Source organism: Phreatobacter sp. (assembly GCF_022843985.1).
Classification (GTDB): Bacteria; Pseudomonadota; Alphaproteobacteria; order Rhizobiales; family Phreatobacteraceae; genus Phreatobacter.
On sequence record NZ_JALHMP010000031.1, the window covers coordinates 1 to 48,475 of the forward strand.

The window sequence follows — 48,475 nt, forward strand, 5'->3', positions numbered from 1 at the left end:
CCGGCGCTGAGGCGCCATCCCCCGGCGCGGAGCCTTCCGCGCCCGACGGTGCCCGCCACGGCGACCCGACGGTCGCTGCCTGCCGTTATGGGCCTTCCATGTCCGCCGGACCTGCCCTCTCGCGCCCTGCCACCCTCGCCGGCTTCGGCGCCATCGCCCTGTGGGGCCTCCTGGCGCTGTTCACCGCGGCCTCGGGGACCGTGCCGCCCTTCCAGCTGACGGCCATGACCTTCGCCATCGGTGGCGGCATCGGGCTCGCGGTGGTGGCGACGCGCCCGGGCGGCCTGGCGCTGCTGGTCCAGCCGCCGCGGGTCTGGCTGCATGGCGTCGCCGGACTGTTCGGCTATCACGCGCTCTATTTCACCGCCCTGCGCTTCGCCCCCGCGGCGGAGGCGAACCTCCTCAACTATCTCTGGCCGCTGCTGATCGTCGTCTTCTCGGCGCTGCTGCCGGGTGAGCGGCTGAAAGCCCACCACCTCCTCGGCGCGCTGCTGGGTCTCGCCGGCACGGTGCTGCTGATCGCCGGGCGCGGCGGGCTGGGTGCCGGCTTCGCCTCCGGCCATCTCCTCGGCTATGCCGCCGCCCTCGGCTGCGCCCTGGTCTGGTCGGCCTATTCGGTGACGGCGCGGCTGCTGCCGGACGTGCCCACCGAGGCGGTCGCCGGCTTCTGCCTTGCCACCGCCGCCCTGGCGCTCGGCTGCCATCTTGTGCTGGAGACCACGGTCTGGCCGGGCTCCGCCGTCGAATGGCTGGCGATCCTCGCCCTTGGCCTCGGCCCGGTGGGGGCGGCCTTCTACCTCTGGGACCGCGGCATGAAGCGCGGCGACATCCAGGTGCTGGGGGCGGCGAGCTATGCCGCGCCGGTGATCTCGACCCTGGCGCTGGTCGCCTTCGGCCATGCCCAGGCGAGCCTCGTGCTCGGGACCTCGGTGGCGCTCATCGTGGCGGGATCGGTGGTCGCGGCGAAGGACATGATCAGGCGGTAGGAGGCAGGTGGCGCTCGCCTCCTGCACCACCTTTCCGTCATGCCCGGGCTTGGCCCGGGCATCCACGAATTCCTTTTGCCGCGGTGGTCAAGTCGTGGATGGCCGGGACAAGCCCGGCCATGACGGGTAGGGCAGCGGCAGCAGGCGCCCTCACCCCTGCTGCATCCGCCGGCAATGATAATCATAGCCCAGGGTGAAGCCGAGCCGCGTGTAGAGGGCATGGGCCTTCACATTGGTCTTGCGCACCTGGAGATAGGCCGTGTGGGCGCCGTGCGACCGGCCCCAGTGCAGCAGCGCGCCGATCATGCGCTGTCCGGCGCCCGATCCGCGGGCGACGGGCGTGACAGCGAGATCATAGAGGCCGACATAGCCGCGATCGGCCACGGCGAGGCCGAAGCCGACCGCCTGCCTGTCGACATAGACGGTGGCGAAGGCGGTCTCGACCCGGATGGCGCCGACGATGCGGGCGAGCATGTCGCGCTGCCAGTCGGCGAGGTCATAGGCCCCCGCCGCCCCGTCGATCCAGGCCTGCGAGGGTTCCTGCGAGAGGACGACGGCGGCATCGGTCGCACCCGTCATCTTCACCCGGTCGGCGAGGGAAGCGACCATGACATCGGTCTCGTCGTAGACGGTCCAGCCGGCGCTGGCGAGGGCGGCGTCGATCCCCTCCCCGGCCAGCGGGGTGATGCGCACCATCGGCTCGATGCCGGCCTTGCGGTAGAGCGTCCTGACGGTGCGGATGAGCTCCTCGCCGGAGATCGACGAGGGGTAGAAGGGGCTCGCCGCATTGGAGCGCTTGGTATGGCCGCCGGCCATGCGCAGCAGCCAGCCGTCGCAATAGACGGTCTGCAGCGCCGGCCAGGCATTGAAGAGGCGCTCCTCCAAGGTGCGGACGAGGGCGATGTCGGTCATGGGACTGCCTGTCAGGTGCCCGGCATCCAGCCGGGAGGCGCCAGCCGGAAGCCGGCGAAATCGAACCCGGGCGCGACGGTGCAGCCGACCAGCGTCCAGTCGCCGAGGCTCTCGGCGGCCTGCCAGTGGTGCGGCGGCACGATCCCCTGAGGCCGCTCGCCGGCGGCCAGATCGGCGCCGAGGACGAGGTGGGCGACCGGTCCGGCATCGCCCGCCGCCAGCGACAGTCTGAGTGGCGCCCCGGCGTGCCAGTGCCAGATCTCGACGGCATCGACCGTATGCCAGTGGGACCGCTCGCCGCGCCGGAGCAGGAAATAGATCGCGGTGGAGGCGGCCCGCCCGTCCGCGCCGGGCGCATCGCGGAAGGTCTCGACGAAGAAGCCGCCCTCGGGATGGGGCTTCAGGCCGAGCAGGGCGATGATGGCGTCGGCGGTCATGCTGGCGGTCACTTGCGGTTACGCCCGAAATCCGGATCGGCCGTGTCCTGGCGCTGGTCGATGATCGAGCGGCGGATGGCGCGGGTGCGGGTGAAGAGGTCGAAGAGCTGGTCGCCCTGGCCCCAGCGGATGTTGCGCTGGAGGGCGATCAGGTCCTCGGTGAAGCGGCCCAGCACCTCCAGCACCGCCTCCTTGTTGTGGAGAAAGACGTCGCGCCACATGGTCGGGTCGGAGGCGGCGATGCGGGTGAAGTCGCGGAAGCCGCCGGCCGAGAACTTGATGACCTCGCTCTCGGTGACGGTCTCGAGGTCGGAGGCGGTGCCGACGATGTTGTAGGCGATGAGATGCGGCACGTGGCTGGTGATGGCCAGAACGAGGTCGTGATGGTCTGGCGCCATGACCTCGGTCTTCGAGCCAAGGCCCTGCCAGAAGGCCGCCAGCCTGTCGATGGCGGCGGGATCGGTGTCCGGCACCGGAGTGAGGATGCACCAGCGGCCGTGGAACAGTTCGGGGAAGCCGGAATCGGGTCCGGAATGTTCGGTGCCCGCCACCGGATGGGCGGGGATGAGATGAACCCCGGTCGGCATATGCGGCGCCATCTGGGCGACGATCGAGCCCTTGGTGGAGCCGACATCGGAGACGATGGCGCCCGGCTTCAGATGCGGCCCGATGGCCTCGGCCACCGCCCCCATGGCGCCGACGGGCACGCAGGCGATGACGAGGTCAGCGTCCTGAACGGCCGCCGCCAGATCGGTGGTCGCGGCGTCGGCGATGCCGAGTTCGCGCACGCGGGCGATGACGGCCTCGGAGCGGTCCGCGGCCACCACGGTGCCGGCCAGCGGCACGGCCTTGAGGCCACGCGCGATGGACGAGCCGATCAGCCCCATGCCGATCAGCGCGACCTTGCCGAAGAGGGGCTGGCCGGTCACCGTGCCATGAACTCGGCAAGGGTAGCGACGAGGTGGCGGTTGGCCTCCTCATCGCCGATGGTCAGGCGCAGCGCATCCGGCAGGCCATAGGCGGCGACCCGGCGCAGGACGAGGCCCTTCGACACGAGATAGGCATCGGCTTCGGCGGCGGTCCTGCCGGCCTCTTTCGGGAAATGGATCAGCAGGAAATTGCCGACCGAGGGGGTGACGGTCAGGCCGAGCTTCTCGATCTCGGCGGTCAGCCAGGGCAGCCAGGTGTCATTGTGCTCGATGGCCTTCTGGACGAAGGCCTGGTCGGCAATGGCGGCGGCACCGGCGGCGATCGCCGCGGCATTGACGTTGAAGGGGCCGCGGATGCGGTTCACAGCGTCGATGAGATGGGCGGGGCCGACCATCCAGCCGATGCGCAGAGCGGCGAGGCCGTAGATCTTCGAGAAGGTGCGCGTCATCACGACATTCTCGTTCGACGCCACCAGTTCCAGGCCGCTCTCGTAGTCGTTGCGGCGGACATATTCGGCATAGGCCGCGTCGAGGATCAGCAGCACCGATTTCGGCAGGCCGGCATGCAGCCGCTTGACCGCGTCGAAGGGGATGTAGGTGCCGGTCGGGTTGTTGGGATTGGCGAGATAGACGATCTTCGTCTTCGGCGTCACCGCCGCGAGGATGGCGTCGACATCGGCCGTCAGGTTCTTCTCCTTGACGATGACCGGGGTGCCGCCGGCCGCCAGGATGGCGATCTTGTAGACGAGGAAGCCGTGCTCGGTGAACAGGCCCTCGTCGCCGGGCCCGAGATAGGCGTTGGTGAGCAGCGACAGCAGCTCGTCCGAGCCCGAGCCGCAGAGGATGCGGTCGGCATCGAGGCCGTAGAGCGCGGCGATGGCCTGACGCAGTTCGGCGGAAGTGCCTTCGGGATAGAGCTCCAGCTTGCCGGCGAGCTTGCTGTAGGCGGCGATGGCGTTCGGGCTGGCGCCGAGCGGCGTCTCGTTGGACGAGAGCTTGTAGACCTTGTCGACGCCGGGGGCGCCGGACTTGCCGGGGACATAGGCATCGATCGCCATCACACCGGGACGGGGAACGGGACGCGTGGCTTCAAGGGTCATGTCGGCACCGGATGAGGGGCGGGCCCGGCGGGTGGACCGTCAGGCGGCTATCGGCTTTGCGGTGTAGCCGACCGTGCGGGCGGCTTCAACAGCCATGCCCGAGGCGGCGTCCTGGGCGATCTCCGCCTCGGAGGCCTCGCGCGGGCCCCAGGCGAGGAGATGGTGGCGGCCGCCCTCCCCGGCGCTGGCGAGGACAGCGTCGACCTCCACCGGCGGCCGGCCGGCCAGCGTCAGGGCGACGAGGCGGGTGTCGAGCCCGGCCGTGTCGATGGAGGGATGGCCGATGACCAGGGCCTGGGGCGGCCGCGGGCTGGCGGCGCGGGCAATGGCGGGGGCGGTGGCCATGGCGATCGGCTGGTCCGGGCCGCCGAGCTTTTCCCACCAGGCGTCGCGGGCGGGGCCGAGGCCGATGAGGCCGAGATCGCCGCGGTCGCGGGCGATGGCGGCAATGACCGAGCCGGGGCTGGAATGTTTCACCAGCGGCACGCCGAAGCCGAAATGGAAGCGGGCGAGCTCGCGGGCATTCTCCTGCTCCGGCCCCATCACCACATGGACGGAGTGGGGCGACTGGACATAGGTGAAGGTCGAGATGATCTGCCGCCAGATCTGCACCACGAGTTCCACCGGCAGGCGGCCCTTGTGGTTGTCGACGAGGCGGCGGACGACGTCGACCTCGCGCGCCGGCCGGAAGGCGGAGCCGGTCTCGGCGGTCTTCTTCACCTCGATCAGCCGCTCGATGATCTGGCCGCGCTCCATGAGCAGGCCGTGCATGGCGGCGTCGATACGGTCGATCTCGCCGCGCAGGTCGGCAAGGCTCGGCAGGGTGGGATCGGTCATGGCAGGTCCGGCCGGTTGCGGCGTCAGGAGAAGAGGGTATCGGTGGCCACGCCCGGCAGGGCGGCGGTGACCTCGATCTCGACCTTCATCTGGGGCTTGAACAGGCCGGCCACGACGAGAAGGGTGGAGGCCGGGCGGATGTCGCCGAAGACCTCGCCGAAGATCGGGAACACCGTCTCGGCATCGGCCGCATCGGTGATGTAATAGGTGGCGCGCACGACATTCGCCATGGAGGTGCCGGCCTCCTTCAGCGTCGCCGCGATGGTGCGGAAGCAGTTGCGCGTCTGCTCCTCGATGCCCGCGGGCAGCGTCATGGTGGCATAGTCGTAGCCCGTCGTGCCGGCGACGAAGACGAAACCGCCCTGCACCACGGCGCGGGAATAGCCGGCCGTCTTCTCGAAGGGTGAGCCGGTGGAGATGAGGCGGCGGTCCATGGCGGTGGTCCTGGCGTGGGGCGCGGGGAGCGAGGTTTACACAGTCGCGGCCGCCGGGAACAGATGGCGCGGCGCGGGAGAGGGCCCCGCTCCCGGCGCGACGGACCGGTTCAGTCGGCGGGCGGGCGGGCGGCGGCGGGATCGGCCTCCAGCCGATAGCCGAGACCGCGCTGGGTATGGATCAGCGGCACCGCGCCGGTGTCGATCTTGTTGCGCAGCCGGCCGATATAGACGTCGACGATGTTGGTGAGCGGGTCCTCGTTGACCCCCCAGACATTGGCGAGGATGCGCTCGCGGCTGAACAGCCGCCCCGGCGCGCTCATCAGCAGTTCGAGCAGGGCCAGTTCGCGCACCGTGAGGGCCACGACCTTGCCGGCGCGGGTCACCTTCATCGTGGTGCGGTCCAGTTCGAGGTCGGCGACCCGCAGGACGGTGGTGGCGGCCGCCTTGAGGCCGCGGCCGCGGCGCCGCAGGGCCTCGATCCGCGCCAGGAGTTCCTCGAAATCGAAGGGCTTGCAGAGATAGTCGTCGGCCCCGAGGCGCAATCCGGCGACGCGGTCCTCGACGGTCGAGAGCGCCGTGAGGACCAGGATGGGCAGCTCGACCTGGGCGGCGCGCAGCGTCTGGCAGACCTCCAGGCCGGTGATGTCGCCGAGCATGATGTCGAGGATGACCAGCGTGGTCTCGCCGCCGGCGGACTGCTCCTTCCAGGCCGCCCGGGCGAGGTCCAGCCCGTCGCGGCCATTGCGGGCCACCTGCACGCGCATGCCCTCGGCGCGCAGGCCCCGCTGCAGGAAGTCGGCGATGCGCTGGTCGTCTTCGATGATCAGGATGTTCATGCGGGGACCTTCGGCACGGTGAAGGCGAGCGGCAAGGTCACTGTGGCGGTCGTGCCGCGACCGGGGGCGCTGGTGATGGCGATCTCACCGCCGTGACCGCGGGCGAGGACCCGCGCGATGGGCAGCCCGAGGCCGCTGCCATCAGCGCGATGGGCGATTGCCGCGGGCGCCCGGTGGTTGCGGTCGAAGACCCGGGGCAGGTCATCGGCGGCGATGCCGATCCCTTCATCGTGGATCCGGACCTCGACCAGAGGGCGCGGCCCATCGATCGCCACGGCCTCCAGCCGCACCGTCTGGCCGGGGCGTGAATAGCGCACGGCATTGTCGACGAGGGCCAGCAGGAGCTGCCTGAGGCGGTCGGCATCACCGCTCATCGCCAGGGCCGCCGGCCAGGGCTCGTGCTCCAGCCGCACCCCGCTCGCCAGGGCCATGGCCTGGCCATGGGAGTGCACGTCGTTGAGCACGGCGACGAGATCGACGGGGACCCGGCGCAGCGACAGGGCGTCGATGTCGCTGCGGGCCATGGTCAGGAGATCGTCGATGGCGAGGCCGAGCTGGCGCGAGGCATCCTCGATCCGCCGCAGCGAGCCCCTGTATTCGTCCGCGGGTTTGGGATCACCGCGCAGGGCGATCTGCGCCTCGCCGCGGATGGCGGTCGTCGGCGTGCGCAATTCGTGGCTGATGTCGGCGAAGAGCTGGCGCCGGCGCACCTCCGCCTCGCGCTGGGCGACGAGCGCGGAGGTCAGTTCGTCGGTGCGGGCGGCGACCTGTTCCTCGAGCGCCTGGCGCGCCTCGGTCTCGATGCGCCGGCGCTCGGCCAGTTCCGCCGCCATGGCATCCATGCTGCGGGCGACGGCGGCGAATTCGTCGGAGCCGGAGAGGCCGATCCGGTGCGACAGGCGGCCGGCTCGCAAGGCCGCGGCGCCCTCGGAGAGGCTGCGCAGCGGGCCGCGCAGGGCGCGGGCGAAGAAGGCGGCCAGCAGCAGGGCGGCGAGGGCGAGCGTGGTGGTCGACCCGATCCAGAACCGCCGCAGCCAGGCGAGCGCAGCATTGGTGTCGGCCCGCTTCTCGCGCAGGGAGACATCCTCCCGGTCGATGCTGTCGGCGAGCAGCAGGCGCAGATCCTGTCCCTCGGCCCGGTCGAACAGTTCATTGGCGATCGACCAGGCGAGGTTGGTGTCCATGCCGACGGGCGGCGGGTTGAGGCTCGCCAGCCCCCGCTCGAGCTGGGCGATGCTGCCCTCCAGAACCACCAGCGCGTCGCGGCGCCCGGCCTGCCGCTGGCGGGCGGCCGGGCCGTCGTCCAGCACCACGGCCTGATCGGCGAGCGCCTTGAGATCGGCGAGGATGACCCGCATCCGCTGCAGCAGCGCGTCGCGCTGGCTGTCGCGCGCACCGGCCCCGAACTGCTGCTGGGCGAGCCAGGTGCGCAATTGCTGCTTCTCGGAGCGCAGCTCGGTGAAGCCCTGCCGGATATCGGCGGCGACACGCCCGCGCAGCACGTGGCGCTCCGCCTCCCCCACGGCCCACAGCGCCACGGCGCCCTGGATCACGGCGATCGAGCCGAGGGCGGCCAGGGCGAGCGTCAGGCGCCTCCCGAAGACATTGGTCTCATGCGCCGGCGGTGGGGTCGTCATCCGATGTTCATGAAGAATTCAGTGCGCGCTCATGCCGGGTTCAAGGCGGCGTCAGCCGCGGGGCCTACAACGTCGACACGCGGTCGAACCCGGCCGCCCCGCCTGACGCCGATAGCGTTCCCCTAGGAGAGCACATGTCCGCCCGCAATTCCATGATGACCGCCGCGCTTCTCGCCCTGGCCGTTCCGTTCGGCGCCGCCTCGGCCCAGACCACCGTGGTCAACCAGGCCGTCACCCAGACCGAAGTCCTCGCCGCCCAGCGCGCCTGGTGCGACGCCCTCGTGAGCATCAGCACCACCCATGCGACCCAAGGGCAGCCGGCCGCCAAGGCGCTGGCCGAGCGGGTGATCGACGCCGCCTACGGCTACCAGATGGGCGCCGTCCTGTTCAAACCGACCCTGACCGTCGCGCCGCAGACCTTCCGCACCACCCGCGCCGGCGCGCTGGCCTATTTCGTCGGCGGCGACACCGCCTTCCCGAATGACAAGGGTTTCGCCCTGAACGGCTGGACGAAGTGCGAGATCGCCAACAGCGCCATCTTCATCGCCGGCGACTCGGCCACGACCATGGGCAATGTCAGCATCACCGGCCCGAACGGCGCCGTGACGACGGTCGACAAGACCTGGAAGTTCGTCAAGGACGATGCCGGCCGCCTGCGCATCGTCGTCCATCACTCGTCGCTGCCCTTCCGCCCCAACTGAGCCGGCGAGGCGGGCGGGTTGCGCCCGTTCGATCATCGACCCGTTCCCCCGGATGACCCGGCGCGCCGCGCGCCGGGTCGTTCCGTCAGAGCCAGGGACGCGCCGTCGAGACGGTCTTCTCGAAGCTGTCGATCGCCTTCTCCTTGACCATGGTCAGGCCGATATCGTCGAGGCCGTTGAGCAGGCAGTGCTTGCGGAAGGGGTCGAGGTCGAAGCGGATCGTGCCGCCGTCGGGGCCGCGGATCTCCTGCGCCTCGAGGTCGACGGTAAGCGTCGCATTGGAGCCGCGGTCGGCATCCTCGAACAGTTTCTCGAGCTGTTCCGGGGTGACGGTGATCGGCAGGACGCCGTTCTTGAAGCAGTTGTTGTAGAAGATGTCGGCGAAGCTGGTGGAGATGACGCAGCGGATGCCGAAATCGAGCAGCGCCCATGGGGCATGCTCGCGCGACGAGCCGCAGCCGAAATTGTCGCCGGCGACGAGGATCTGGGCGTTGCGATAGGCCGGCTTGTTGAGCACGAAATCCGGGTTTTCCGACCCGTCGTCCCGGTAGCGCGCCTCGGAGAACAGGCCCTTGCCGAGGCCGGTGCGCTTGATGGTCTTCAGATACTGCTTGGGAATGATCATGTCGGTATCGACATTGATCGTGCGCATGGGCGCGGCGACGCCGGTGAGGACGGTGAATTTCTGCATGGGTTTTCCCCTCGATGCTCGTTGCGGGGGGTGTATCAGAGGCGTGACACTCCCGGCAAGGCGGCCGAGCGGGCTTTGGGGTTGCGGAAGCCCCGTCAGAACCTCGTCGCGGTCAGCGCCTCCGACACGGACCAGAGGCGGCCGGAGACCGCCTCGTCCAGCGCCTGCGGCGGAATTTTCGCGGCGACGGGATAGCCCCTGATCTCGTTGATGCGGTCCGGCCCGTAATGGCCGCCGCCGACCGCCTCAGGCGCGGTCGCGGCGTAGAGGGTCGGCAATGCGCCCTGGGCCGCCGGCTGGAACAGGAACCAGAGCAGGCTGCGGGCGAGGCCAGCCGGACTGCGCTTGCCGGGCGCGTTGTGGAGCAGGTCCGTGCGGGCGACCCCCGGATGGGCGGCAATGCCGGCGACGCCCCAGCCGCCGGCCCGGCTGCGCCGCTCGAATTCGAGCGCGAACATCAGGCAGGCGAGCTTCGACTGGCTGTAGACCTGCATCGGCCGGTAGGAGCGCTCGGCGTTGAGATCGTCGAAATCAATCACCCCCTGCCGCGCGGCGATGCTGGAGAGCGCAACCACCCGGGCGTCCCGGCCGCGCCGCAGCAGCGGCAACAGCCCAGCCGTCAGAGCGAAATGGCCGAGATGGTTGGTGGCGAATTGCAGTTCGAAACCGTCGACGGTCACCTCGCGGCGCGGCGGCACCATGACGCCGGCATTGTTGACAAGGAGGTCGAGGCGCTCCTCCCGGCCGGCGAAGCGATGGACGAAGTCGCGGACAGAGGAGAGACTAGCGAGGTCGACCTCCTCGAAACGGACCGCCGCGGACGGGATCTCCCCGCGGATCTTCGTGACGGCCCTGTCGCCCTTCGCGGCGCTGCGTCCGGCAATCACCACATCGGCACCCGCCCGGGCGAGGGCGAGCGCAGTTTCGAGGCCGAGCCCGCCCGTGCCGGTCACGAGGGCCTTGCGGCCGTCCTGCGGGGGAATGTCCGTCGCGGTCCATCTTGCCATGTCGTCATCGTTCCGTAAAACTGCACCCTGTGCAAAAATATATGCACCAAGTGCAATCTTGCATCAAGGGCAATTTTTTATGGGCGTCGATGGAGGCGAGAGCCAGGGCCTGCGGCAACGCAAGCGCCGGGAGACCGAGAGGCGCATCGTCGACACCGCCCTCCTCCTGTTCATCCGGAACGGCTATGACGAGACGCGGCTGGACGAGATCGCCACGGCGGCGGGCATTTCGCGCCGGACGTTCTTCAATTATTTCGCCTCGAAGGACGAGATCCTGCTGTCGCTGGAGAGCGGGATGGGCGACCAGTTGGCGGGGGCGCTGCGCGCACAGCCGGACGACAAGGAGCCGCTGTCAGCGGTGCGCGACGCCATCGTCGCGGAGCTGGCCCGCTACCCGGCCGCGGACATGATCGCCATCGACCGCCTCATGCGGTCGAACGCCGCTGTCCAGGCGCGCAAGCTCGCCAGCTACGTGATTCACGAGCGCACGCTGTTCGCCGCCATGCGCGAGAAATGGCCGGCGCCCGACCGCGAGGCCTCGCTACGGCTGGTGGCGATGATGGCGATCGGAGCGCTTCGACTGTCGCTCGAGGCCTTCGGCCGGGAGGGAGGCGCACGGCCGGTCGCTGAGATCCTGCGAGAAACCTTCGCCGCCCTGGAACGGCGGAACTGACGGGCTCGACCACGCTGGACTTGCGGTGCCGGCGAGGGCGGCCGATATGGCGGGTCCGGGAGACAACCATGACCGTTCGCGACACCATCACCGAGAAGCTGACCGCCGCCTTCGCCCCCACGGCGCTCGAGGTCATCGACGAGAGCCACCAGCATCATGGCCATGGTGGCTGGCGCGAGGGCGGCGAGACGCATTTCCGAGTCAAGCTGGTCTCGGCCGCCTTTGCCGGCAAGTCCCGCGTCGACCGCCACCGCATGGTGAACCTGGCCCTCGATGCGGAACTCAAGGGCCGCGTCCATGCCCTGGCGATGGAGACCAAGGCGCCGGGGGAGTGAGGGCGGGGGCCGCGCGGCCCGACCCGCCCCCTACAGTCCCGCCACCAGCCGGTCGGCGGTGGCGAGATTGCACGCCATGGGCACATCATAGACCACGGCGAGCCGCGTCAGCGCCTTGACGTCGACGTCGTGGGGGTGGGGCGACAGCGGATCGACGAGGAAGACCAGCAGGGCGATCCTGTCCTCGACGATCAGCGCGCCGATCTGCTGGTCGCCGCCGAGCGGGCCGCTCTTCATCAGGCGGATGTCGAGGTCCGGCATGTCGGCCTTCAGCCATGCCCCCGTCGTGCCGGTCGCCACCAGCCGATGGCGGACGAGGCGCCCGTGGTGGCGGCGGGCCCAGGCCAGCATGTCGGGCTTCTTCTTGTCGTGGGCGATGAGGGCGATCAGCCCCCGGCCCGGTTCGACCACCGCGTCTGCGGCCATCGGCTGTCCTTTCTGCCTGTCGCCCCGCGCTCAGTTGAGGCGGTCGAGCGGCGTGATCTTGAGGGCCGAGATGCGGTTGCGCTGGCGGCGCAGGACCTGGAAGCGGAAGCCGTGGAAGGTGAAGGTCTGGCCGCTCTCGGGGATCGACCGCGCCTCGTGGATGACGAGGCCGGCAATGGTCGTCGCCTCCTCGTCCGGCAGGCGCCAGTCCATGGCGCGGTTGAGGTCGCGCACCGGCACGGAGCCGTCGACATTGACCGAGCCGTCGGGCTGCGGGCGCACGCCGGTGACCTGGACATCGTGCTCGTCCTTGATGTCGCCGACGATCTCCTCGATGATGTCCTCGAGGGTGACGAGCCCCATGACCTCGCCATATTCGTCGACGACCAGGGCGAAATGGGTCTTGCGGCGCAGGAAGGCCTTGAGCTGGTCCTGCAGGCTGGTGGAATCGGGCACGAACCAGGCCGGCAGGGCGAGCGCCGCGGGATCGATCTTCGTCATGTCGCCGCCGGCCGCCGCCAGGGCGCGCAGCAGGTCCTTGCCGTGCAGCACGCCGATGATGTTCTCCGGCGAGTCGCGCCACAGCGGAATGCGCGTGTAGGGGGCGGCGAGGACGTCGCGCACGACCTTGTCGGGAGCATCGCCCGCATCGATCGTCACCATCTTGGTGCGGTGGACCATGACATCCTCGACGGTGAGGTCCTTGAGGTCGAGGATGCCGCCGACCATGTCGCGGTCATGTTTGCCGAAGGAGCCTTCCTTGTGCATCAGCTCGACCGTTCCGCGCAGTTCCTCCGCGCCGGTCAGCACGTTCTGGTTCTCGTTGATCCGCATGCCGAAGAGCCGCAGGACGGTGCGCACCAGGGCCTCCACCCCGACCAGGATCGGGCCGAAAAGGGCGACGACCACGGAGACCGGGCGGGCATAGAGCAGCGCCATCCATTCGGGACGCGAGATCGCCACCGTCTTCGGCAGGACCTCGGAAAAGACGATGAGCAGGATGGACATGACCGCCGTGGCATAGATCACGCCCTCGGCGCCGAGCACGGCGACGAAGAGCGACGTGGCGAAGGCGGCGACGCCGGTATTGACGATGTTGTTGCCGACCAGCATGGCGCCGATCAGGCGCTCGCGCGTGTCGAGCAGGCGGCTGACGATGCCGGCCCTTTTGTCACCGGCGCTCTCGAGCGCCAGCATCCGCGCCTTCGAGGCGGCTGACATGGCGGTTTCGGCGCTGGAGAAGAAGGCCGACAGCAACAGGCAGACGACGATGAGTGCCACCGCCAGCCAGGGGTTGATCGCAAGTTCGTCCATGGCGTCCTCGGCCGGCATGCGGCAGCAATGAAGTCAGGATCGGATCCCGCGTCACGTGCGGGCAGACCCCGCGAACTAGCCTCTCGCCCGCTCCACCGCAAGGAAGTCGCGCACGGCGGCAGGGTCGACATCCTTAGCGATGAAGCTCTCGCCGATGCCGCGGGCGAGGATGAAGGTGAGCTTGCCGCGCGCCACCTTCTTGTCCTGGCCGATGGCGGCCATGAGGCGGTCGACGTCGCCGACGCCGCCGGGGATCTCGGAGAGTTCGGTGGGCAGGCCGACCTGCTTCAGGTGGTTCGCCATGCGCTGGGCCGCATCCGGCGGGCAGAGACCAAGCCGCGCCGAGAAGCGGAAGGCCTGGCACATGCCGATGGCAACGCCCTCGCCATGGACGAGGCGGGCGCCGTCATAGGCGGTGGCGGCCTCCAGGGCATGGCCGAAGGTGTGGCCGAGATTGAGCAGGGCGCGATCACCCGTCTCGGTCTCGTCGCGGGCGACGACGGCCGCCTTGGCGCGGCAGGAGGTGGCGATGGCGTGGACGCGATCCTTGCCGCCCTGGAAGACGCCGCGCCAGTTGGCCTCCAGCCAGGCGAAGAAGCCGGGATCATCGATGAGGCCATATTTCGCCACCTCGGCATAGCCGGCGCGGAATTCGCGGGTGGAGAGGGTGTCGAGCACATCGGTATCCGCCAGAACCAGGCCCGGCTGGTAGAAGGCGCCGATGAGGTTCTTGCCGTGGCGGGAATTGATGCCGGTCTTGCCGCCGACCGAGGAATCGACCTGGGCCAGCAGCGAGGTCGGCATCTGCACGAAGCCCATGCCGCGGCGGACAATGGCGGCGGCGAAGCCGGCGAGATCGCCCACCACCCCGCCACCGAGGGCGAGGACGATGTCGCCGCGCTCGAGGCGATGGCTAAGGATCTGGTCGACCACCTCTTCCAGCACGGCGAAGCGCTTGGTCGCCTCGCCGGGGGCGACGGTGATGCGGTGGTGGCGGATGCCGGCCTTGGCGAGGCTCGCCTCCAGCGCCGGGCCATGGACATCACCGACATGGGCATCGGTGACGATGGCCACGGCGCGGCCGGGAAACCGGGCGGCGATGCGCGCGCCGGCGCCGGCGACAAGGCCGGAGCCGATGAGGATGTCGTAGGAGCGATCGCCGAGCACGACGGGAACGCGCGTCGCCGCACCGGCATCGTCGAGGTCGGGAGGCAGGGTCACGGCAGGGCTCGTTCGGCAGGCGGCAGGAGATGGCAGGCGAGCGCCCGGAGAACATCCTCGACGGCGTCCTCGTGGGTGGCCTCGCGGGACAGGACGGTCAGGGCCGCCTCGGCATAGACCGGATAGCGCTCGTCCATCAGGCGCTTCAGCACCGCCTGGGGATCGTCGGCCTTGAGCAGCGGCCGGTCACCGCGCCGCTTGACGCGTTTCATCAGCACGTCGAGCTCGGCCTTGAGCCAGATGGAGATGCCGCGCTCGCGGATGCGCGCGCGTGTCTCGGCGTTCATATAGGCGCCGCCGCCGGTGGCCAGGACCTGCGGGCCGGTATCGAGGATGCGGGCGACGACGCGGACCTCGCCGGCGCGGAAATAGGCCTCGCCGTGCTTGTCGAAGATTTCGGGGATGGTGAGGTCCGCCGCCTTCTCGATCTCGGTGTCGGCATCGACGAAGGGCAGGCCGAGGCGCTGGGCGAGCCGCCGGCCGACGGAGGACTTGCCCGCGCCCATCAGTCCGACGAGCACGACGGAGCGCGTGCCGAGCGCCTCGCGCAGCCGCCTCACGTCGATGGCGGCCGGAGCCGCCGAGGATACCTCATCCGCCATGACGCCCGTGTCTCACGAAAGCGGCGGCGAGGGCAACCGGCCGGATCGGACGAGGGTCAGGCTTCGGCCGCCCGCGCCGCGATGGCGTCGGCGATGGCGACGAGCTTGCGGGCCATGTCGGCATGGAGCCGCTCGACCATGCGGCCCTCGACCTGGATGGCGCCCCGGGCGGCATTCTCGGGCAGGTCGAAGGCGGCGATGATGGTCCGCGCCCAGGCGACCTCCTTCTCGGCCGGCGAGAAGGCGGCATTGCAGGGCGCGATCTGGCTCGGATGGATCAGCGTCTTGCCGTCGAAGCCCATGTCGCGGGCCTCGGCGCATTCGCGGGCGAAGCCGGCCTCGTCGGCGATCTCGTTCCAGACGCCGTCGAGGATGGCGAGTCCATGGGCACGGGCGGCGGCAAGCGAAAGCATCAGCCAGGCGTTCATCGGCGCCCGTCCCGGCACGATGCGCGCGCCGGTCTCCTTGGCGAGGTCGTTGGTCCCCATGACGAAGCCGGAGAGGCGTGTCCGCCGGTCCGCCACGGCGGCGGCGATGACCGCCGCATTCAGCATGGCGAGGGGCGTCTCCATCATCGCCCAGACGGCGGTGCGGTCGGGCGCGCCGGCGCTGACGATGGCCTTGCCGGCAGCAACGAGATCCTCGGGGCGGCTGACCTTGGGGATGAGGATGACATCGGCGCCGGTCGGCGCCAGCGCCTTGAGGTCATCGGCGCCCCAGGCGGTGTCGAGGCCGTTGATGCGCACCACCACCTCGCGATGGCCGAAGCCGCCCGCGGTCACGGCGGCGGCGACCTGGCCGCGGGCAACCTCCTTGGCATCGGGCGCCACCGCATCCTCGAGGTCGAGGATGACGACGTCGGCGGGAAGGCTGCGGGCCTTGTCCAGCGCGCGGGCATTGGAGCCGGGCATGTAGAGGACGGAGCGGCGGGGACGGAGCGGCATGGCGTTCGGGTCCGGAGGTGGGCTATGTGCGGGCAAGGCTAGCTGCATCGCAGCATGCATGCCATCGTCCTTCCGAACGAGACGCAATCCCGAAAGAGACGCAACGCGTGACACACGCTGATGCCCGAAAGAGACGCAACGCGTGACACACGCTGATGTGCTGATCGTCGGCGGCGGAATCATGGGTTCCTGCACCGCCTATTTCCTCAAGAAGGAGCTCGGCTATGCCGGGACGGTACGCGTCATCGAACGCGATCCGACCTATGCCCAGGCGTCCACGACGCTGTCGGCCGCCTCCATCCGGCAGCAGTTCTCGACGCCCGAGAACATCCGCTTGAGCCGGTTCGGCATCGACGTGATCCGCTCCCTCAAGGACCGGTTCGGCGCGGATGCCGATATCGGCTTCCACGAGGGCGGCTATCTGATCCTCGCCTCGCCGGACGGGCAGGGCGTGCTGGAGGCCAACTGGCAGACGCAGACCGCCGAGGGCGCCGATATCCTGCTGCTCGGCCCGTCCGAGCTGCAGGCGCGCTTTCCCTGGCTCTCCACCGAGGACGTCGCGCTCGGCGCCTTCGGCCGCAGCGGCGAGGGCTGGTTCGACGCGGCCATGCTGCTCGACCTGTTCCGCAAGGCGGCGCGGGAGGCCGGCGCGATTTACGAAAAGGGCGAGGTCGCCTCCCTCACCCGCGCGGGCGACCGTGTCACCGGCGCGGTGATGCAGGACGGCTCGGCGCGCACCTGCGGCACGCTGGTGCTGGCTGCCGGCGCCTGGGCGGGACGGCTCGCGGCGGGCATCGCCGTGCCGCTGCCGGTGGAGCCCCGCAAGCGCACCGTCTTCGTGGTGAAATGCCCCGAGACCTTCCCGGACATGCCGCTGATCGTCGACCCCTCGGGGGTGTGGATGCGGCCCGAGCGCGACCTCGTCATCGGCGGCTGGGGACCGGGCGAGGGCGACCCCGATCCGGCCGCCTACGGCGATTTCGAGCCGGCCCACGACGAGTTCGAGGCCCATGTCTGGCCGGCCTGGGCGACGCGCATCCCGGCCATGGAACAGCTCCGGCAGATGCGCGCCTGGGCCGGGCATTACGACTTCAACACGCTCGACCACAACGCCATCCTCGGCCCCCATCCGGATGTCGCCGGCCTGATGTTCATCAACGGCTTTTCCGGCCACGGCCTGCAGCAGGCGCCGGCGGCCGGACGGGCGCTGGCCGAGCTCATCATCCATGGCGGCTATCGCAGCCTCGACCTCTCCGTCTTCGGTTTCGACCGCATCCTGCGGAACGAGCCGGTTCTCGAACTCAACGTGATCTGACCCCGGAGCCTCCCCCATGAAGATCTGCATCTTTGGCGCCGGCGCGGTCGGCGGCAATGCCGCGGCACGGCTGATCGCGGCGGGCGACGCCGAGGTCTCCGTCGTGGCGCGCGGCGCCCATCTCGCCGCCATCCGCGAGAAGGGCCTGACGCTGCACAGCGAGGGCCAGACGCTCGGCGGCAAGCCCTTTGCCGCGACCGACGATCCCGCCACCCTGCCGCCGCAGGACCTCGTCGTGGTGACGCTGAAGGCCCATTCCCTGCCCGCCATCGCCGCGCCGCTGAAGGCGCTGCTGGCCCCCGGCGCCGCCGCGCTGTTCTTCACCAACGGCGTCCCGTGGTGGTGGAACCACGGCCTCAGCGAGGACGGCTCGCTCCCCCTCCTCGACCCCGAGGGCCGGCTGTGGCGCGAGCTCGGGCCGGAGAGCGTGCTCGGCGGCGTGGTCTATTCCGCCAATGCGGTGACCGAGCCCGGTGTCATCGCCCATTCGGCCGGCAACCGCTGGGTAATCGGCGAGCCGACGGGGGACGCCTCGCCGCGGGCCGATGCCGCCGCCGAGATCTTCCAGAAGGCCGGCCTCAACGGCGAGGTCACCGGCGACATCCGCAAGGCCATGTGGGAGAAGCTCGTCCTCAACATCGCCGCCAATCCGCTCTGCGCCCTCTCCCGCCTGCCGCTCGGCCGCTGGCACGAGGTGCCGGGCCTTGGCGACCTCGGCGTGACGCTGATCCGCGAGCTGCTCGCGGTGGCGAAGGCGCTGGGCTGGGACCTGACTGCGACGGTCGACCCCGCCGCCGCGCTGCCGGCGCGGCCCGGCCGCCCCGGCGGCAAGCCCTCCATGCTGCAGGATGCGGAGGCTGGCCGGCCCATGGAGGTCGAGGCCATCGTCGGCCAGTTGCAGGTCTTCGGCCGCGAGCAGGGGATCGCCACACCGGCCATCGACGTGGTGCTGCCGCTGCTGCGTTCGCTCGATGCGGCAGTGAGCAAGGCGCCGGTCAAGGTGTGAGAGGTCAGGCTCACGGCGTGGGCCTGAAGCGACCTAACACCCGAACCGCAGCGCGTCATGCACGGGCTTGGCCCGGGCATCCACGCATTCCTTGAGGCTGCGGTGTTCAAGTCGTGGATGGCCGGGACAAGCCCGGCCATGACGAAGGGGGCGGCGCGGCTTCGTGAGGGTGGAGGTTCCTCCCCGCCTCCCTCCCCTCACCGGTTTGCCATGGGCCTCCGGCGCACGTCCGGGCGCAGGTGCTGGAAGGGGATGATGCCGGTGTCGTCCAGCGCGGCGCCGGGCGAAGCGCCGACCACCACCGAATCGGCATAGGGCTGCCAGTCGCCGCGGAAATGCACCGAACTCTTGAGGACCACGACCTTGTAACCGGTGATGTCGACGCCGAGATGGGTGCAGACGGCGACGCAGTGCGGCTGCTGGCGCACCGAGCCGACGACAAGATCGATGCCGCCGATCCTGAGCCAGGCGGAGGGCCCCATATTGATGGGCTGGCCGCCGACCATCGGCCCGGTGCCGGTGAAGCGGCCATCGGAGACGGCGACCACCTCGGCCCTGGTCGTCAGCGGCTCCTCGCCGGGGCCTGATCCCTTCACCGCGAAGGTGACGGCAATGGTGGCCCCCTTGCCGGCGGCATGGGCCTGCCTGGCGATCTCCGGCTCGTGGAAGAGCGCCATCAGCGTCTCCTTCGCGCCGCGGTTGATCATGGCGCGCAGGAACCCTGTGGTGATGGAGGAGCCGCCGGCGCCGGGATTGTCCTGGGTATCGGCGATGATGACCGGCTTCGAGGCCAGCGCGGCGCGGGCAAAGGCAAACGTCACCGCCTCGTCCTGCGGCTTGGCGAGATGCTCGAGGAAGCCGGCTTCGGCGCGCAGCACGGCCCGGTAGAGCCGGTCCACCGCCTCGTCCACCACGGCCTGGTCGGCGCCGTAGCCGATGATTGTGGCGCCCATATCGAAGATATCGGCGGAGGGAAAGCCCGGGCAGAGCGAGAGATGCACGCCGGTCTCCGCCTCGATGGCGCCGAGCAGGACATAGAGCCCCTTCATCGGCTCGATCATCGAGCAGCCCGAGGCGATGGGGATGAGGAAGGGCATCTGGCGGAAGGCCCGGGCCGGGCGCGGTCCCCAGGCGACGACCCGGTCGAACCATTCGGCGACGCGCTGGCCGGTCTGCAGCCAGTCGATATGGGGATAGGTGCGGTAGGCCGACATGAAGCTGGCATTGTCGACCATCTGCCGGGTCACGTTGGCGTGGAGGTCGAGGGAGGCGACGACCGGCACGCCCGGCCCGACGAGGCGGCGGACGCGGGCGAGCAACTCGCCCTCGGCATCCTCGATGGTCTCGGTGGTCATGGCACCGTGCAGTTCGAGGAAGACCGCATCGGGGGCGGCATCGGCGATGTCGGCGAGGAGATAGGCGACGGCGCGCTCGAAGACCGCATCCTCGACCCGGCCGGAGGGCTGGGCGAAGGACCAGGAGAGCGGCACCATCGTGTGACCGGCCTGCTCGGCGACGCCCATGAAACCGGAAACCGCGATGTTGAAGGGGCGGAACTTCGTCAGGATCTCGGGCCCGCGGGTGAAGCCCGGCCAGGCGCCTTCCTGGTTGAACATCGCCCAGGGCGTCGGGGCGGGAACGAAGGTGTTGGTCTCGTGCATGAAACCGCCAACGGCGATGCGCATGGTCGTTTCATTCCTCTTGTTGTCTTCAGCATCAAAGACGAAGCGTTGCGACGCCGCCAGTCGGCGAGGGGCATGACCCAGTCGCGGCGGAGGGCCTTGACGCGGGCGTGCGGCAACCCCCTTGAAGGACGCGGGTGATGAAACCATAATGGTTGCATATTGGGGTCGATATTCATGGTTTCACTGACGCTGAAGAACATTCCGGACGATCTCTATGAGCGGCTGCGACAGCGCGCTGCTGCGCATCGGCGCTCGATCAACGGCGAGATGATCCATTGCCTAGAGCAGGCGCTTCAGCCACGCCGGCTCGCGCCGGAGGAACGGCTCTCGCGGATCCGCGCGCTGCGGCCGGCGATCGATCCGCAGGCCGTCAGCCATGACGATCTCATCGCGGCGATCAATGATGGCCGGCCGTGATCGTCGCCGACACCAATGTCATCGCCTATCTCCTGATCCCGTCGCCTTTCACCGTGATGGCAGAGCGGGTCTACGCGCAGGATCCGGAATGGCTTGCGCCGGCCCTCTGGCGGAGCGAGTTCCGCAGCGTCCTGTCCCTCTATGTCCGGCGCGCCCTGCTGACGCTGGATGAGGCCATCGCGCTCCAGGACGAGGCTGATGATCTCCTGCGCGGCAACGAGTTTGAGGTGATCTCCGCAGACGTTCTCTCGCTCGCCCGGGACAGCGGATGCTCGGCCTATGACTGCGAGTTCGTCGCGCTTGCCCGTTTCGTCGGCGTTCCGCTGGTGACAGCAGACAGACGCCTCGCTCAAGCTTTCCCGCAATATGCCCGGACGCTCGCGGCGACCGCCGGATAGTCAAACGCCGCCGCGGAAACCGCGACGGCGTGCTCGCTACGCCATACAGACGTGAAGGCCATCACCCCATGGTGGGGATGACGAAGCTGGCGCCGTCCTTGATGCCGGAGGGCCAGCGGGACGTGACGGTCTTCGTCTTCGTGTAGAAGCGGAAGGCGTCCGGGCCGTGCTGGTTGAGGTCGCCGAAGGACGAACGCTTCCAGCCGCCGAAGGTGTAATAGGCCAGCGGCACCGGGATCGGCACGTTGATGCCGACCATGCCGACCTGCACCTTGGCGGCGAAGTCGCGGGCGGCATCGCCGTCGCGGGTGTAGATGGCAACGCCATTGCCGTATTCGTGGTCGTTGGCGAGGTCGAGGGCCTCGTTGTAGGTCTTGGCGCGGACGACGGAGAGGACGGGGCCGAAGATCTCCTCCTTGTAGATCCGCATGTCCCTGGTGACATTGTCGAACAGGCAGCCGCCCATGTAGTAGCCGTTCTCGTAGCCCTGCATCTTGAAGCCGCGGCCGTCGACCACGAGCCGGGCGCCTTCCTTCACGCCGATATCGACATAGCCCTTGACGCGCTCCAGCGCCTGGGCGGTGACGAGGGGTCCGAAATCGACGTCGGCGGCCGTCGAGGGGCCGATCTTCAGGGCCTCGACGCGCGGGACGAGCTTGTCCATCAGACGGTTGGCGGCATCCTCGCCGACCGGCACGGCCACCGAGATCGCCATGCAGCGCTCGCCGGCCGAGCCGTAGCCGGCGCCGATGAGGGCGTCGGCGGCCTGGTCCATGTCGGCGTCGGGCATGATGATCATGTGGTTCTTGGCGCCGCCGAAGCACTGCACGCGCTTGCCGGCCGCGCAGCCGCGGGCATAGACATATTCGGCGATGGAGGTGGAGCCGACGAAGCCGACGGCCTTGATGTCGGGATCGTCCAGCACCGCGTCGACCGCTTCCTTGTCGCCGTTGACGACGTTGAAGATGCCCGGCGGCAGGCCGGCCTCGAGGAAGAGCTCGGCGAGCATGAGCGGCACGCCCGGATCGCGCTCGGAGGGCTTCAGCACGAAGGCATTGCCGGCAGCGATGGCGGGGCCGGCCTTCCACAGCGGGATCATGGCGGGGAAGTTGAACGGGGTGATGCCGGCGCAGACGCCGAGCGGCTGGCGCATCGAATAGATGTCGATGCCGGGGCCGGCGCCCTCGGTGTACTCGCCCTTCATCATCTGCGGGGCGCCGATGGCGAACTCGACCACTTCAAGGCCGCGCTGGATGTCGCCCTTGGCGTCGGGGATGGTCTTGCCGTGCTCGCGGGCGAGCAGTTCCGCCATCTTGTCGTTGTCGCGGGCGCAGAGTTCGAGGAACTTCATGAGAACGCGGGCGCGGCGCTGCGGATTGGTGGCGGCCCAGGCGGGCTGGGCGGCCGCGGCATTCTCCACCGCCGCGCGCACCTCGGCCTTGGAGGCGAGCGCCACCGTGCCGAAGACCGAACCGTCAAGCGGCTGGAACACGTCGGCGGTCCGGCCGGATGTGCCGGCGACATGCTTGCCGCCGATGAAGTGACCATAGTTGCGCATGGGATCGTCTCCTCTGGGATGGTCATCCCTAGAGCGAAGCCATGCGGCAACCAAGCGCCAAGTTGGCGCATACGCTGTGCGCAAATTGGCGTAAGATGGCAGGATGACGCCAAACTGGGATCATGTCCGGGTCTTCCTCGCCGTGGCGCGCGCCGGGCAGTTCCTCGCCGCGGCACGGGCGCTGGCGCTCGACCATGCGACGGTGGCGCGGCGCATCACGCTGCTGGAGGCGCAGCTGGGGACGCAGCTGGTGGCGCGGTCCACGGCGGGCATCGCCCTGACGGTCGCCGGCGAGACCTTCGTCGCCGCGGCCGAGGCCATGGAGACCGCCTGGCTCGATGCCCAGGCCGATGTCTCGCAGGTCGACCGCGTCATTTCCGGCACGGTCCGCATCGGCGCGCCGGAAGGCTTCGGCGCTCTGTTCCTGAGCGCCCGGCTGGGCCGCCTCGCCGCGCGCCACCCGGACCTGACGATCCAGCTCGTGCCGCTGCAGCGGACCATGTCGCTGTCGAAGCGCGATGCCGACCTTGCCGTCGTCATCGACCCACCGACCGACGGGCGCCTCACCGTGCGCAAGCTGACCGATTACGGCCTCGGCATGTATGCGACGGCACCCTATCTCGCGCGCCATGGCCGGCCGGAAACGCCGGAGGCGCTGCGCCGGCACCTTCTGGTCACCTCGGTGCAGGAACTGCACTATTCGCAGTCGCTGACCTATTATCCGCCGGCCTTCGATGCGGGACAGCGCCGCTTCGAATGCGCCAGCGTCCTCGCCCTGATGGAAGCGGTGAAGGCCGGCGTCGGCATCGGCGTGCTGCACGACTACGCGGCCCGCGACGCCGGCGGGCTGATCCGCGTGCTGCCGGAGCTGGCGATCCGCCGCACCTATCACCTCGTCGCCCATGTCGACACCCGCCGCATCGCCCGGATCGACGAGGCCTACCGGTTCCTGGTGGACGAGGTGGAGGAGGCCGCAGGCCTGTTCCTCTGACCGTGATCAGGACGGCGAAAGATCGAGATCGAGCGCCTGCGCGACCCGCTCGTTCGCCGGACGGGCGAGGACATCGGCCGGGACGCCCACCTGCAGGATGTCACCCCGATCGATGACGGCGAGGCGGTCGGCGAGGCCCGCCGCCTCATCAAGGTCGTGGGTGACGAGGAGGATGGGCACCCGGATGGCCGTGCGGATCGCCGCCAGTTCGGCATGGAGCTCGCGGCGGACGCGCCGGTCCACCGCCGAGAAGGGTTCGTCGAGGAGAAGCACGGCGGGATCGCGGGCGAGAGCCCGGGCCAGCGCCACGCGCTGCTGCTGGCCGCCGGAGAGCTCGGCGGGATAGCGGGCTTCCAGCCCGGCGAGATGGACGAGGGCAAGGAGCCGGCCCGCGGCGGCGGCGCGCTCCGCCGCGGGCCTGTGGCCCATGGCCGCCGCGACATTGGCGAGCGCCGTCATGTGGGGGAAGAGCGCGTAGTGCTGGAAGACGAGGCCGGCGCGCCGCTGGTGCGGCGGCAGGGCGATGCCGGCGGCGCTGTCGAGCCAGACGGTGCCGCCGCACCGGACCCGGCCCTCGCGCGGCTGGTAGAGCCCGGCAATGGTCCTGAGCACGGTGGTCTTGCCGCTGCCCGAGGGGCCGACGAGAGCCAGCATCTCGCCGGCGGCGCAGGTCAGCGCCACGGCGAGGGGAATGGGCGCCGCCTGGTGCAGGTCCACCGTCAGGCCCGTCTCATCCATGGCGGCGGACCATGCGGCCGGAGAGCAGCGAGGTGGTGGCGAGGGCCACCACCGAGACGACGACGAGCACCGCCGACATGGCATGGGCCGCCGCATCGTCGAAGGCCTGGACGCGGTCATAGATCGCGATCGAGAGGGTGCGCGTTTCGCCCGGCAGCGATCCGCCGACCATCAGCACGACGCCGAACTCGCCGAGCGTGTGGGCGAAGGTCAGCACCATGCCCGTAACGATCCCTGGCCAGGCCAGCGGCAGGTCGATGCGGCGCATGATTGTCAGCGGCGCCATGCCGGAGACGGCGGCGGCCTCGCGCACCTCCGGCGGGATCGCCCGGAAGGCCTGCACCATCGGCTGGATGGCGAAGGGCAGGTTGGCGATGACCGAGGCGATGAGCAGCGCCTCGAAATGGAAGACAAGCTGGCGCCCGACCAGCGCCTGCCAGACCTGGCCGATGGGCGAGGCGGCGCCGAGCCCGACCAGCAGATAGTAGCCGAGGACGGTCGGCGGCAGGACCAGCGGCAGGGCGATGAGCGCCTCGACCATCCCCTGGCCGCGGAAGGGATGGAAGGCGAGGCGGCGCGCCACGACGAAGCCGACAGGCAGGAGGATGAGGACGGTCGCCGCGCCCAGTTTCAGCGACAGGGAGAGCGCGACCCAGTCCATGGCGGTGTCAGGATTCCTCGCCGGCGATGAGGAAGCCGTGCCGGCGGAAGATCTGCCGCGCCGCCGGCGTGCGAAGATAGGCGTGGAAGTCGCGGGCCACCGGCCCCGCCGTCTTCATCAGCGCCATGCGCTGGCGCAGCGGCAGATGCCAGTCTGCCGGCACGAGGGCGAAGCTGCCGAGCGCCCGGACCTGCGGCGCAAGCACCAGCGAATAGGCGACGAGGCCGCCCTGGGCCGCGCCGGTCGTGGCGAAGCGGAGGGTCTGGGCAATGTCCTCGCCGATGGCGAGCCGGCCCTGCAGCGGCTCCCACAGGCCCTGGCCCTTGAGAACCTGCTCGGCGGCGCGGCCATAGGGCGCATGCTCCGGGCTGGCGATGGCGAAGCGCGTGACGCGCCCGTCCCTGAGCCCGGCGCGCAGGTCCGCCAGGGCGCCGTCGGCCTTCAGCGGCGAGCCGTTCGGCACGAAGAGGGCGACGCGTCCTTCGGCATAGACCTCGCCCCTGTCGGCTGCGAGGCCCGCATCGGCGAGCTGGAAGATGAAGCCCTCATCGGCGGAGAGGAAGAGCTGGAACGGCGCGCCCTGGCGGATCTGTCGGGTGAAATTGCCGGAAGCGCCATAGACCACCGAGACCTCCTGGCCGGTGGCCTGGCGGAAGGCGACGACGAGCTCGTCCATCGCCGTCTTGACGCTGGCGGCGACGGCGATCTGCGGCGCCTGGGCCAGGGCCGGCGCGACAAGGCCGGCGGCGAGGCCGGCGGCGAGCAGAAGACGGCGGACGACGGCCATGGGGACCTCCAGCGATATTTCCGGTTGGCTATATCGCTGGACGGGGCCCGGCCTGTCAATCGCCCGGCGGACGCAGAAGCCGCGACAGGGTGGCGATTTCGCCGGCGGAGGAGGTCCTGAGCTTCTCCTCCATGGCGCGGAAGGCGGAGAGGACCGTCAGGCCCGCCTCCGTCAGTTCCGCCCCGCCGCCGTCGCGGCCGCCCTTGGAAGAGGTCACGAGCGGTTCAGCGAACATGGCATTCATGGTCTCGACCAGCATCCAGGCGCGCTTGTAGCTCATGCCCATGCGCCGTCCCGCGGCGGCGATGGAGCCGGTGTCGCGAATGCCCTCCAGGAGGTCGGCCTTGCCCGGCCCGAGCCTTACGCCGGGGGCGAAGTCGACCCGCAGGGTGACGAGGGGGGCGGAGGCCAAGGCGATCGGTTCCTGGGAAGCGTCGCGCCGAGCCTAGCGGCGACGCGCCGCGCTGTCAGCCGGATAGGTCGGAGCCCGGCCTCCATGGGGGCGGACCCACGGATGCCGGGCTCCCGTGCCCTCCCCCGGCGGTAAAGCACGGCAGGAGGACGCGTGGGCTATTCCGCGGCGACGCGGATCGGCCGGGGCGCCTCGCCGGGAGGCGAGGCATCGGCGGGGAGAAGAAGCGGCGGTGCGCCATGGCCACCATGGCCGGCAGCAGCCGTGTCGGGCTCGTCGACGGGGCCGACGAAGCGGCCGAAGGCCCAGCCGAAGAAGCGGCCGACATCATCCATCACCGTATAGAAGGACGGCACGAAGACGAGGCTCAGCACGGTGGAGACGAGCAGGCCACCGATCACCGCGATGGCCATGGGCGCGCGGAACTCGCCGCCGTCTCCCGAGCCGAGTGCCGGCGGGATCATGCCCGCCCCCATGGCGAGGGTGGTCATGATGATCGGGCGGGCGCGCTTGCGGCCGGCATCGAGGATGGCCTCGCGGCGGGGCATGCCCTCCCGCGTCTTCTCCACCGCGAAGTCGACCAGCATGATGGCGTTCTTGGTGACGATGCCCATCAGCATGAGGATGCCGATAACGACCGGCATGGAGATGGCATTGTTGGTGAGCAGCAAAGCGATGATCACGCCGCCGAGGGAGAGCGGCAGCGACATCAGGATGGTCAGCGGCTGGAACACCGAGTGGAACAGCAGGACGAGCACGCCGAGGACCATCAGCAGGCCCGTGCCCATCGCCAGGGCGAAGCCCTGGAAGACCTCCTGCATGATCTCCGCGTCACCGCCGCGCTGGAACGACACGCCGGCCGGCAGGTTGCGCGCCGCGGGAAGGGAATAGACCTTCTCGAGCGCCGGACCGAGTTCCAGGCCGCGACCGAGATCGGTCCCGATGTTCACGCGGCGCACCCGGTTGTAGCGCTCGATCGACGAGAGCCCCTGGCCGAAGGTGATGTCGGCGACGGCGGTGAGCGGCACCTGCTGGCCTGCAGGCGTCGTCACGGTCAGGGCGGAGAGGATGTCGAGGCGGGCGCGGGCATCGGTGTCGAGCTGGACGCGGATTGGCACCAGCCGGTCGCCGGCATTGAACTTGGCGAGATTGGCGGCAACGTCACCGATGGTGGCGATGCGCACCGCCTCCGAGATCTGGTCGGTGGTGATGCCGTAGCGCGCGGCCTCGTCGGTCTTCGGCACGACCCTGATCTCGGGCCGGTCGAGGCCGGCCGTGGCGGCGACGTTGACGAAACCGGGGAGCTGGCGCATCTCGGCCTCGAGCGCGGCCACCGCCTTCGACAGGTTGGCGCCATCGTTGCCGCGCACGATGATGGAGAGCTCGCGCTCGCCGCGGTCGTTGACATACCAGGCGCGGATGTCGGGGATCTCGGTGAAGAGCGGCGACGTCGCCTGCTGGATCTGCCGCTGCTTGCGCTCGCGCTTGGTCTTGTGGACGAGGCGGACGATGACGGTGGCGCGGCGCACCTCCAGCGTGCCGACCGGGCTCGCGCCGCCGATGACGAGGACCGATTCCACCTCCGGCGTCTTCTCGCGGATCAGCTTGGCGAGCCTGTCGGAGCGCTCGCGGGTGTCATCGAGGGTCGAGCCCGGCGGCAGTTCCATGGAAATGACGAAGCGGGCCTCGTCGGGAAAGGGGATGAAGCCGGTGGGCAGGAACTTCACCGCCCAGATGGACAGGGCGAAGACGCCGATGCCGGCGAGGAGGGTGAGGTAGCGGAAGCGGATGGTGACGGACAGGAAGCGCAGATAGGCGCGCATGAAGATGCCGTCCTTGGGCTCCTGATGCGCGTGAGGCCGGAGGAAATAGGCCGCCAGCATGGGCGTGATGAGCCGCGCCACCAGCAGCGAGAAGAGCACGGCGATGGCCACCACCAGGCCGAACTGCTTGAAATACTGGCCGGCAATGCCGCCCATGAAGGAGACCGGCGCGAAGACGGCGACGATGGTCAGCGAGATGGCGATGACGGCGAGACCGATCTCGTCCGCCGCCTCCATCGAGGCGCGGTAGGGCGATTTGCCCATCTTCATATGTCTGACGATGTTCTCGATCTCGACGATGGCATCGTCGACCAGGATGCCCGTCACCAGGATGATCGCCAGCAGCGAGACGAGATTCATCGAGAAACCGAGCATGTCGATCACCCAGAAGGTCGGGATGATCGACAAGGGCAGCGCCACGGCGGAGATGAGGGTGGCGCGGAAATCGCGCAGGAACAGGAAGACGACGATGACGGTGAGACCTGCGCCTTCCAGCAGCATGGTCATGGCCGAGGTGTGGTTGCCGGCGGTGTAGTTGACCGAATTGTCGATCTCGTTGAAGGCGATGTCCGGGTGGGCGGCGCGCAATTCGTCGATCTTGGCGCGGGCGAGGGCGGCGACGCGCACGTCGGAGGCGCCCTTCGAGCGGAAGACCTGGAAGGCCACCGTCGGTGTCTCGCCGTTGAGGCGGGTGAAGCTGCGCGGCTCCTCGTAGAGATCGGTGACGGTGCCGAGGTCGGAGAGGACCACGGCACGCCCGCCGGGCAGCACGATGCGGGTGGCGGCGAGGTCCTCGACGCTCTCCGCGCCGGCGAGGGTGCGGATCGACTGCTGCTGACCACCGATTTCGCCCTGGCCGCCGGCAAGGTCGACATTGGTGGCGCGCAGCTGGCGGTTGACGTCGCCTGCCGTGATGCCGAGCGCCATCAGGCGGCTGGGGTCGAGGGCGACGCGGACCTCGCGCAGCACACCGCCGTTGCGGCTGATGCGGCCGATGCCGCGCAGGCCCTGGAGCTCGCGCTTGACGGTGTCGTCGACGAACCAGGACAGCTGTTCCAGCGTCTTGGCGGGAGCGGCGACGGCCACCGTCATGATCGCCTGGTTCTCGATGTCGAGCCGCTCGATGATCGGCTCGTCGATGTTGCGCGGCAGGTCGGCGCGGATCTTGGCGACGGCGTCCTTGACGTCGTTCAGCGCCCGGTCGGCATTCACCTCCAGGCGGAACTCCACCACCGTCGAGGACTGGCCATCGGTGAGGTTGGAGATGACGTTCTTGACGCCGGTGATGTTGGCGACGGCGTCCTCGACCCTTTTGGTGATCTGACTCTCAAGCTCGGCCGGCGCGGCGCCCGCCTGGGTCACCCGGATCTGAACCAGCGGCACGTCGATATTGGGGAACCGCGTGATCGGCAGGTTGTTGAAGCTCATCCATCCGAGGAAGCAGAGGACGATGAACAGCACGATCGAGGGGACCGGCTGGCGGATGGAATAGGCGGAGACGTTGAACGAGGACATGGCGCGGCCTCCTCAGCGCGGGACGGCCGCGACGGGCGTCACCCGGTCGCCGTTGCGAACGAAACTGCCGGAGACCGAGACGACCTCTTCGCCCTCGGCGATGCCCTCGCGGATCTCGACCCTGCCGGCGGCGCGCAGGCCGACGACGACGGTGCGGGTCTGCACGATGCCGTCCTTGATCACCTGGACGGCCGTGGTCGGGCCGAACATCACGGCCGAGAGCGGCACGGTCAGGCCGGTGGAACGCGCCACCTCGACGGTGGCGCGGCCGAAGGCGCCGAGCGGCGGGCGCTCGTCGTCGGTCAGGGTGACCCGGACGCGGCCGAGCCGGTTGGTGCGGTTCACCTCGGGCGCCACCAGGCGGACCTTGCCTGCGAGCGGGCGCGTGTAGCCGGCCGCCTCGATGGTCGCCGGCTGGCCGGGCCGGATGCGGGCGAGCGTCGTCTCCGGCACGTCGGCCTCGAGCTCGACCTCCGACTCCGCGATGATGCGGAACAGCGGGTCGCCCGCCGCCGCCGCCAGGGCGCCGAGGCGGGCGGTGCGGCGCGAGATGGTGCCGCCGATCCTGGCCCTGATCTCGGTGCGGGACATGCGCAGCTCGATGTCGCGGCGCTGGGCGCGGGCCAGCACCAGGTCGGCCTCGGCGAGGGCGAGGGCGTTGGTGACCGAATCCAGCCGGGCGGCGGTTGTGCGCGCGGCGCTGGTGCGCTGGTCGAGCGCGTCGGCCGTCGCCGCGCCGCTGCGCTGCAATTGCTGGGTGCGCTCCAGCTGCTGCTGGGCGAGGGTGCGGGCCGAGGTGGCCTCGACGATGGCGGCACGGGCCTGGGCGATGGCGGCATCGGCGCGGGCGAGCTGGGCGCTGTTCTGGGCGAGCTGGACGTCCAGCATCTCGCGGTTGAGGCGGGCGAGCACCTGGCCGGCGGTGACCTTGTCGCCCTCCTCGGCGAGGATCTCGGTGATCGTCAGGCCGTCGACCTCGGGCGAGACCATGACCTCGTCGCGGGCAACGAAGGAACCGGTGAGGATGACGGTCTCGCGCAGCTCGGAGCGGGCAGCCGGGGTCACCGTGACCGCGGGCGCAGCGCCCTGGCCAGCCGCAGCGCCGCCGAGGGCGGCGGTCGCGACGGCGGCGAGAAGGAGGGTGCGGGCGAGCATGATCATGGTGTTGTCAGCCTAGCTGAGGCCGGCGTGGCGGGTGGCAGCAACATGGACCGCAGGATGGAGAACATCAGGGCCACATGCGGCTTCGGATCGAAATTCACATCGCGGGCGCGCCGCAGCATGAGGCCGTCGGCATAGGTGATGAGGAACTGCACGGCGGGGTCGAGATCGGCGTCCGGAGCGGTCTGACCACGATCCCGCGCCATTTCCAGCGCAAAGCGGATCTTGGTCTCGATGAACTGGTCGATCTTCTTACGCAGGGCGCCGATCTGCGGATTACGCGCGACCTCCGACATGATCTCGACCCAGAGCTGGCAGCTCTCGCGCGGCTCCTCGATCATGTGGAAGCGGGCGAGCGCCTCGAAGGCCTCCCAGATGTCCGGCGCCCTGGCGAGGGCGGAAAACCCGGCGCCGAGTTCGGCGAAGTCGCGCTCGCACAGGCCCTCGATCATCGCCTCCTTGGAGGGAAAGTAGCGATAGAGGTTGCCGGGGCTCATGCCCGCCTCGCCGCAGATGTCGCTCATCGAGGCGCCATGGAAGCCGGAGCGCACGAAGCAGCGCTCGGCGGCATCGAGGATGGCCGCCTTCCGGTCTATGCGCTGGGCACTGTCGATGCGCGGCATGGCGATGGGGGATCCTCGCGGGTAGAGCCTGATTAGGGCAGGGCGGCAAGGGGCGCAACAAAAAAGAGAATGAACATTCATTTTTATGAGACATCCGATGACGCATGCCCGATGGCCTCCCGCCCGGCCGCGGGCGCGCCGGACAGCCGTTCGGCTGGCGTTCATCGGCCGGACACAGAGGCAGCGAAAAGCCGTCTTGCATGCGCCATCAACCGATGGTGACCTCGCCCGGTCGGCACGGGAGACGCAGTCTGGCGCCAGCCCGAACCCGACCCACGGAAGGACACGCCCATGCTCAAGACCCTGTTGCTCGCCGCCTCCCTCGCGCTCGCCGGGACCGCCGCCATGGCGCAGACCGCGACCCAGCCTGCGACCCGTCCCACCGCAACGGCGACCACGCCGGCACCCGCCGGGACGACGCCGGCGGCGGCGCTCATCGACATCAATTCGGCGACCGAGGCCGAGCTGCGGGTGCTGCCGGGCATCGGCGAGGCGCGGGCCAAGGCGATCATCGCCGGCCGGCCCTATCGCGGCAAGGACGAGCTGGTGCGCAAGAACATCATCCCGCAGGGGGTCTATGACGGCATCCAGGCGCGGATCATCGCCCGCCAGCGCTGAACCGCAGGCTCGTCACCGTCCGCGCCGGGAGGCGCGGGCGGTGCGGTCGTCGTCAGGTGTTCGCCTGCACGACCCAAGTGCGTCCTTCGAGGCTCGCCTCCTGACGATGCTGACGCATCGCCGGGGCTCGCACCTCAGGATGAGGAGGGTGGGTGTCCTGCATTCCGGCCGGCAAATGTGAGCAGCGCAGGTTCGTCCGGCGTTGTGCCGGTTACCACCCCCCTCATCCTTGAGGTGCGAGCGAAGCGAGCCTCGAAGGACGCACTTGATCCGTGCAGCGCGGCTCCTCGCGATGGCACCCTCAGGCGGAACACTCGCGAATCAGCCCGGCGAGGAAGGCATCGCACCGGGCGAGTTCCGACACCTCGACCCATTCGTCGGGCTGGTGCGCCTGGGCGATGTCGCCCGGGCCGCAGATGACCGTGGAGATGCCGGCCGCCTGGAACAGGCCGGCCTCGGCGCCATAGGGCACGACCTGGATGCCATTGTCGCCGGTGAGCCGGCGGGCAAGGCGCTCGGCCTCGCCGTCTTCTTCACGCACCAGCGGCTCACCGCCGACCCGCCAGGTGAGGTTGACGCCCGAATCGGGATGCACGGCCTTCATCGCCGGCTCGATCTCGCGGCGGACGAAATCCTCGTATTCGCGCACATAGCGCATGCCGTCATCGCCGGGCACCACGCGGATGCCGGTGACGAAGTGGCAGTCGAGGGCGGTGATGTTGTGGGCGGTGCCGCCGGAGAGCGTGCCGACATGGATCATGGTCCAGCCGGGATCGAAATAGGGCGCGCCGCCATGCGCCTCCGCCTCGGCCTTGTTCTTCAGGTCGCGCTCCTCGAGCCAGGTCACCAGCCGCGCGGCGACGAAGATGGCGGAGACGCCGGCATAGCGGTTGGAGGAATGGACCTCGTGGCCGCGCACATGGGTGTCGATGCGCAGATAACCCTTGTGGCCGGTGACCACCTTCATGCGGCTCGGCTCGCCGACGATGCAGACGGAGGGCCGCGTCCAGTCCTTGCCGAGGCGGGCAATGAGGGCGCGGGCGCCGTCCATGCGGATTTCCTCATCCGCCGTCAGGCAGATGTGGATGGGGCGCTTCAGGTCGGCGGCAACCATGGCCGGCACGGCGGCGAGCACGCAGGCGTCGAAGCCCTTCATGTCGCAGGCGCCGCGACCATAGAGCCGGTCACCCTTCGCCGTCAGGGTGAAGGGATCGGTGGTCCAGGGCTGACCCTCGACCGGCACGACGTCGAGATGGCCGGAGAGCACGATGCCACCGTCGACCTGCGGGCCGATCGTCGCCCAGATATTGGCATTGCGGCCATCGGGCATCGGCACGATCTCGCAGCCGACCCCATGGGCGGCGAGATAGTCGCGGATGAAATCGACGAGGTCGAGATTGCTGGCGTCGGAGACCGAGGGGAAGCCGACGAGGCGCTCGAGCAAGGCGGTGCTGGTGAGTGTCATGTCCCTGAGGGAGCCGATGGCAGCCATGCACGTCAAGGGGAGGCCATCGCATGGCAGCCTGTTGACCGGCCCGCCCCGCTCCGGTTCTGTTGGCCTTTCTCCCTCGGGACATGTCCATGCCCATCGTCAATCGCATCGCCGGCCTTCACGCGGAGGCCACGGCGTGGCGCCGCGATTTCCACCAGCATCCCGAACTGCTCTTCGATCTGCCGCGCACATCGGCGATCGTGGCGGAGAAGCTGCGCGCCTTCGGCTGCGACGCGGTCGTCACCGGCATCGGCCGCACCGGCGTCGTCGGTCTGATCCACGGGGCGAAGACCACGTCGGGCCGGGTGATCGGCCTGAGGTCGGACATGGACGCACTGCCGCTCACCGAGATCACCGGACTGCCCCATGCCTCGACCGTGCCGGGACAGATGCATGCCTGCGGCCATGACGGCCATATGGCGATGCTGCTGGGCGCGGCGAAATATCTCGCCGAGACCCGCAACTTCGACGGCACTGTCGCGCTGATCTTCCAGCCGGCGGAAGAGGGCGGCGGCGGCGCCCGCGCCATGGTGGCCGACGGCCTGATGGAGCGCTTCGGCATCCAGGAGGTCTATGGCATGCACAACAACCTGGACCCGGCCGGGACGCTCGCGGTGCGGGCCGGGCCGACCAGCGCGGCGGCCGACAAGATCCACATCCTCGTCGAGGGCAAGGGCGGCCATGCCGCCAAGCCGCACCTCGCTGTCGACACGGTCCTGGTCGCCGCCCAGATCATCATCGCGGTGCAATCCGTGGTGGCGCGCAACATCGACCCGCTGGGCAGCGCCGTCGTGTCGATCTGCGCCTTCAATGCCGGCCATGCCAACAATGTCATCCCGCAGACGGCGGAACTGCTCGGCACGGTGCGCACGCTCACCAAGGACATCCAGGCCCTGGTCGAGCAGCGGCTGCGGCAGGTGGTCGAGATGACCGCCGAAAGCTACGGCGCCAGGGCGACCTTCACCTATACCTATGGCTGCCCGATGGTGGTGAACCACGCCGCCGAGGCCGAGCATGCCGCGGCGGTGGCCGCCTCCATCGTCGGCGAGGCCCTCGTGCGCCGCGACAAGCCGCCGACCATGGGCGCGGAGGATTTCTCCTTCATGCTGGAGGAGCGGCCCGGCTGCATGATCGGCATCGGCCAGGGCGGGGCGTTCGGCGTCCATCATCCCGCCTATGACTTCAACGACGAGATCCTGCCCATCGGCATGAGCTACTGGGCCCGCCTCGTCGAAACCCGCATGCCGGCCTGACCGCCCGCCACCGGAGGCCAAGGTGCCGATCGTCAACCGCATCGCCGCATTGCACGAGGAGGCCGCCGGCTGGCGGCAGGATTTCCATCGCCATCCCGAGCTCGGCTTCGACCTGCCCCGCACGTCGGCCATCGTCGCCGACCGCCTCCGGGACTTCGGCTGCGACGCGGTGATCACCGGCATCGGCCGCTCGGGCGTCGTCGGCATCATCCGTGGCGCGCGGACGACCTCGGGACGGGTGGTCGGACTGCGGGCCGACATGGACGCGCTGCCCATCCACGAGTCCACCGGCGCAGACCATGCCTCGACAGTGGCGGGAAAGATGCATGCCTGCGGCCATGACGGGCACATGGCCATGCTGCTGGGCGCGGCGAAATATCTCGCCGAGACGCGCAATTTCGATGGCACCGCCGTGCTGATCTTCCAGCCCGACGAGGAGGGGGGCCACGGCGCCCGCGCCATGATCGCCGACGACCTGATGGACCGGTTCGGCATCCACGAGGTCTATGGCATGCACAACAGCCAGGACCCGGTCGGCACGATCTCGGTGATCTCCGGCGCCGCCAGCGCCGCCGTCGACTGGATCCACATCGCCATCGAAGGCAAGGGCAGCCACGCGGCGCGGCCGCATCTGGCCGTCGACACCGTCCTCGTCGCGGCCCATATCATCGCCGCTGTCCAGTCCATCGCGGCGCGCAACGTTGATCCGCTCGCCAATGCCGTCGTCTCGCTCTGCCATGTCGATGCGGGCGCCGCCTTCAACGTCATTCCGCAGACCGCGGTGCTGCGCGGCACGGTGCGGACGCTGTCGAAGGCGGTGCAGGACCTGGTCGAGGCGCGGCTGCACCAGATCGTCGCCGGCGTCGCGGCGACCTTCGGCGCGAGCGCCACCCTGACCTATGACCGCGCCTGCCCGAGCGTGATGAATACCGGGCCCGAATGCGACCATGCGGCCCGCGCCGCGGCCTCGGTTCTCGGCGAGACCGGGGTCTGGCGCGACGTCGACCCGGCCATGGGCGGCGAGGATTTCGCCTTCATGCTGGAGGAGCGGCCGGGCTGCATGATCGGCATCGGCCAGGGCGGCACCTACGGCCTGCACCACCCCTCCTACGATTTCAACGACGCGATCCTGCCCATCGGCATGAGCTATTGGGCGAGGCTCGTCGAAACCCGCCTGCCGAGCTGATAGAAGGGCCGCAAGGCCACCGCCCTTTCCGGAGAATGACCATGCCCATCAACAACCGCATCGCCTCCCTCCACGACGAGGTGACCGCCTGGCGCCGCGACCTGCACGAGAACCCCGAGTTGATGTTCGACGTGCACCGCACCGCCGGCATCGTCGCCGACAAGCTGCGCGCATTCGGCTGCGACGAGGTCGTCACCGGCATCGGCCAGACCGGCGTCGTCGGCATCATCAAGGGCCGCAACACCGGCTCGGGCAAGGTGATCGGGCTGCGCGCCGACATGGACGCGCTGCCGCTCAGCGAGATCACCGGCCTGCCGCATGCCTCCAAGGTGCCGGGGAAGATGCATGCCTGCGGCCATGACGGCCACACGGCGATGCTGCTGGGCGCGGCCAAGTACCTCGCCGAGACGCGCAATTTCGACGGCACGGTGGCGGTCATCTTCCAGCCGGCGGAAGAGGGCGGCGGCGGCGGCCGCGAGATGGTCAATGACGGGATGATGGACCGTTTCGGCATCCAGGAGGTCTATGGCATGCACAATGCGCCGGGCCTGCCGGTGGGCAAGTTCGCCCTGCGCGCCGGCCCGCTCATGGCCGCGGCCGACCGCATCCAGATCGATGTCGAGGGCAAGGGCGGCCATGCCGCCCGCCCGCACCAGTCGATCGACACGATCCTCATCGCCTCGCAGATCGTCAACGCGGTGCAGTCGATCGTCTCGCGCAATGTCGACCCGCTCGGCAATGCGGTCGTCTCCATCTGCGCCTTCAATGCCGGCTTCACCGACAATGTCATCCCGCAGACGGCGACGCTGCTCGGCACGGTGCGCACGCTCACCCCTGAGATGCGCGATCTCGTCGAGAAGCGGCTGCACACCGTCGTCGAGGGCACCGCGACCGTCTATGGCGGCACCGCCAAGCTCACCTATTTCCGCGACTATCCGGTGACCCGGAACCATGCCGAGAACGCCGTCTTCGCCGGTGATGCCGCCGCCGCGGTGGTCGGCGACGAGGGTGTCAACCGCGACACCGTGCCGGTGATGGGCGGCGAGGACTTCTCCTTCATGCTGGAGGCCCGCCCCGGCGCCTTCATCTTCATCGGCCAGGGCGACACCGCCTCCGTCCATCACCCCGCCTATGACTTCAACGACGAGATCATCCCCATCGGCATGAGCTACTGGGCCAAGCTCGTCGAGAGCCGCCTCACGGCCTGATCCCCATTCCCGGCGCGGCCCTCGTCCGCGCCGGCCTTCCCTCTGCGCAGGACCACCGACATGCCCATCGTCAACCGCATCGCCGCCCTCCACGAGGAGGTCACCGCCTGGCGCCGCGACATCCACGCATATCCGGAGCTGCAGTTCGACGTGCACCGCACCGCCGGGATCGTCGCCGACAAGCTGAGGGCGTTCGGCTGCGACGAGGTCATCACCGGCATCGGCCGCACCGGCGTCGTCGGAATCATTCGCGGCCGAACCGACAGATCGGGCAAGGTGGTGGGCCTGCGCGCCGACATGGACGCGCTGCCGCTGACCGAGATCACCGGCCTGCCGCATGCCTCGAAGGTGCCGGGGAAGATGCATGCCTGCGGCCATGACGGCCACACGGCCATGCTGCTCGGCGCCGCCAAATACCTCGCCGAGACGCGCAACTTCGACGGCACCGTCGCGGTCATCTTCCAGCCGGCGGAGGAGGGCGAGAAGGGCGGCGAGGCCATGGTGCTCGACGGCATGATGGAGCGCTTCGGCATCCAGGAGGTCTATGGCATGCACAATGCGCCGGGCCTGCCCGTCGGCCATTTTGCCATCCGTCCGGGGCCGATGCTGGCGGCGGTCGACAATTTCCGCATCCATGTCGAGGGCAAGGGCGGCCATGCCGCCAAGCCGCATCTGGCGGTCGACACGATCCTTGCCGGCGCGCATATCGTGGCGGCGGTGCAGTCGATCGTGGCGCGCAATGTCGACCCGCTGAAGAGCGCCGTTATCTCCATCTGCGCCTTCAATGCCGGGTTCGCCAACAATGTCATTCCGCAGACGGCGGAGCTGCGCGGCACGGCGCGCACCCATGACGCAGAGGTGCGCGACCTGATCGAGGTCCGGCTGCGGGAGGTCGTCGAGAAGACCGCCGCCGCCTTCGGCGCCACGGCCAGGGTGGAGCATGTGCGGGTGGTGCCGGCCACCGTCAACGATCCCGCTTATACGCCGCATGCGGTCGCCGCGGCGGCCGCCGTGGTCGGCGACAAGGCGGTGAACGACGACGCGCCGCAGATCATGGGCGGCGAGGATTTCTCCTACATGCTCGAGGCGCGGCCCGGCGCCTTCATCTTCATCGGCCAGGGCGACACCGCCTCCGTGCATCACCCCGCCTATGATTTCAACGACGAGATCATCCCGCTCGGCATGAGCTACTGGGCGAAGCTGGTCGAGAACCGCATGCCGGCGTGACCCCAGGCGTCCGGCCAGCCCCTCGCCTCCGCGCGCGTGCCGCGCTAGCCTCCCGCTTTCGCCTGCCCTTCGGAGATTTCCATGCCCGTCATCAACCGCGTTGCCGACCTCCACGACGAGATCACCGCCTGGCGCCGTGACTTCCACGAAAATCCGGAGCTGCTCTACGACGTGCACCGCACTGCCGGCATCGTCGCGGAGAAACTGAAGGCCTTCGGCTGCGACGAGGTCGTCCCCGGCATCGGCCAGACCGGCGTCGTCGCCGTCATCAAGGGGCGCAAGAGCGGCTCGGGCAAGGTCATCGGCCTGCGCGCCGACATGGACGCGCTCCCCATCGAGGAAGCCACCGACCTGCCCTACAAGTCCAAGGTGCCGGGCAAGATGCACGCCTGCGGCCATGACGGCCACACCGCCATGCTGCTCGGCGCGGCGAAGTACCTCGCCGAGACGCGCAATTTCGACGGCACGGCGGTGGTCATCTTCCAGCCGGCGGAAGAGGGAGGCGGCGGCGGCGACGCCATGGTCAAGGACGGCCTGATGACCCGCTGGAACATCCAGGAGGTCTATGGCCTGCACAACATGCCGGGCATTCCCGTCGGCACGTTCGCCGTGCGCAAGGGCCCGGCCATGGCGGCGGCGGACCGCTTCATCATCGACATCGAGGGCAAGGGCGGCCATGGCGCCATGCCGCATCTGTGCGTCGATCCGGTCCAGGCGGGCTTTGCCATCGGGCTGGCCATGCAGACCATCGTGGCGCGCAATGTCGATCCGATCGAGAGCGCCGTGGTCTCCATCACCTCGGTCAAGGCCGGCGAGGCCTTCAACGTCATCCCGCAGACCCTGCGCATGCTCGGCACGGTGCGCACCTTCAAGCCGGAGATCCAGGATCTGGTGGAGGCGCGGATGAAGGAGCTGGTGGTGAATGTCGCCAAGGGCATGGGCTGCGTCGCGACGGTCGACTACCTGCGCGGCTATCCCGTCACCTTCAACCATGCCGACCAGACCGACTTCGCCGTCAAGGTGGCGCAGTCCGTCGTCGGCGCCGACAAGGTCGATCCCAACACGCCGCCGCTGATGGGCGCCGAGGACTTCTCCTACATGCTCAACGAGCGGCCGGGCAGCTACATCTTCCTCGGCAATGGCGACACCGCCGCCTGCCACCACCCCGCCTACAATTTCGACGACGCCGCGATCCCGGTGGGCACCAGCTACCTCGCCAAGCTCGTCGAAGCGGCCATGCCGGCGTGAGCGGGACCATGACCGCAAACCCCGTCGCGCTCGGCATTGTCGGCGCCGGCATCATGGGCGAGCGCCTGCTCGGCGCCGCCCTGTCCCAGGCGGCCGATGTCGTCGGCATTACCGGCATCTGGGACCCCTCGGCGGAAGCCATGGCGCGCATGGGCGCGGCCTTTCCGGGCGTGCCGCGCCTTGCCGATGCGGCGGCGGTGATCGCCGCCTGCGACGCGCTCTATATCGCCTCGCCGCCGTCGTCGCACCTCGCCCATGCCCGGGCGGCTCTGGCAGCCGGAAAAGCCGTGTTCTGCGAAAAGCCGCTGGCGGTGGATGTCGCCGATGCCCGCGCCTTCGTCGCCGAGGCGGGCGCCAGGGGCGCCGTCAACTTCCCCTTTGCCTCCTCCTTCGGGGTGGCGACCCTGCAGCGCTGGATCGCCGAGGGCGCGGTCGGCACCGCGCGCCAGATCACCATCGAGGTCGCCTTCGCCACCTGGCCGCGCTCCTGGCAGAGGGACGCGGCGGGCTGGCTGGACGGGAGGGCGCAAGGCGGCTTCACCCGCGAGGTGGTGTCGCATTTCCTCTTCCTGTCCCGCCGGCTCGGCGGGCCGCTGGCGGGCCTGAAGGCGACGGCGGAGTATCCGGAGGCGGGGAAGTCCGAGCGCCGCATCGCCGCGACGCTGACCGCGGGCGGCCTGCCGGTGACGCTCACGGGCAGCGTCGGCACGACCGAGAAGGACGACCACAACATCTGGATGATCGCCGGCGATGCGGGCGCCGTCCGGCTGCGCGACTGGTCGATCGCCGAGCGGCGGATGGCGGACGGCTCCTGGCAGCCCGACCCGGAGGCGCTGCCCAACGAGAAGATGCGGCCGCTGGTGCTGCGCCGGCAGCTCGAAGGCGTCGCGGCGCTGGTCCGCGGCCAACCGCACCACCTCGCGACGCTGGCCGAGGCGCTGGAGGTGCAGGAGGTGGTGGAGGCGATCCTGAAGGGGTGATTCTGGGAAGAGGAAGAGCCCTCCCTTACCCTCCCCGCCCCCGCGGGCAGGGAGACCACGACGCCGCGCCACTGCCTCACCGATCCGCCAGGCCCAACCCATCGATAGTCCAGGGAGGCCGAAGTCTCCCTCCCTGCGACAGCGGGGAGGGTAAGGGTGAGGCCTTCGGCAGTCTCGGTCGCTGCCGAGGCCCGCTGTGCCCCTCAGAACCGCAGCGCCGTTGACCGCCACCATGGCAGTTCCATGATAGCCACCAACCCTTCCGTCATGGCCGGGCTTGTCCCGGCCATCCACGACTTGAACACGCGGCTTAAGGCAAAATTCGTGGATGCCCGGGACAAGCCCGGGCATGACGGGTGAGGTTCGGTCGGGAGAACCGCGACGGGCGATCACCTTTCCGGCAGCGAGCCTCGAAGGTCGCACTTGGCTGATGCAGGGCGCCCGCCCCTACCTCTTCCCATCCTCCAGGATCATCCGCGCGCCCTTCTCGGCGATCATCAGCGTCGGCGTGTTGGTATTGCCGGAGGTGATGGTCGGCATGACGGACGCATCCGCCACCCTGAGCCCCTCCACCCCGATGACGCGCAGGCGCTCGTCCACCACCGCCAGCGGGTCGGAGGCGAGGCCCATCTTCGCGGTGCCGACGGGATGGAAGATGGTGGTGCCGATGTCGCCGGCGGCCTTCGCCAGGCTCTCGACATCGTCGCCGATCACCGGGCCGGGGAGATATTCCTGCGGACGATAGGGCGCCAGCGCCGCCTGGCCCATCAGCCGCCGTGTGACGCGCAGCGAATCCGCCGCCACCTGCCGGTCCTCGTCGGTAGCGAGATAGTTCGGCGCGATGAGGGGCTTGTCGGCCGGATCGGCGGAGCGGATGTGGACGGAGCCACGCGAGGTCGGCCTGAGATTGCAGGGCGCGACCGTCACGGCGGGGAAGCGGTGCAGCGGGTCGCCGAACTTGTCGAGCGACAAGGGCTGGACGTGGAACTGGATGTTGGCCCGTTCCTGGGCGGGATCGGAGCGGGTGAAGATGCCGAGCTGGCTCGGCGCCATGGTCAGCGGGCCGGTGCGGCGGAGGAGATATTCGAGCCCCATCAGGCCGCGCTTGAACAGGTTGTGGTAGGTCTCGTTCAGCGTCTTGATGCCGTCGACCCTGTAGATGGCGCGGATCTGCAGGTGGTCCTGCAGATTGCCGCCGACGCCGGGCTTCTCCTTCACCACGGGGATGCCGTGGCGGGCCAGCACCTCGCCATGGCCAATGCCGGAGAGTTCGAGGATCTGCGTCGAGCCGATGGAACCGGCGGTGAGCACGACCTCGCCGCGACAGCGGGCGACGACGCTCTCGCCGCCCTGGCGGAACTGCACCCCCGTCACCCGGCCGTTCTCCACGATCACCTTCTCCACCAGCACGCCGGAGAGGAGATCGAGATTGTCGCGGGCGTCGATGACCGGCTTCAGGAAGCCGCGGGCCGCCGACCAGCGCAGGCCCTTCTTCTGGTTGACGTGGAAATAGGCGGTGCCCTCGTTGTCGCCGGTGTTGAAATCGTCGAGGGGGCGGACGCCCATCTGCACCGCCGCCTCGCGCACCTTGTCGAGCAGGTCCCAGCGCACGCGCGGCGCCTCCACCCGCCATTCGCCGCCGGCGCCGTGGTGCTCGCCCTCCCCGAGGAAATGATCCTCGAGCCTGCGGAAGACCGGCCGGACATCGTCCCAGCCCCAGCCGGCGAGGCCGAGCTGGCGCCAATGGTCATAGTCGGCGCTCTGGCCGCGCATGGTGATCATGGCGTTGATGGCGGAGGAGCCGCCGATCACCTTGCCGCGTGGATAGATCAGCGAGCGGCCGTTGAGGCCGGCCTCCGCCTCGGTCCTGAACATCCAGTCGGCGCGCGGATTGCCGATGGCGAAGAGATAGCCGACGGGAATGTGGAACCAGATCCAGTCATCCTTGCCGCCGGCCTCCAGCAGCAGGACCCGGTTCCTGGGATCGGCGGAGAGGCGGTTGGCCATGAGGCAGCCGGCCGTGCCGGCGCCGCAGACGATATAGTCCCACTCACCCTCGATGGTGCGGGCCATGGCTCCCCTCCGGCACTGTCGCGCGGGCTCTCGACGGCGGCCCTTCGACCGATCCATCGCGCGCGGCGTGGCGAAGGTCAATCGGGACGGAGGGGGGAGCCGGTATGGCTGCGACCGGCCTTCGATGATCCTGCTGCCGGGCGTAGACTCCACGGAACCGCAAAGCTGCAACCCGCCCCCTCGCGCGTGCCCCATTCCCTGCCGGCGCCGGGCGCGCTAGCCTCCCGTCCAAATCGTTTGAAAAGAAGAGGACACGTCCATGCATATCCTGATCATCGGCGCCGCCGGCATGGTCGGCCGCAAGCTCACCGAGAAGCTCGTCCGCGACGGCGCGCTCGGCGGCAAGGCGATCACGGAATTCTCCCTCGTCGACGTGGTGGCCCCCCAGAAGCCCGCCGGCTTTGCCGGCAAGGTGACGAGCTGGGCCGTCGACATCTCCTTCCCCAACACCGCGGGGCCGATGGTCGCCGGACGGCCGGACGTCATCTTCCATCTCGCCGCCATCGTCTCCGGCGAGGCCGAGGTCGATTTCGACAAGGGCTACCGCATCAATCTCGACGGCACGCGGCAGATCTACGAGGCGATCCGCCAGGAAGGCGTCAAGGCGCCCTACCATCCGCGCGTCGTCTTCACCTCCTCCATCGCCGTCTATGGCGCGCCGTTCCACGAATTCATCGAGGACGAGTTCTTCCACACGCCGCTGACCAGCTACGGCACGCAGAAGTCGATCGGCGAGCTCCTGCTCACCGACTATTCGCGCAAGGGCTTCTTCGACGGCGTCGGCATCCGCCTGCCGACCATCTGCGTGCGTCCGGGCAAGCCGAACAAGGCGGCCTCGGGCTTCTTCTCCAACATCATCCGCGAGCCGCTGGTGGGGATGGAGGCCGTGCTACCGGTGGGCGACGACGTCGTCCACACCCATGCGAGCCCGCGCTCTGCCGTCGGCTTCCTCATCCATGCCGCGACCATGGACACCGCCCAGCTCGGCTGGCGGCGCAACCTCTCCATGCCCGGCGTGGTGGCGACGGTGGGCGAACAGCTCGAGGCCCTGCGCAAGATCGGCGGCGAGAAGGCCCTGAAGCTCGTGCGCCGCGAACCGGACGACCTCATCATCCGCATCGTCTCCGGCTGGTCGCAGCGCTTCAACGCCAAGCGCGCGGCCGAACTCGGTTTCAGGGCGGAGACGAGCTTCGAGGAGATCGTCCGTGCCCATGTCGAGGACGAGCTCGGGGGCAAGGTCGCCTGAGGGCATGCGCTTCCCCACCCCGCTCGTCCCCGGCCGCCTCGTCCAGCGCTACAAGCGCTTTCTGGCCGACGTGATCCTCGACAGCGGCGAGGCCATTACCGCCCATTGCGCCAATCCCGGCGCGATGCTTGGGCTGAACGCGCCGGGCAACCGCGTCTGGCTGTCGCGCGCGGACAATCCGGCGCGCAAGCTCCCCTGGTCGTGGGAACTGGTGGAGGCGGATTTCGGCGCGGGGCCGGAACTGGTCGGCATCAACACCGCCCATCCCAATGCGCTGGTCGCGGAGGCGATCGGCGCCGGGACCATCCCCGCCCTCGCCGGCTACGCGGCGCTGTGGCGGGAGGTCGCCTACGGCAGGGCGAGCCGCGTCGACATGATGCTGACGGCCGAGGGACGGCCGCCCTGCTATGTCGAGGTGAAGAACGTCCACCTGATGCGTGCACCCGGCCTCGCCGAATTCCCCGATTCGGTGACGGCGCGCGGGGCGAAGCATCTCGACGAACTCGGCGACATGGTGGAGGCCGGTCACCGGGCGGTGATGGTGTTCCTCATCCAGTACGGGGCTGCCGGGCGCTTTTCCCTCGCCCGCGACATCGACCCCGCCTATGGCAGGGCCTTCGACCGGGCGCGGGCGCGCGGCGTCGAGATGCTGGCGTGGCGTTGCCGGCTCAGCCCCGAGGCCATCGTGGTGGACGAGGCGGTGGAGATCGTCGCTTAAGCGCACCCGCCTGATCGGCGGGCTTGTCCCCGCCGTCGCGCTCTTCCATGAAGGGGCCATGATGGGCCCGGGCCGCCGGGACGACGGGAGCGATGGCATGAGCGTGAAACCGGGCTGGCAGGGCCGCTTCTTCGAGGATTTCGCCATCGGCGACGTCTACAAGCACCCGCTCGGGCGGACCGTGACGCAGGCCGACAATATCTGGTTCACGCTTTTGACCCAGAACACCGCGCACCCGCATTTCGACGCGAACTATGCGGCCCATACCGGCTTCGGCAAGCCGCTGGTCAATTCCTGCTTCACCATCGCGCTGGTCACCGGGCAGTCGGTGACCGACATCAGCCAGAACGTCTTCGCCAATCTCGGCTGGGACGAGGTGCGCCTGCCGGCCCCGGTCTACGAGGGCGACACGATCTATTCGGAGAGCGAGGTGCTGGAAAAGCGCGATTCGGGCTCGCGGCCGGAGGTCGGCATCCTCACCGTGCGCACCAAGGGCTATACCCAGGCCGGCGACGTGGTGATCACCTTCAAGCGCACGGTGATGGTCTATCGGCGGGGACAGGGCCCGGGGGGCAAGCACCGTCCCGAACCGAAGGGGTGAGGCGGGGCGCGGCGAAGAGCGCGTCCCAGCCGAGTTGTCAGCGGGAACCTCCCCCCGTCATGCCCGGCCTTGGGCCGGGCATCCACGAATTTTCTTCCCAAGGACGGTGTTCAAGTCGTGGATGGCCGGGACAAGCCCGGCCATGACGCCGAATGGGGCGGCGAACTCTCCTGGGGCGGACAGCGATGCCCTCACGCCTTCTTCAGGAACTCCGTCCGCAGCACCAGGCCCTTGACCTTGTCGACGCTGCATTCGACCTCCTGCGGGTCGGCGGTGAGGCGGATGGCCTTCACCCGCGCGCCGCGCTTCAGGGTCACAGACGTGCCCTTGACCTTGAGGTCCTTGATCAGGGTCACGCTGTCGCCATCGGCGAGGATCGTCCCGTTGGAATCCCTGGCATCCATCGCACTAGTCCTTCGTCTCTGCCGGGGGATAGGGGTGGTGGCCGCCGCGCCAGTCGGCGACGTCGTCGGCACCGAGATAGACGGGACCGACCGGGACCTTGCCGGCGCCGCCGGGAATGTCGAGCACATAGGTCGGCTGGGCGAGGCCGGAGAGCCCCCCGCGCAACTGCGCCATCAGCGCCTGGCCCTCGGCGATGGACAGGCGGAAATGGGCGGTGCCGGGGGCCATGTCGGGATGGTGCAGGTAATAGGGCTTCACCCGGTTGGCGAGGAAGGCGCGCATGAGATCCGCGAGGGTCTCGGCATCATCGTTGACGCCGCGCAGCAGCACGGACTGGCTGACCAGGGCAATGCCGGCATCGGCGAGGCGGGCCAGGGCCTGTTCGGCGGCGGGCGTGAACTCACGGGCGTGATTGGCGTGGACGGCCACATAGACCGCCTTGCCGGCTGCGCGCAGGGCCCGGGCGAAATCGGCGGTGACGCGGTCGGGGGCGACGATCGGCACGCGGGTATGCCAGCGGATGACCTTGACATGGGGGATGGCGGCCAGCGCCCGGGTCAGGGCGCGTGCCCGCCGTGCCGAGAGCACGAAGGGATCGCCGCCGGTGAGGATGACCTCGAAGATCTCCGGCCGCGCCGCGATATAGGCGATGGCGGCGGCGAGTTCGGCGTCGTCCAGCGCGCCCCTGCCCTCGGGGCCGACCATCTCGCGGCGGAAACAGAAGCGGCAATAGACCGGGCAGACATGGACGATCTTCAGCAGGACGCGGTCCGGATAGCGGTGGACGATGCCCGTGACGGGTGAATGGGCCTCGTCGCCGATGGGGTCGGCCAGCTCCTCGGGCCGGGTGTCGAGTTCGCGGGGATCGGGCAGGAACTGCCGCGCGATCGGGTCGGCGGCGGCGGCCGGCCCGGAGGGCATCAGCGCGGCCATGGCGGGGGGCACCGCGACAGCATAGCGCTCCCCCACTTTCGCCGCATCGGGGCCGGCGGCGGGCGCCAGCAGGCCGGCCGCGACGAGGTCGGCCGCCGTGCGCAGGGTGCGGTCGGGTCGGTTCATGGCGGCCTCATGGTCCCTGGCGCGGGGAAAGGCAAGGGCCAAGGCCCGGATCGGGATGCCGGCGCCAGCCAGCGGCGCCGCTCCCGGCTGTTCACCGCTTTCGCGAAAAAGGCCGGGGGCGACGCCGATCCGTCCTCCGTCGGGCTTGCCGGCAAAGAGCCTTTGGATTAGGGGGTTTTGCCTCTGCCGCGGCCCCTGACCCGGCGCCTGACTGCATGGCATCCAAAGGCGCGCATAAGCGTCGTGACGCGGACCCTTGAGGGGAGAACTGCCTTGGCCGAAACCGGTACCTGGAACAAGGCCCATGGGGCCGAAGCCTTCGGCTTTTCGGGGCTGAAGGCCCTGCACTGGAACTATCTCGAACCGCAGCTGGTCGAGGAATCGATCGCCCGCGGCGAGGCCAAGCTCTCTGCCGGCGGTCCGCTGGTCGCCGAGACCGGCCAGCACACCGGCCGCTCGCCCAAGGACAAGTTCGTCGTCCGCGATGCCACCACCCACTCCACCGTCTGGTGGGACAATAACGGCGCCATCTCGCCGGCGGCCTTCGATCTCCTCATGGCCGACATGCTGGCGCATGCCAAGGGCCGCGAACTCTTCGTCCAGGACCTCTATGGCGGCGCCGATCCGGCGACGCGGCTGAAGACCCGCGTCTTCACCGAATATGCCTGGCACAACCTGTTCATCCGCAACCTGCTGATCCGCCCGAAGCGCGAGGACCTCGCCGCCTTCGTGCCGGACATGACCATCGTCGACCTGCCGTCCTTCCGCGCCGACCCGGCGAAATACGGCGTGCGTAGCGAAACGGTGATTGCCTGCGACTTCACCCGCAAGATCGTGCTGATCGCCGGGACCTCCTATGCCGGCGAGATGAAGAAGAGCGTTTTCACCATGCTCAACTTCCTCCTGCCGCCGCAGAACGTCATGCCGATGCATTGCTCGGCCAATGTCTCGCCCCAGGGCGAGGTGGCCGTCTTCTTCGGCCTGTCCGGCACCGGCAAGACGACGCTGTCGGCCGATGCCTCGCGCACCCTCATCGGCGACGATGAGCACGGCTGGGGCCGTGACGGCGTCTTCAACTTCGAGGGCGGCTGCTATGCCAAGGCGATCAAGCTGTCGCGCGAGGCCGAGCCGGAGATCTTTGCCACTTCCGAGCGCTTCGGCTCGGTGATGGAGAACGTGGTCATCGATCCCGTCTCGCGCATCCCCGACTTCGACGACGGCTCGAAGACCGAGAACACCCGCATCGCCTATCCGCTGCACTTCATCGCCAATGCCTCGGAGACCGGCCGTGCCGGCCATCCGAAGAACATCGTCATGCTGACGGCCGATGCCTTCGGCGTCATGCCGCCCATCGCCAAGCTGACCCCGGCAGAGGCGATGTACCACTTCCTCTCCGGCTTCACCGCCAAGGTCGCCGGCACGGAGAAGGGAGTCACCGAGCCGCAGCCGACCTTCTCGACCTGTTTCGGTGCGCCCTTCATGCCGCGCCACCCGTCGGAATATGGCAACCTCTTGCGCGAGCTCATCGCCAAGCACCATGTCGACTGCTGGCTGGTGAACACCGGCTGGACCGGCGGCAAGCATGGCGTCGGCCGGCGCATGCCGATCTCGATCACCCGCCTCTTGCTGCGCTCGGCCCTCGACGGCTCGCTCAACCGCGCCGATTTCCGCCGCGACCCCTATTTCGGCTTCGCGGTGCCGACCTCGGTGCCGGGCGTGCCGCCGCACATGCTCTATCCGATCAAGACCTGGCGCGACAAAGCCGAGTTCGACGCCACGGCGCGCAAGCTCGTGCAGATGTTCCAGGACAATTTCGCCAAGTTCGAGCCCTATGTGGATGCCGATGTGAAGGCGGCGGCTCCCGCGGTGCAGCTCGCGGCGGAGTAAGGGGTCTCACATCATCGGCATTTGGAAAAGCCCGGCCGGCGTGCCGGGCTTTTTCGTTGGGGGATGCCCTGCACCCGCCGAGTGCGTCCCGCGAGGCTCGCCCCGGTGCAGGCCTCAGCCGCGCGGCGCGGCCGGAGGTGCGGCGGCCGGTGCCGGGGC

48 protein-coding genes are annotated in these 48,475 nt (G+C 69.4%); 20 read left to right on the plus strand and 28 right to left on the minus strand.

Annotated elements, in window-relative coordinates:
* Window positions 1–98 precede the first annotated feature (98 nt).
* Window positions 99–986 carry an EamA family transporter gene (locus Q0C57_RS17730; RefSeq protein WP_296578251.1) on the plus strand — a complete coding sequence of 296 codons (888 nt, stop codon included), beginning with the start codon at window positions 99–101 and terminating at the stop codon, window positions 984–986.
* A 150-nt stretch (window positions 987–1,136) separates the two neighbouring features.
* Here the strand turns inward: Q0C57_RS17730 and Q0C57_RS17735 are convergent, their stop codons facing one another.
* The 8 genes from Q0C57_RS17735 to Q0C57_RS17770 form a co-directional block, all read right to left on the minus strand.
* Window positions 1,137–1,898 carry an N-acetyltransferase gene (locus Q0C57_RS17735; RefSeq protein WP_296578254.1) on the minus strand — a complete coding sequence of 254 codons (762 nt, stop codon included), beginning with the start codon at window positions 1,896–1,898 and terminating at the stop codon, window positions 1,137–1,139.
* Between the two features lie 11 nt (window positions 1,899–1,909).
* Window positions 1,910–2,335 carry a cupin domain-containing protein gene (locus Q0C57_RS17740; protein ID WP_296578256.1) on the minus strand — a complete coding sequence of 142 codons (426 nt, stop codon included), beginning with the start codon at window positions 2,333–2,335 and terminating at the stop codon, window positions 1,910–1,912.
* A gap of 8 nt (window positions 2,336–2,343) precedes the next feature.
* On the minus strand, window positions 2,344–3,264 hold the full coding sequence (locus Q0C57_RS17745; RefSeq protein WP_296578258.1) for a prephenate/arogenate dehydrogenase family protein: 921 nt from the start codon (window positions 3,262–3,264) through the stop codon (window positions 2,344–2,346).
* Complete coding sequence (gene hisC / locus Q0C57_RS17750; protein ID WP_296578259.1) at window positions 3,261–4,364, minus strand: histidinol-phosphate transaminase; 1,104 nt, start codon at window positions 4,362–4,364, stop codon at window positions 3,261–3,263. Before hisC ends, Q0C57_RS17745 begins: the two co-directional genes overlap by 4 nt.
* 39 nt (window positions 4,365–4,403) lie before the next feature.
* On the minus strand, window positions 4,404–5,201 hold the full coding sequence (locus Q0C57_RS17755) for a chorismate mutase (protein WP_296578261.1): 798 nt from the start codon (window positions 5,199–5,201) through the stop codon (window positions 4,404–4,406).
* A gap of 23 nt (window positions 5,202–5,224) precedes the next feature.
* On the minus strand, window positions 5,225–5,635 hold the full coding sequence (locus Q0C57_RS17760; RefSeq protein ID WP_296578262.1) for a RidA family protein: 411 nt from the start codon (window positions 5,633–5,635) through the stop codon (window positions 5,225–5,227).
* A gap of 110 nt (window positions 5,636–5,745) precedes the next feature.
* The gene (locus Q0C57_RS17765) at window positions 5,746–6,474 is read right to left on the minus strand and encodes a response regulator transcription factor (RefSeq protein WP_296578265.1); all 729 of its coding nucleotides are present in this window, start codon (window positions 6,472–6,474) and stop codon (window positions 5,746–5,748) included.
* The gene (locus Q0C57_RS17770) at window positions 6,471–8,111 is read right to left on the minus strand and encodes an ATP-binding protein (protein ID WP_296578268.1); all 1,641 of its coding nucleotides are present in this window, start codon (window positions 8,109–8,111) and stop codon (window positions 6,471–6,473) included. Before Q0C57_RS17770 ends, Q0C57_RS17765 begins: the two co-directional genes overlap by 4 nt.
* A 134-nt stretch (window positions 8,112–8,245) precedes the next feature.
* Here Q0C57_RS17770 and Q0C57_RS17775 point away from each other — a divergent pair, with 134 nt between their 5' ends.
* On the plus strand, window positions 8,246–8,812 hold the full coding sequence (locus Q0C57_RS17775; protein ID WP_296578271.1) for a hypothetical protein: 567 nt from the start codon (window positions 8,246–8,248) through the stop codon (window positions 8,810–8,812).
* A gap of 85 nt (window positions 8,813–8,897) precedes the next feature.
* Here Q0C57_RS17775 and leuD read toward each other — a convergent pair whose 3' ends face one another.
* Window positions 8,898–9,503, minus strand: coding sequence for a 3-isopropylmalate dehydratase small subunit (gene leuD, locus Q0C57_RS17780; protein WP_296578274.1), 606 nt, complete (start codon window positions 9,501–9,503; stop codon window positions 8,898–8,900).
* 95 nt (window positions 9,504–9,598) lie between these two features.
* Window positions 9,599–10,510 (minus strand): SDR family oxidoreductase, encoded by a 912-nt coding sequence (locus Q0C57_RS17785; RefSeq protein WP_296578277.1) that lies wholly within the window; start codon window positions 10,508–10,510, stop codon window positions 9,599–9,601.
* Window positions 10,511–10,589: 79 nt separating this feature from the next.
* Here Q0C57_RS17785 and Q0C57_RS17790 point away from each other — a divergent pair, with 79 nt between their 5' ends.
* Window positions 10,590–11,183, plus strand: a complete 594-nt coding sequence (locus tag Q0C57_RS17790) for a TetR/AcrR family transcriptional regulator (protein ID WP_296578280.1) — start codon at window positions 10,590–10,592, stop codon at window positions 11,181–11,183.
* A gap of 68 nt (window positions 11,184–11,251) precedes the next feature.
* The gene (locus Q0C57_RS17795; RefSeq protein WP_296578283.1) at window positions 11,252–11,518 is read left to right on the plus strand and encodes a BolA family transcriptional regulator; all 267 of its coding nucleotides are present in this window, start codon (window positions 11,252–11,254) and stop codon (window positions 11,516–11,518) included.
* A 30-nt stretch (window positions 11,519–11,548) separates the two neighbouring features.
* Here Q0C57_RS17795 and Q0C57_RS17800 read toward each other — a convergent pair whose 3' ends face one another.
* The 5 genes from Q0C57_RS17800 to Q0C57_RS17820 all read right to left on the minus strand — a co-directional run bounded on the left by Q0C57_RS17800 (window position 11,549) and on the right by Q0C57_RS17820 (window position 16,025).
* Window positions 11,549–11,944, minus strand: a complete 396-nt coding sequence (locus tag Q0C57_RS17800; RefSeq protein WP_296578287.1) for a methylglyoxal synthase — start codon at window positions 11,942–11,944, stop codon at window positions 11,549–11,551.
* Between the two features lie 30 nt (window positions 11,945–11,974).
* The gene (locus Q0C57_RS17805; RefSeq protein ID WP_296578289.1) at window positions 11,975–13,258 is read right to left on the minus strand and encodes an HlyC/CorC family transporter; all 1,284 of its coding nucleotides are present in this window, start codon (window positions 13,256–13,258) and stop codon (window positions 11,975–11,977) included.
* Window positions 13,259–13,333: 75 nt separating this feature from the next.
* The gene (gene aroB / locus Q0C57_RS17810) at window positions 13,334–14,473 is read right to left on the minus strand and encodes a 3-dehydroquinate synthase (RefSeq protein ID WP_296578367.1); all 1,140 of its coding nucleotides are present in this window, start codon (window positions 14,471–14,473) and stop codon (window positions 13,334–13,336) included.
* Window positions 14,474–14,475: 2 nt separating this feature from the next.
* The gene (locus tag Q0C57_RS17815; protein ID WP_296578292.1) at window positions 14,476–15,081 is read right to left on the minus strand and encodes a shikimate kinase; all 606 of its coding nucleotides are present in this window, start codon (window positions 15,079–15,081) and stop codon (window positions 14,476–14,478) included.
* A 56-nt stretch (window positions 15,082–15,137) separates the two neighbouring features.
* Complete coding sequence (locus Q0C57_RS17820) at window positions 15,138–16,025, minus strand: CoA ester lyase (protein ID WP_296578293.1); 888 nt, start codon at window positions 16,023–16,025, stop codon at window positions 15,138–15,140.
* A gap of 142 nt (window positions 16,026–16,167) precedes the next feature.
* Here Q0C57_RS17820 and Q0C57_RS17825 point away from each other — a divergent pair, with 142 nt between their 5' ends.
* Window positions 16,168–17,340 carry an FAD-binding oxidoreductase gene (locus tag Q0C57_RS17825; protein ID WP_296578296.1) on the plus strand — a complete coding sequence of 391 codons (1,173 nt, stop codon included), beginning with the start codon at window positions 16,168–16,170 and terminating at the stop codon, window positions 17,338–17,340.
* Window positions 17,341–17,356: 16 nt separating this feature from the next.
* Complete coding sequence (locus Q0C57_RS17830; RefSeq protein ID WP_296578299.1) at window positions 17,357–18,346, plus strand: 2-dehydropantoate 2-reductase; 990 nt, start codon at window positions 17,357–17,359, stop codon at window positions 18,344–18,346.
* A 197-nt stretch (window positions 18,347–18,543) separates the two neighbouring features.
* Here Q0C57_RS17830 and Q0C57_RS17835 read toward each other — a convergent pair whose 3' ends face one another.
* The gene (locus Q0C57_RS17835; protein ID WP_296578302.1) at window positions 18,544–20,031 is read right to left on the minus strand and encodes a M81 family metallopeptidase; all 1,488 of its coding nucleotides are present in this window, start codon (window positions 20,029–20,031) and stop codon (window positions 18,544–18,546) included.
* A 174-nt stretch (window positions 20,032–20,205) separates the two neighbouring features.
* Here Q0C57_RS17835 and Q0C57_RS17840 point away from each other — a divergent pair, with 174 nt between their 5' ends.
* On the plus strand, window positions 20,206–20,448 hold the full coding sequence (locus Q0C57_RS17840) for an Arc family DNA-binding protein (protein WP_296578304.1): 243 nt from the start codon (window positions 20,206–20,208) through the stop codon (window positions 20,446–20,448).
* Complete coding sequence (locus Q0C57_RS17845) at window positions 20,445–20,846, plus strand: type II toxin-antitoxin system VapC family toxin (protein ID WP_296578307.1); 402 nt, start codon at window positions 20,445–20,447, stop codon at window positions 20,844–20,846. Before Q0C57_RS17840 ends, Q0C57_RS17845 begins: the two co-directional genes overlap by 4 nt.
* Before the next feature lie 61 nt (window positions 20,847–20,907).
* On the opposite strand, the gene Q0C57_RS17850 is transcribed toward Q0C57_RS17845, so the two are convergent.
* On the minus strand, window positions 20,908–22,404 hold the full coding sequence (locus tag Q0C57_RS17850; protein WP_296578310.1) for a CoA-acylating methylmalonate-semialdehyde dehydrogenase: 1,497 nt from the start codon (window positions 22,402–22,404) through the stop codon (window positions 20,908–20,910).
* Between the two features lie 103 nt (window positions 22,405–22,507).
* Between Q0C57_RS17850 and Q0C57_RS17855 the strand changes: the two genes are divergently transcribed.
* Window positions 22,508–23,395: a LysR family transcriptional regulator gene (locus Q0C57_RS17855; RefSeq protein ID WP_296578312.1), complete on the plus strand. Its 888-nt coding sequence runs from the start codon at window positions 22,508–22,510 to the stop codon at window positions 23,393–23,395.
* Between the two features lie 6 nt (window positions 23,396–23,401).
* On the opposite strand, the gene Q0C57_RS17860 is transcribed toward Q0C57_RS17855, so the two are convergent.
* The 7 genes from Q0C57_RS17860 to Q0C57_RS17890 form a co-directional block, all read right to left on the minus strand.
* Window positions 23,402–24,133: an ATP-binding cassette domain-containing protein gene (locus Q0C57_RS17860; RefSeq protein WP_296578315.1), complete on the minus strand. Its 732-nt coding sequence runs from the start codon at window positions 24,131–24,133 to the stop codon at window positions 23,402–23,404.
* Entirely contained in the window at window positions 24,126–24,794 is a 669-nt protein-coding gene (modB, locus tag Q0C57_RS17865) for a molybdate ABC transporter permease subunit (RefSeq protein ID WP_296578317.1), read from the minus strand. Before modB ends, Q0C57_RS17860 begins: the two co-directional genes overlap by 8 nt.
* Window positions 24,795–24,801: 7 nt before the next feature.
* Window positions 24,802–25,581 (minus strand): molybdate ABC transporter substrate-binding protein, encoded by a 780-nt coding sequence (gene modA, locus Q0C57_RS17870; RefSeq protein WP_296578319.1) that lies wholly within the window; start codon window positions 25,579–25,581, stop codon window positions 24,802–24,804.
* Window positions 25,582–25,636: 55 nt separating this feature from the next.
* On the minus strand, window positions 25,637–25,993 hold the full coding sequence (locus Q0C57_RS17875; RefSeq protein WP_296578321.1) for a winged helix-turn-helix domain-containing protein: 357 nt from the start codon (window positions 25,991–25,993) through the stop codon (window positions 25,637–25,639).
* Window positions 25,994–26,151: 158 nt separating this feature from the next.
* Complete coding sequence (locus Q0C57_RS17880) at window positions 26,152–29,331, minus strand: efflux RND transporter permease subunit (protein ID WP_296578323.1); 3,180 nt, start codon at window positions 29,329–29,331, stop codon at window positions 26,152–26,154.
* A gap of 12 nt (window positions 29,332–29,343) precedes the next feature.
* Window positions 29,344–30,492, minus strand: a complete 1,149-nt coding sequence (locus tag Q0C57_RS17885; protein WP_296578325.1) for an efflux RND transporter periplasmic adaptor subunit — start codon at window positions 30,490–30,492, stop codon at window positions 29,344–29,346.
* Window positions 30,489–31,115: a TetR/AcrR family transcriptional regulator gene (locus Q0C57_RS17890; RefSeq protein WP_296578327.1), complete on the minus strand. Its 627-nt coding sequence runs from the start codon at window positions 31,113–31,115 to the stop codon at window positions 30,489–30,491. Before Q0C57_RS17890 ends, Q0C57_RS17885 begins: the two co-directional genes overlap by 4 nt.
* Window positions 31,116–31,406: 291 nt before the next feature.
* On the opposite strand from Q0C57_RS17890, the gene Q0C57_RS17895 reads away from it, so the two are divergent.
* On the plus strand, window positions 31,407–31,733 hold the full coding sequence (locus Q0C57_RS17895; protein ID WP_296578329.1) for a helix-hairpin-helix domain-containing protein: 327 nt from the start codon (window positions 31,407–31,409) through the stop codon (window positions 31,731–31,733).
* Between the two features lie 301 nt (window positions 31,734–32,034).
* On the opposite strand, the gene argE is transcribed toward Q0C57_RS17895, so the two are convergent.
* A complete protein-coding gene (gene argE / locus Q0C57_RS17900) occupies window positions 32,035–33,225 on the minus strand; it encodes an acetylornithine deacetylase (RefSeq protein ID WP_296578331.1) in 1,191 nt (396 codons plus the stop codon).
* Between the two features lie 89 nt (window positions 33,226–33,314).
* Between argE and Q0C57_RS17905 the strand changes: the two genes are divergently transcribed.
* The 6 genes from Q0C57_RS17905 (at window position 33,315) to Q0C57_RS17930 (ending at window position 40,327) form a co-directional block, all read left to right on the plus strand.
* Window positions 33,315–34,478 carry a M20 aminoacylase family protein gene (locus Q0C57_RS17905; protein ID WP_296578334.1) on the plus strand — a complete coding sequence of 388 codons (1,164 nt, stop codon included), beginning with the start codon at window positions 33,315–33,317 and terminating at the stop codon, window positions 34,476–34,478.
* 22 nt (window positions 34,479–34,500) lie between these two features.
* Window positions 34,501–35,664 carry a M20 aminoacylase family protein gene (locus Q0C57_RS17910; protein WP_296578335.1) on the plus strand — a complete coding sequence of 388 codons (1,164 nt, stop codon included), beginning with the start codon at window positions 34,501–34,503 and terminating at the stop codon, window positions 35,662–35,664.
* Window positions 35,665–35,705: 41 nt separating this feature from the next.
* On the plus strand, window positions 35,706–36,872 hold the full coding sequence (locus Q0C57_RS17915) for a M20 aminoacylase family protein (RefSeq protein WP_296578338.1): 1,167 nt from the start codon (window positions 35,706–35,708) through the stop codon (window positions 36,870–36,872).
* 60 nt (window positions 36,873–36,932) lie between these two features.
* A complete protein-coding gene (locus Q0C57_RS17920; protein WP_296578341.1) occupies window positions 36,933–38,099 on the plus strand; it encodes a M20 aminoacylase family protein in 1,167 nt (388 codons plus the stop codon).
* An 81-nt stretch (window positions 38,100–38,180) separates the two neighbouring features.
* On the plus strand, window positions 38,181–39,347 hold the full coding sequence (locus tag Q0C57_RS17925; RefSeq protein ID WP_296578343.1) for a M20 aminoacylase family protein: 1,167 nt from the start codon (window positions 38,181–38,183) through the stop codon (window positions 39,345–39,347).
* Between the two features lie 8 nt (window positions 39,348–39,355).
* Window positions 39,356–40,327, plus strand: a complete 972-nt coding sequence (locus Q0C57_RS17930) for a Gfo/Idh/MocA family oxidoreductase (protein ID WP_296578345.1) — start codon at window positions 39,356–39,358, stop codon at window positions 40,325–40,327.
* A 447-nt stretch (window positions 40,328–40,774) separates the two neighbouring features.
* Here the strand turns inward: Q0C57_RS17930 and Q0C57_RS17935 are convergent, their stop codons facing one another.
* On the minus strand, window positions 40,775–42,400 hold the full coding sequence (locus Q0C57_RS17935) for a GMC family oxidoreductase N-terminal domain-containing protein (RefSeq protein ID WP_296578348.1): 1,626 nt from the start codon (window positions 42,398–42,400) through the stop codon (window positions 40,775–40,777).
* A gap of 259 nt (window positions 42,401–42,659) precedes the next feature.
* Between Q0C57_RS17935 and denD the strand changes: the two genes are divergently transcribed.
* The 3 genes from denD to Q0C57_RS17950 all read left to right on the plus strand — a co-directional run bounded on the left by denD (window position 42,660) and on the right by Q0C57_RS17950 (window position 44,965).
* On the plus strand, window positions 42,660–43,646 hold the full coding sequence (gene denD / locus Q0C57_RS17940; RefSeq protein WP_296578349.1) for a D-erythronate dehydrogenase: 987 nt from the start codon (window positions 42,660–42,662) through the stop codon (window positions 43,644–43,646).
* Between the two features lie 4 nt (window positions 43,647–43,650).
* Window positions 43,651–44,364: a DNA/RNA nuclease SfsA gene (sfsA, locus tag Q0C57_RS17945; RefSeq protein WP_296578354.1), complete on the plus strand. Its 714-nt coding sequence runs from the start codon at window positions 43,651–43,653 to the stop codon at window positions 44,362–44,364.
* Window positions 44,365–44,461: 97 nt separating this feature from the next.
* Window positions 44,462–44,965, plus strand: a complete 504-nt coding sequence (locus Q0C57_RS17950) for a MaoC family dehydratase (protein ID WP_296578357.1) — start codon at window positions 44,462–44,464, stop codon at window positions 44,963–44,965.
* Between the two features lie 191 nt (window positions 44,966–45,156).
* Here Q0C57_RS17950 and Q0C57_RS17955 read toward each other — a convergent pair whose 3' ends face one another.
* Window positions 45,157–45,369, minus strand: coding sequence for an alkylphosphonate utilization protein (locus Q0C57_RS17955; protein WP_296578360.1), 213 nt, complete (start codon window positions 45,367–45,369; stop codon window positions 45,157–45,159).
* A gap of 4 nt (window positions 45,370–45,373) precedes the next feature.
* A complete protein-coding gene (locus tag Q0C57_RS17960) occupies window positions 45,374–46,429 on the minus strand; it encodes a lysine-2,3-aminomutase-like protein (protein ID WP_296578362.1) in 1,056 nt (351 codons plus the stop codon).
* Between the two features lie 273 nt (window positions 46,430–46,702).
* On the opposite strand from Q0C57_RS17960, the gene Q0C57_RS17965 reads away from it, so the two are divergent.
* Window positions 46,703–48,316, plus strand: coding sequence for a phosphoenolpyruvate carboxykinase (locus Q0C57_RS17965; protein WP_296578365.1), 1,614 nt, complete (start codon window positions 46,703–46,705; stop codon window positions 48,314–48,316).
* The last annotated feature ends 159 nt before the right edge of the window (window positions 48,317–48,475 follow it).

Bases quoted from the DNA above. Each gene is read 5' to 3' on its own strand.
- Q0C57_RS17730 (WP_296578251.1), top strand. From the start codon at position 99: ATGTCCGCCGGACCTGCCCTCTCGCGCCCTGCCACCCTCGCCGGCTTC.
- Q0C57_RS17735 (WP_296578254.1), bottom strand. From the start codon at position 1,898: ATGACCGACATCGCCCTCGTCCGCACCTTGGAGGAGCGCCTCTTCAAT.
- Q0C57_RS17740 (WP_296578256.1), bottom strand. From the start codon at position 2,335: ATGACCGCCGACGCCATCATCGCCCTGCTCGGCCTGAAGCCCCATCCC.
- hisC (WP_296578259.1), bottom strand. From the start codon at position 4,364: ATGACCCTTGAAGCCACGCGTCCCGTTCCCCGTCCCGGTGTGATGGCG.
- Q0C57_RS17755 (WP_296578261.1), bottom strand. From the start codon at position 5,201: ATGACCGATCCCACCCTGCCGAGCCTTGCCGACCTGCGCGGCGAGATC.
- Q0C57_RS17760 (WP_296578262.1), bottom strand. From the start codon at position 5,635: ATGGACCGCCGCCTCATCTCCACCGGCTCACCCTTCGAGAAGACGGCC.
- Q0C57_RS17765 (WP_296578265.1), bottom strand. From the start codon at position 6,474: ATGAACATCCTGATCATCGAAGACGACCAGCGCATCGCCGACTTCCTG.
- Q0C57_RS17770 (WP_296578268.1), bottom strand. From the start codon at position 8,111: ATGACGACCCCACCGCCGGCGCATGAGACCAATGTCTTCGGGAGGCGC.
- Q0C57_RS17775 (WP_296578271.1), top strand. From the start codon at position 8,246: ATGTCCGCCCGCAATTCCATGATGACCGCCGCGCTTCTCGCCCTGGCC.
- leuD (WP_296578274.1), bottom strand. From the start codon at position 9,503: ATGCAGAAATTCACCGTCCTCACCGGCGTCGCCGCGCCCATGCGCACG.
- Q0C57_RS17785 (WP_296578277.1), bottom strand. From the start codon at position 10,510: ATGGCAAGATGGACCGCGACGGACATTCCCCCGCAGGACGGCCGCAAG.
- Q0C57_RS17790 (WP_296578280.1), top strand. From the start codon at position 10,590: ATGGGCGTCGATGGAGGCGAGAGCCAGGGCCTGCGGCAACGCAAGCGC.
- Q0C57_RS17795 (WP_296578283.1), top strand. From the start codon at position 11,252: ATGACCGTTCGCGACACCATCACCGAGAAGCTGACCGCCGCCTTCGCC.
- Q0C57_RS17800 (WP_296578287.1), bottom strand. From the start codon at position 11,944: ATGGCCGCAGACGCGGTGGTCGAACCGGGCCGGGGGCTGATCGCCCTC.
- Q0C57_RS17805 (WP_296578289.1), bottom strand. From the start codon at position 13,258: ATGGACGAACTTGCGATCAACCCCTGGCTGGCGGTGGCACTCATCGTC.
- Q0C57_RS17815 (WP_296578292.1), bottom strand. From the start codon at position 15,081: ATGGCGGATGAGGTATCCTCGGCGGCTCCGGCCGCCATCGACGTGAGG.
- Q0C57_RS17820 (WP_296578293.1), bottom strand. From the start codon at position 16,025: ATGCCGCTCCGTCCCCGCCGCTCCGTCCTCTACATGCCCGGCTCCAAT.
- Q0C57_RS17830 (WP_296578299.1), top strand. From the start codon at position 17,357: ATGAAGATCTGCATCTTTGGCGCCGGCGCGGTCGGCGGCAATGCCGCG.
- Q0C57_RS17835 (WP_296578302.1), bottom strand. From the start codon at position 20,031: ATGCGCATCGCCGTTGGCGGTTTCATGCACGAGACCAACACCTTCGTT.
- Q0C57_RS17840 (WP_296578304.1), top strand. From the start codon at position 20,206: ATGGTTTCACTGACGCTGAAGAACATTCCGGACGATCTCTATGAGCGG.
- Q0C57_RS17850 (WP_296578310.1), bottom strand. From the start codon at position 22,404: ATGCGCAACTATGGTCACTTCATCGGCGGCAAGCATGTCGCCGGCACA.
- Q0C57_RS17855 (WP_296578312.1), top strand. From the start codon at position 22,508: ATGACGCCAAACTGGGATCATGTCCGGGTCTTCCTCGCCGTGGCGCGC.
- Q0C57_RS17860 (WP_296578315.1), bottom strand. From the start codon at position 24,133: ATGGATGAGACGGGCCTGACGGTGGACCTGCACCAGGCGGCGCCCATT.
- modB (WP_296578317.1), bottom strand. From the start codon at position 24,794: ATGGACTGGGTCGCGCTCTCCCTGTCGCTGAAACTGGGCGCGGCGACC.
- modA (WP_296578319.1), bottom strand. From the start codon at position 25,581: ATGGCCGTCGTCCGCCGTCTTCTGCTCGCCGCCGGCCTCGCCGCCGGC.
- Q0C57_RS17880 (WP_296578323.1), bottom strand. From the start codon at position 29,331: ATGTCCTCGTTCAACGTCTCCGCCTATTCCATCCGCCAGCCGGTCCCC.
- Q0C57_RS17885 (WP_296578325.1), bottom strand. From the start codon at position 30,492: ATGATCATGCTCGCCCGCACCCTCCTTCTCGCCGCCGTCGCGACCGCC.
- Q0C57_RS17890 (WP_296578327.1), bottom strand. From the start codon at position 31,115: ATGCCGCGCATCGACAGTGCCCAGCGCATAGACCGGAAGGCGGCCATC.
- Q0C57_RS17895 (WP_296578329.1), top strand. From the start codon at position 31,407: ATGCTCAAGACCCTGTTGCTCGCCGCCTCCCTCGCGCTCGCCGGGACC.
- argE (WP_296578331.1), bottom strand. From the start codon at position 33,225: ATGGCTGCCATCGGCTCCCTCAGGGACATGACACTCACCAGCACCGCC.
- Q0C57_RS17905 (WP_296578334.1), top strand. From the start codon at position 33,315: ATGCCCATCGTCAATCGCATCGCCGGCCTTCACGCGGAGGCCACGGCG.
- Q0C57_RS17915 (WP_296578338.1), top strand. From the start codon at position 35,706: ATGCCCATCAACAACCGCATCGCCTCCCTCCACGACGAGGTGACCGCC.
- Q0C57_RS17920 (WP_296578341.1), top strand. From the start codon at position 36,933: ATGCCCATCGTCAACCGCATCGCCGCCCTCCACGAGGAGGTCACCGCC.
- Q0C57_RS17925 (WP_296578343.1), top strand. From the start codon at position 38,181: ATGCCCGTCATCAACCGCGTTGCCGACCTCCACGACGAGATCACCGCC.
- Q0C57_RS17930 (WP_296578345.1), top strand. From the start codon at position 39,356: ATGACCGCAAACCCCGTCGCGCTCGGCATTGTCGGCGCCGGCATCATG.
- Q0C57_RS17935 (WP_296578348.1), bottom strand. From the start codon at position 42,400: ATGGCCCGCACCATCGAGGGTGAGTGGGACTATATCGTCTGCGGCGCC.
- denD (WP_296578349.1), top strand. From the start codon at position 42,660: ATGCATATCCTGATCATCGGCGCCGCCGGCATGGTCGGCCGCAAGCTC.
- sfsA (WP_296578354.1), top strand. From the start codon at position 43,651: ATGCGCTTCCCCACCCCGCTCGTCCCCGGCCGCCTCGTCCAGCGCTAC.
- Q0C57_RS17950 (WP_296578357.1), top strand. From the start codon at position 44,462: ATGAGCGTGAAACCGGGCTGGCAGGGCCGCTTCTTCGAGGATTTCGCC.
- Q0C57_RS17955 (WP_296578360.1), bottom strand. From the start codon at position 45,369: ATGGATGCCAGGGATTCCAACGGGACGATCCTCGCCGATGGCGACAGC.
- Q0C57_RS17960 (WP_296578362.1), bottom strand. From the start codon at position 46,429: ATGAACCGACCCGACCGCACCCTGCGCACGGCGGCCGACCTCGTCGCG.